This is a genomic window from Kitasatospora sp. NPDC001547 (assembly GCF_042894165.1).
Taxonomy (GTDB): Bacteria; Actinomycetota; Actinomycetes; order Streptomycetales; family Streptomycetaceae; genus Kitasatospora.
The window spans coordinates 57,245-106,008 of the sequence record NZ_JBIAVL010000023.1; the positions used below are offsets into that span (position 1 = coordinate 57,245).

The following is a 48,764-nucleotide window of genomic DNA, read 5'->3' on the forward strand; positions in this document are numbered from 1 at the left end:
AACCGGCGCTTCCTGATGCTCGCTTCCGAGCTGGGCCTGGCGCACCCGGTCGAACCGCACGCGAGCAGCGGCTTCTCCCAGGTGACCATGCTCAAGGAGACCCAGGAGCGGTACGCCGAGACCATCGAGCGCCTGGACCGTGCCCTCGGGGCGCACCAGGAGGCGGTGGCCGGCGACGGCGCGACGCGCGCCTTCCGCGGCCCGGCGGCCCGGCACGGCTCCTCCGGGGGCGGCGTGCGGGTCAAGGCGGTCTGCGGTTGCGGGCGCAACGTCCGGGTCGTCCCGTCGGTGCTCGCGCAGGCGTCCATCGTCTGCGGGGCGTGCCAGCAGCCGTTCAAGATCGCGTAGTCGGCGCCGACGTCCCGGCGGGCTGCTGTGCGGGCAGCCGTCCCGCCGGAATGAGCGGCACGGCGTCGCGGCTTGGGCCCTTGGGCTCTTGAACTCTCGAGCCTGGGAGCTCCTGGGCAGTGAAGAGTGAGTGGTACGGCAGGACAGCGGTGATGTCTTCGGGTTGGACCGGGAGCGGGGGCTCCCGGTCGAGCCCTGACCGGGCGCCCGGTCCCGCGTACAGGCGGTTCTCGCCGATGTGGCAGAATGGACAGCTGAGTACTCGGCAGCCGAGCAGGACCCCTCTCTCCTACGGCTGGCGTGTCCCTTGAACGGTCCGCCGCGCAACCCCACGCGATGGCGAGCCCGTTCACCCACGTCAACACCAGGAGAATCCACTCCCGTGGCAGTCAAGATCAAGCTGAAGCGTCTCGGCAAGATTCGCTCCCCGCACTACCGCATCGTCGTCGCCGACGCCCGCACCAAGCGTGACGGCCGCGCGATCGAGGAGATCGGCATCTACCAGCCGACCTACAACCCCTCGAAGATCGAGGTCGACAGCGACCGCGCCCAGTACTGGCTGTCCGTCGGCGCCCAGCCGACCGAGCCGGTTCTCGCCATCCTGAAGCTGACCGGCGACTGGCAGAAGTTCAAGGGTCTGCCGGCCCCGGCGCCGCTGAAGGTCGCCGAGCCGAAGGTCGAGGACTTCTCGCACCTGTTCGCGAAGGCCGTCGCCGGCTTCGAGGACGCCACCACCGGCGTCGCCATCACCCCGAAGGCCAAGAAGTCGGACAAGGCCGAGGCTGAGGCCGACGCCGCTGCCGAGGCCTGATCGTGATCGAGGACGCCCTCGACCACCTGGTGAAGGGCATCGTCGAGCACCCCGACGAGGTGCAGGTGCGCTCGCGCAACCTGCGTCGGGGTAACACCATCGAGGTGCGGGTGCACCCCGATGACCTCGGCAAGGTGATCGGCCGGGGCGGCCGTACGGCGCGCGCTCTGCGCACCGTGGTCGGCGCCCTCGGCGGTCGCAACGTCCGGGTCGACCTGGTCGACGTGGACAACATTCGCTGACGCTGCTGCTCGTTCAGCCGTCAGGGCTTGTGAGGCCGACCGGGACGCATGTCGTCCCGGTCGGCCTTTTCGCATTTCCGTTCGCATTTCCGTCGCACCATCGCTTCGCAGCCCGTCGCTTTTCGTTTCGGCTCAGGAACTCCAGGAGAACGATCACCGTGCAGCTCGTCGTCGGCAGGATCGGCCGTGCCCACGGCATCAGGGGGGACGTCAGTGTCGAGGTCCGCACCGACGAGCCGGAACTCCGGCTCGGCCCCGGTGCCGTCGTACTCACCGACCCCGCGTCCGTCGGACCGCTGACCGTCGAGTCCGGCCGGGTGCACAGCGGCCGGCTGCTGCTGCGCTTCGCCGGTGTCAAGGACCGCAACGCGGCCGAGGCCCTGCGCGGCACCCTGCTCATCTCCGAGGTCGACCCGGAGGAGAGCCCCGAGGACCCGGAGGAGTACTACGACCACCAGCTGATCGGCCTGGACGTGGTGCTGCTCGACGGCACCCCGGTCGGCGAGCTGACCGAGGTCGTCCACCTGCCGTACCAGGACCTGCTCACCGTCCGGAAGGCCGACGGGACGGAGGTGCTGGTGCCGTTCGTCACCCAGATCGTGCCGACCATCGACCTGGAGAACCAGCGCGCCGTGATCACCCCGCCGGCCGGGCTGATCGACCCGGAGCGGGCCGAGGTCGCGGGGAGCTCCTCGGCCGAGGGGGCCGAGGGCTCGGAGGACGCCGAGGGCTCGGAGGAGTCGAAGTGACCGTCGAGGAGAACGCCGGGGCGGGCGACGCGGCTGGTTCGAGCGGCGCGGCTGTTTCCGGCGGCGCGGCCGGTTCGGGCGGCGCGGTGTCCGGCGGCGCCGGTTCCGGCGGCGTGCAGAGCGGCATGCGGATCGACGTCGTCACGATCTTCCCCGAGTACCTGGAGCCGCTGGACGTCTCGTTGGTCGGCAAGGCCCGCGCCCGCGGCCAGCTGGACGTGCACATCCACGACCTGCGCGGGTGGACCCACGACGTGCACCGCACGGTCGACGACAGCCCGTACGGCGGCGGCCCCGGCATGGTGATGAAGCCCGAGCCGTGGGGCGAGGCGCTGGACGCGGTGGTCGCCGCCGGCCCCGAGGGGCAGGTGCCCACCCTGGTCGTGCCGACCCCGAGCGGGCGCCCGTTCACCCAGGAGCTCGCCCAGGAACTGGCCGGCCGCCCCTGGCTGGCCTTCACTCCCGCCCGGTACGAGGGCATCGACCGCCGGGTGATCGAGGAGGCGGCCACCCGGATGCCGGTGGTCGAGGCCTCGATCGGCGACTACGTGCTGGCCGGCGGCGAGGTCGCCGTGCTGGTGATGGTCGAGGCGATCGCCCGGCTGCTGCCCGGGGTGCTCGGCAACGCCGAGTCCCACCGCGACGACTCCTTCGCGCCGGGCGCGATGGCCGACCTTCTGGAGGGCCCGGTCTACACCAAGCCCGCCGAGTGGCGCGGCCGCACGGTGCCGGACGTGCTGCTCAGCGGCAACCACGGCAAGATCGCCCGCTGGCGCCGCGAGCAGGCCTTCGCCCGGACCCTGGCCAACCGGCCCGACCTGGTCGAGCGCTGGCAGTACGGCTCCTTCGACAAGAAGGAGCGCGAGGCGCTGAGCATCCTCGGCCTGGCCTGGGACGAGCGGCTCGGCCGATTTCGGTCCGTGGCCGGTGATGTGGAAGAATAGGCCGCTGTTGTCTGTCGCTGGTCCCCTTCCGTAGGGGGCACGTGGACCGGCGCCCCCGCCACGGGGGGATCGTCGTCAGCCGAAGCGGCCCGCAGCACATCCCATTGAGACGACTTTCCGTGGGCGGCCCGTGGCGCCCGCGATGGAGAGCAACATGAGCAACAAGCTCGCTGCTGTCGACGCGGCCTCGCTGCGTAGCGACATTCCGGCCTTCCGCGCCGGTGACACCCTGAAGGTTCACGTCCGGGTCATCGAGGGCAACCGCTCCCGTGTCCAGGTCTTCCAGGGCGTCGTCATCCGTCGCCACGGCGCCGGTATCGGTGAGACCTTCACCGTCCGCAAGGTCAGCTTCAACGTCGGCGTGGAGCGCACCTTCCCGGTGCACACCCCGGTCGTCGAGAAGATCGAGGTCGTGACCCGCGGTGCGGTTCGCCGCGCCAAGCTGTACTACCTGCGTGACCTCCGCGGCAAGGCCGCGAAGATCAAGGAGAAGCGCGACCGCTGATCCACCGGCCCCCGGCCTCGCCGGGGGATCGGAACGCTCGGAGGGGGCCGAACGGCCGCAAGGTAAGCTCACCCCCCGATGAGCACGCATGAACCACCCGCGGACCGCGACGGCAGTCCCGCACCCACCGGTGCGGACTCGCTGTCGCGGTCCGCGGTCGTTACCGGGGGCGATCCCGCGGCCGTCTCCGGTGCGACCGTCTCCGGTGGGGTCGTCTCCGGTGGGGCCGGCGGCGATGCGGCGGCGGACGGCGTCGAGCGCCCGGAGCGCGGCGACGGGCCCGAGCACGCCGAGGATCCGGAACAGACCGACGGCTCCGGCGAGGACGGCCCGGACCAGGACGAGGATCCGGGGCACTCGCGTTCGCGGGACCTGCTGCTGTTGGTCGGGATCTGCCTGACGGCCCTGCTGCTGGTGAACGCCTTCGTCGCGCGTCCGTTCGCGGTGCCCTCCGGGTCGATGGAGGAGACCCTGCGCCCGGGCGACCGGCTGGTCGCGAACCAGCTCGCCTACGCCTTCGGCGGCCACCCCCAGCGGGGCGACGTCGTGGTCTTCGACGGGACGGGCTCCTTCCTGCGCGAGTCGGCGAAGCCGTCGGGCTTCTGGGACGGCCTGCGCTCCTTCGCCCAGGACCTCGGCCTCGCGCCGGCCGGGGACACCGTCTACGTCAAGCGGGTGATCGGCGTCGGCGGGGACCGGGTGACCAGCACCGGCCCGGGTGCGCCGATCACCGTCAACGGCGTGCCGGTCGACGAGACCTCCTACCTGTCCCCGGGCGACGACCCGTCGCGCGTGGCGTTCGACGTCGTCGTGCCGGCCGGCGAGCTGTGGGTGATGGGTGACCACCGCAGCGCCTCCCGGGACTCCCGCGACCACCTCGGCGAGCCCGGTGGCGGCTTCGTGCCCGAGGAGAAGGTGATCGGGCGGGCGGACTGGGTGGTCTACCCGTTCTCGCGCTGGACCAGTCTGGAACGGCCCGCGGCCTTCGCCGTGATGGGGGGAACGGGCGGTCATGGGGAGCAGGGGTAAGGGACGGCTCGCCGACCGTCCCGCCGCGGAGCCGTCGGGTGCCGGCCGGCGGGCCGCCGGGGGACCGTCCGCGAGGGGAACGGGAGGGGGCGGCGCGGCAAGCAGTGGCCCGACCGGGGCCCGGCCGGCCCGTGGCCGGGCCGAGCGACGGCGCAGTGCCCGCAAGGCGGCCCGCCGGCGCAAGCGTTCGCTGGTGCGCGAGGTGCCGCTGATCGTCCTGGTGGCCCTGCTGGTGGCGCTGGTGTTGAAGACCTTCCTGGTCCAGGTGTTCGTGATCCCCTCGGGCTCGATGGAGCAGACCATCCTGATCGGGGACCGGGTGATGGTGGACAAGCTGACCCCCTGGTTCGGCAGTGAGCCGCAGCGCGGTGACATCGTGGTGTTCAAGGATCCGGGCGGCTGGCTGGAGCGCGACCACGAGCCGTCCGACGAGGGCCCGGTGCTGGGCGTGACCAAGCAGGTGCTGACCTTCGTCGGACTGCTGCCCTCCGACGACGAGCAGGACCTGATCAAGCGGGTGATCGGCGTCGGCGGGGACACCGTCGAGTGCTGCGACGCGCAGGGGCGCCTCAGCGTCAACGGCCGTCCGGTGGAGGAGCCCTACCTCGCGCCGGGCAACCCGCCGTCCCGGCAGACCTTCAAGGTGCTGGTGCCGCGGGGGCGGCTGTGGGTCATGGGCGACCACCGGGACGTCTCCGCCGACTCCCGTTTCCACATGGGCAATCCGGGACAGGGGACGATCCCGTTGGGCGACGTGGTCGGTCGCGCGTTCGTGATCGCCTGGCCGCTGGACCGCTTCCATCAACTCGATGCGCCGAGTTCACTCTCCTCTCTCTCACGGATGCCGCAGGCCGGTGGAACTGCCGCGGGATCGGTGGGCGTTGGGCCGGTTCCTGTGGAACCACCGCTCGTTATGGGGGTGTTGGGCATCCTTCCGCTCGTGGTTCGCCGGTCCGGGCGGCCTCCGGAGTGAGCCGCGCCGGCCGCCGACCGGACAGGCCTCGCGTGTGGGACCGCGAGCCGGATGCCTCGGAGTGATAGAGAAGTGCAGGTGCGGCCGGGAGTGCTCCCGGCCGTGGGCCGAGGCTGTGCTGGTGTCAGGGGAGTCCGCGGTGGGCAGCCCTGAGGCGTTCATGGTCGAGGTGAGCGTGGTGCCCGCTGTGCGGCACTCTGAGCGCGGGCGCGCGGGCGTCCGCACAGCAGGGAGGAGACGTTGTGGGGGATTTGGTGATCGGCGCCCGGTCAGGCGCCGGAGAGCCCGAGGGTCCGGGCCGTCGGGCGGACCGGTCCGCCGAGTCCGCGTCCTCCTCGGCCTCGGTCGAGGACGCGGCGGCGCAGACCGCCGACGGGCAGGGTGGCACCGGTTCGGAGGACCCCCCGGACTCCCCGCACCCGGGGGCCGAGCCCGCGGACGGGTCGGAGTCGGAGGCTCCGGCCAAGCCGCGCAAGCCGCGGTCGTTCTGGAAGGAACTGCCGATCCTGGTCGGCATCGCGCTGGTCCTCGCGCTGGTGATCAAGACCTTCTTCGTCCAGGCGTTCTCCATTCCGTCGGAGTCGATGCAGAACACGCTGCAGGTCGGCGATCGCGTCCTGGTGGACAAGCTGACCCCCTGGTTCGGGGCCGAACCCGAGCGTGGTGAGGTCGTGGTGTTCCACGACCCGGGCGGCTGGCTGAACGACGAGCCGACCCAGCAGAGCAGCAACTCCGTCCTGCGCGGCGTGCAGGACGTGCTCAGCTTCGTCGGCCTGATGCCCTCGGCCAACGAGAAGGACCTGATCAAGCGGGTCATCGCGGTCGGCGGGGACACCGTCGAGTGCGAGGGCGAGGGGCCGGTCAAGGTCAACGGCGTCGCGCTCGACGAGCCGTACGTCTACCAGGGCAACACCCCCTGCGGCGACCGTCCGTTCGGCCCGGTCAAGGTGCCCAAGGACCGGATCTGGGTGATGGGCGACCACCGCGCCAACTCGCTGGATTCCCGCTTCCACATGGACCAGCCGGGTGGCGGCACCGTCCCGGTGGACAACGTGATCGGGCGCGCCTTCGTGGTGGCCTGGCCGGTCGGCCACTGGTCGACGCTGCCGGTGCCGGACACCTTCGACCAGAAGGGCCTGGCGGCGGCCGCGCCGATGGCGCCCCCCGTGGCCGGTGCGGTGGGGGCCGTCGCCCTGCTCCCGCTGGTGCGTCGGGTGCGGGGTCGCGCGGAGCGCCGCAAGGAGTCCTGAGCTCCACCGGATCGTGTTCCACCGGGTTGCCCCCGGCTCTTGCGCGGGCCGTGGTACCGACGAGTAATCTGCTCGGACGTGCCACGGCCCGTCGGCTTCTCCGCCCGTGCCTCCGGCGTGCCAGTGGTGATCTCCGGTCGGCCAGAGGTGGACGGTTCTGATGAGCGGTGTCGTGGAGCAGACGGTCGACCACCCGAGCGCGCCCGCCCGTGCGGGCCGCCGGCCGGCCGCGGTGCTGCAGGGCGTCGCGCTGGCGCTCGGACTGGTGCTGATGATCGGCGGCTTCGCCCTGATCGCGATCGACTACCGGCCGTACAAGATCCCCACCGCCTCGATGCACCCGACGCTGCGCATCGGGGACACCGTGCTCGCCCGCAAGGTCGGCGGCGGCGACGTCGGGCGGGGCGACGTGGTGGTCTTCCGGGACCAGGCCTGGGGCAGCGAACTCATGGTCAAGCGGGTGGTCGCGGTCGGCGGGGACACCGTCGCCACCACCGGGGCCGAGCACCGGCTGACGGTCAACGGGCAGCCGGTGGAGGAGCCCTACCTCGCGACGCAGGGCCGCCAGGGCGATTCGTTCAGCGTGACGGTGCCGCAGGGCCGGCTGTTCCTGCTCGGTGACAACCGGGTGGGCTCGCTGGACTCCCGGACCCACCTGGAGGTCGACGGCGGGACCGTCCCGGCCGACGCCGTGGAGGCCAGGGTCGAAGCCACCGTGCTGCCCTTCGACCGGACGGGCCTGCTCGACCGGGTCACGGACTTCGACGGCTTCGCGGGCCCGAAGGCCTCGCAGCCGGGGCCGCTGGGGCCTTTCGCCTTCGCCTCCGTCGCGGGCGCGGCGCTGATCCTCGTGACCTCGGCGGTGGGAGGGGTGGCGGGCCTGGCCCGGCGGATCCGGAGGCGCAGCTCCTGAGCGGGACCGTCGCCCGGCCGGCCGCTCTGCCGAACATCGCCCCGGACGGCCGCGCCGGGTGGCAGGATCGGTAGCGCCACCGATGCGAACGGAAGGAGCGTGGAGCGCTGCCATGACAGCACGGCGTCGCAGGGCGGCGCGGATCCTGCTGCTGGACGGGCTGGACCGCATCCTCCTCTTCCAGGGGGCCGACCCGGTCACCCCGGAGGAGACGTGGTGGTTCACGCCCGGGGGCGGCTTGGAGTCGGGGGAGGACGTGCGCGCGGCCGCCGAGCGGGAGCTCGCCGAGGAGACCGGCCTCCGGGGTGTGGACCTGGGGCCCTTGGTGGCGTACGGCACGGTGTCGTTCTCCTTTCAGGGACAGCGTTACGAGCAGGAGCAGTGGTTCCACCTGGCCCGGACCACGGAGACGGGCCTGGACCACTCGGGCATGGGCGCGGACGAGCACGCCCAGCTGCTCGCGGCGCGCTGGTGGACGGTCGAGGAACTGAGGGGGACCGCGGAGACGGTCTATCCGGTCGGACTGGTGGACTTCCTGGAGCGGCTGCTGGCCGAGGGCCCGCCGGTGGATCCGGTACGGCTCTGACCGTGGGTGCGGTGGTCCACAATGGGTGGACGTGACAAATGAGGGGACGCCTGGATGAGTGCCGAAGATCTCGAGAAGTACGAGACCGAGATGGAGCTCAAGCTCTACCGGGAGTACCGGGACGTCGTCGGCCTGTTCAAGTACGTGATCGAGACCGAGCGACGGTTCTACCTCACCAACGACTACGAGCTGCAGGTGCACTCGGTCCAGGGCGAGGTGTTCTTCGAGGTGTCGATGGCGGATGCGTGGGTCTGGGACATGTACCGGCCGGCCCGGTTCGTCCGCAAGGTCCGGGTGCTGACCTTCAAGGACGTGAACATCGAGGAACTCGCGAAGAGCGATCTGGAGCTGCCCTCGGACGAGTCCGGCTTCGGGAGCTGACGTTGGACGACTCCGTCCCGCGTTGTCCAGCCGAATTTCGCGGGAACGGACCTCTTCACCCCTGCGGGTGACAAGAATTGTCGACAAGTTGGGGTTATCCACAGGGGACGGTAATTCCCGGGCCTCGTCGTGCGCATTGGTGCAGCCTCCTCCGCGGAGGTGGTCACCATGCAGCACACCGTCGTGCAGGACCAGGCCGTACCGGACCGGGCAGTACCGGACGCGGCCGCAGCCGGGAAGGCCCCGCGGGCGATCCCGGACCGCAGCACCAAGAACGGGCTCGGCCGCTACGGGGAACGGGTCGCCGCCCGCCGACTCGCGGAGGCCGGGCTCCGCATCCTGGACCGCAACTGGCGCTGCGTCGAGGGCGAGCTGGACATCGTCGCCCTCGACGGCGACACCGTGGCGGTCTGCGAGGTGAAGACCCGCTCCGAGCGGGGCTTCCAGCAGCCCACCGAGGCCATCGACCGGGCCAAGGCCGCCCGGCTGCAACGCCTGGCCGAGCGCTGGATGGCCGAGCGCTGGCCCGGTCACTTCGCCGAACTGGCCGGGCCCGGCTACGACCCGGGGCCCACTGATCCGCAATGGCCGCCCGCCCCACCGGGCGGGGTGCGGATCGACCTGGTCGCGGTGGTCAACCGGGCGCGGGGTGCGGCCCTGGTCGACCACCTGCGGGGGGTGGTCTGAGATGGCCTTCGCCCGCACCTGTTCCGTCGCGCTGGTCGGCGTCGACGGAGTGATCGTCGAGGTCCAGGCCGATCTGGAGCCCGGGGTGGCCGCGTTCACCCTGGTCGGCCTGCCCGACAAGGCGCTCACCGAAGCCCGCGACCGGGTCCGTGCCGCGGTGGTGAACAGCGGCGAGGCCTGGCCGCAGCGCAAGCTGACGGTCGGCCTCAGCCCCGCCTCGGTGCCCAAGAGCGGCAGCGGCTTCGACCTCGCGGTGGCCTGCGCCGTGCTGGCCGCCGCCGAACGGCTCGACCCCTCCGCCATCGCCGACCTGCTGGTCATCGGCGAGCTGGGGCTGGACGGCCGGGTGCGGCCGGTCAGAGGGGTGCTGCCGTCGGTGCTGGCCGCCGCCGACGCCGGTTACGAGCGGGTCGTGGTCGCCGAGCAGACCGCGCCCGAGGCCTCGCTCGTCCCCGGGGTGACGGTGATCGGCGTCCGCAGCCTGCGCCAGCTCGTCGCCATCCTGACCGGCACGACGGCACCGGAGGAGCCGCCCGACCCGATCGGCGGCCGGCCGGATCCGCTGATGGCCGGGCTGATGCTGCCCTGCGCGGGTGTGCGGGGCCTGCCCGACGACCGGACGGCCCGGCTCGACATGGCCGACGTGGCCGGCCAGTACGAGGCCCGGCGGGCCCTGGAGATCGCCGCCGCCGGAGGACACCACCTCTACCTGAAGGGCCCACCGGGCGCGGGCAAGACGATGCTGGCGGAGCGGTTGCCCGCGCTGCTCCCGCCGCTGACCCAGAAGGAGGCCCTGGAGGTCACCGCCGTCCACTCGGTGGCGGGGTTGCTCCCGGCCGGGCGCCCACTGATCGACACCGCTCCCTACTGCGCCCCGCACCACTCCACGACGATGCCGGCCATCGTCGGCGGCGGCAGCGGTCTGCCGAGACCGGGGGCGGTGTCGCTGGCCCACCGGGGCGTGCTCTTCCTGGACTTAATCAACCTGTAGTCCATGTGTATGGAATGTTCGTTTTCGATCGTTTCTAGCGGCATTTTGCTCGGCTAACCGCACACGATGCTGATGTACGGCACGTGAGCGAAGGGACCTCGGGTGCGGCAGGGACTGGTCATCGGGGACATCCGTGTACAGGAGGTGATCCGGGGTGATGGCCGGGTCGAGTACACCGTCCTGGAACCGGACGGAGCGATCCACAAGGTCCCGGACGCCTACCTCAGGTCACTGACCGCCGGTACCAGCCGGACGTACGCCTACCTGCTCGTCGATCACCTTCGGTGGCTGGTGATGGAGTGCCTCGACTTCCCGACCATCACGTTCGCTGACCTTGAGCGATACATGGGGGCGGTCGGGGCGGAGTATCCGGGCCCGTTCGGACAGCCCTGGCGCTCGGACAAGAAGCCGTACCGCCAGAGCACGCTGGAGGTCGCGGCCGCCTGCCTGAAGGGCTTCTACGTGCACCTGGCGAACCGGGGAGTGAACACGGAACTCGGTGAAGCCCTGGACCGGAATCGGCTTCCGACAACGGCCGATCGGCGAAGGGCCTTCCTTGGGCACACCTTGACGTCGATGCCCGCCAACCCGATCGCGCCGAACGGGAAGGTGCGCCGCCGCCATCCCAAGATGCTGCCGGAGGGCGCGAAGCAGAGCCTGCCCGGGACGCTCCGCTGGGCGCGCGACCGGATGATCGTCAGCTGGCTGGGTGACGGAGGCTTCCGCGTTGGCGAGCTCTGCGGGCTCCACCTGGTTGACCTGCACCTTCGCAAGAACGCGGACTGCGGTGAGTGCAGGGAACCCCACGTCCACATCTGCCATCGCGAGACGAACACGAACCGCAGCCGCGTCAAAGTCAAGGACGCCTGGGAGGTGAACAACGGCATCGTGCGCGGCGGAACCGTCCGCCGCGCCAGCCCCGGCATGATCCATACCCACTTCGACTACATGACCACCCAGTACCCGCGCCAGGCCCGCCACGGCATGCTGCTGGTCCAGCTCCAGGGCCCGAAGGCCGGCGACCCGCTGGCTACCGCGGCCGTCCGCAGCATGCTGAAGCACGCCGGTATCCGCCTGAAGTTCGACAAGGTCCTGCCGAAGGAGTTCAGGCACACCTTCACGTCCGAGGTGCTGGACGCGGCGAAGGGCAACGCGATGATCGCCAAGGAGGCCGGCGGCTGGAGGTCTGCGGCCATGGTCGACGAGGTCTACGGCCATGTCGATGTTCATGATCCGGTTTTCGCTGCCGCGCTGGAGAGGACGTGGGGTCTGTGACGAGCGCCCGGACGCGCCTGGCGAGCGAACACGACAAGCCGGCGGAACCGCGCCTGAAGCTGCTGAGCCACGACGTCCCCGCCCGTGAGTGGCGTGACCGGCTCGAACTGCTCGAAGCGCTGATCAGCGCACCGAACTTCGACCCTGCTCTGCGGGGCGACGTCCTGCGTCTGCCCCGCGACCATCCCCACCTCGGATGGGGATGCCAGGTCCCCCAGTGCGGGCGCACGAAGAACGAGAGCAGCCTCCTCTGCAACCGGCACTACGAGGAGTGGCGGCAGGCCAAGGCGGCCGGCATCAGCAAGCCGCAGTTCCTCCTGGAGGCGACCCCGGCGCCAGTCGCGGTCGGACAACAGCGGCAACGGTGCCTGATCTGCCCCGATCGCGGGACCATCAGGCAGGAGCCTCCCCTCTGCGGGTCGCACTACTCCAAATGGGTGGACGCCGACATGCCTCCACTGGAGGACTGGTGCATGACCCAGCGCCCCGGCGCCGGCTACGGCACCTGCAAGGTCGTGATCTGTGAGGAGCCGGCCGCGTCGCCTTTGGGCCTGTGCTACCGCCACTACGGCCGCTACATGGAGAGCAACCGGCCCGGCGGCGCCCGCCTCACCAGGAGCTGGGCAATTGACTACGCGCGCACTGGCCGACCGCCAGTCGTCTGCTTTGACGACGAGAGCCAGTTCCAGCGATGGTGCGAGAAGTCCAGGCCAGTCCTGGTCACCGGCTGCATCAGCCTGGAAGGACTGCCCAAACTCGCCGCCGCGGAACTGCAGTGGGGCCTGTTCGACCACTACCAGCAGGCTCAGCCCAGCCGCTGGACCATCGGCTCCATCCAGCGCACCGTCCGGGCCTGCATGAACCTCGGCATCAAGTCGTTCGCCGAGCGGGAGCACCCGAAGGTCGCCAGCCTGCCGTCGCACCAGAGGATGATCATCCGGGAGATCCGTGAGAGCCTGCGGAAGATCTACTTCACCCAGGACGACACGAAGGAAGTCGGCTTCATCGAGACAGTCCACTTCGGGCGCCAGTTTCAAGGCGCGTCCAGCTACATGGACCTCACGTCCATTCCGCAGCGGTGGCTCCGCGACTTGCTCTGGGAGTACATGGCAGCCCAGCTGAGATCCCAGAAATGCCCGCGGACCCGAGGCCCCTTCGACACCGCTCGCCGCTCGGTCATCCAGCTCGGCACCTTCCTCGCCGCCGAGGTCCCGCAAGCCGACTCGGGTCCGGAGGTCCTGACTGAGAAGCACACCGAGGCGTTTGTGGCGGACATGCGCCACCGCGAACGCGAAGGGCTCCCCTCGCTGGGGCTGTTCCAGTCCGCCACCGGCAAGGCGACGATCGTTACCAGCACCCAGCGGCGGATGACCTTCAACGGACTCCACAAGCTCCTCTACTGGGCCCTGGAAACCGGGCAATCGGAAGCGATCGGACTGCCCCGGATCTTCATCACCGCCATGCCCACCGGCGGAACGGATCCCAAGATCTCCCGAAACCCGTTCACCGACGACGTCGCCCGGGCCTTGGCCGACGAGGAGAACCTCCAGCAGTTCGCGTTCCGCTTCGACTCCCAGGACTTCGGCCTGCGCGACATCTGGGAGACCATCGTCTTCACCGGCCGGCGTTGCAGCGAGGTGGTCAAGCTCCGCCTGGACTGCATCGGGCGCTACGGCGGCCTCCCGCTCCTCTGGCACGACCAGACGAAGGTCAGGAACTACAACGACGCGATCCGGATCCCGGAATACCTCTTCGAGAAGCTGGAACAGCGCCAGACCAAGACGCTCCAGCGTTTCGAAGAACACCACGGGCGGATGCCGACCCGGGACGAGCGCACCAAGCTCGCCCTGTTTCCCTCGCCGGTGTGTAACGCGAATCGCCAGAAGTCACTGTCCTACGGACACTTCCAGATCAGCTTCTCCGGCTGGGTCGACACCCTCGACCTCGGCGCCGTCGTCGCCCACCAGGCCCGGCACACCATGGCCACCAAACTCCTTCGCCAGGGCGCCTCCCTCGCCCACATCCGTCGCTACCTCGGCCAGGTCTCCGACCGCATGGCAGAGCACTACGCGAAGGTCGCCAACTCCGACCTCGAAGACGTCCTGCAAGCGGTCTGGGTGGCCGGCCCCGGCTCATCCTCCCCAGGCGAACTGCTGACCGGTGACCAGCCCCTCACCCAGCACGAGGCCATGGCCCTGGCCCTGGACCTCAGCCGTCGCAGCACCCCCGCGGAAGGCGGACTCTGCACCTTCCAGCCGGTCGTCGACGGCGGTGCCTGCCCCTGGAACCTGGACTGCGAGAACTGCGACAAGTTCGTCCTGTCCGGAGCTGACCTCGTCTACTGGCGCCGCAAGCAGCAGCAGTGGCGCTCCATCGCCGAGCGCGCACCGGACGACACCACGGCGGACTACCTCCACAAGCTGTTCGAGCCGACCGCCCGCGCGATCGACGGCCTGGAACGGGCCCTTGCCGGCATGGGCCTGCTGGAGGAAGCCCTGACGCTGGACCTGCGACGCCCCCAGGACTACTTCCAACGGGTCTGGAGCACCGCCTTCCGCGCAGCCGACCTGGCCAGGCTCGCCGACGAACCCGAACCCGCCAACGAGCCAGAGATCTCCGGAGCGGCATGACCATGAGGCCCGACCAGACTGCCGCGGCGATCGCCGCGCGCCGCCGCACCACTGACCTCATGAACGTCCGGGTCCGGCAAGCGCTCACACAGATGCGCCGCGAACGCGCAAAGATCACCTACGCCGCTGTCGCACGACGCGCGGACGTGTCCCGCACGTTCCTCTACCAGAACGACGATGCCCGCAAGGCCGTCGAAGACGCTGGGGCAGAGGCCGCAGGCCAGTTCACCAAGGACGAGTCGGCCAAGGCCGCCCAGCTCGACGCCGCCTGGCGCGAGCGCGCGCTCAACGCGGAGGAACTCGTGAAGACCATGAGCGACGAGGTCCGCTCACAGCGTCGTCAGCTGGCGACCTTGCTCGGCCGCGTCCGCGACCTGGAAGGCCACCTTCCCGCCGATGCAGTCCAACGACTCGTCAGCGAGAACACCACGCTGAAGGTTCGGCTGCGGCAGCAGACGCAGGAGAACCGAACCCTTGAAGACCGGCTCACTGCGGCGCGAGAGAACAACCGCTTCCTCGACAAACGCATCGCCGACCTTGAGACCGCGCTGCTCGAAGCCAAATCGCCGACGGAGCTCAGCTGAAAGTCGGCAGCGATCGCCTCAGTCAGTGCCGTCGACTGCTCTCGACGGCGGTCGGGACGACCTTGCGCACGTGATCCGCGTCGAAGGCGCGCGGGGAGCTCTTGAACCCGGCCACCGCCACCACATCGGCGCGCGTCACCGTCGCCGCCCCCATGAGCTTCGGCTTCTTCGGCTTGACGCGCTCGGGTCGATACACCGAGGGGTCCGCCGCAATCTTCCGGGCCCTCCTGATCGCGGAAGCGCGGTTCTGCTGCCGCGTCTCCTTGCAGAGCAGGCGAACCAGATCCTCGCGCCTGACCACCTCGTCGAACGACAGCGAGCCCTGAGGACGGCCCGTTACCAACGACTCGTACTCCTCCAGAGCCGCCCGAATGCGTCGGACGGCAGCCCTGGCGGCCGCATACTCTCTGGGCTTCATCGACGCAGAGGCTACGCTCGCCCGGCCGCCCAGAACAGAGGAACCGACCCGGAACTTCGGTGACCTGATGGGCAACTCCGGCCCTTGGAACCCACCCACCCCACGTCGCGAACATGACCGTCACGCATTTCCGCACGTCAGATACGACGCTGACACTCGTCCGCGCGGAAAAGCGGACGAGGCGCCGGAGTTCCCGGTCCGGGTGCTCGACGCGCTGCGCCAGCCGCTGGAGTCGGGCGAGGTGGTGATCGCCCGCTCGGCCGGATCGCTCCGGCTCCCGGCCCGCTTCTTGCTCTGCCTGGCGGCCAACCCCTGCCCGTGCGGCCGGTACTCCCGGCGGGGCGAGGGCTGCGAGTGCACCCCGGCCATGGTCAGCCGCTACCAGGGGCGGCTGTCCGGGCCGCTGCTGGACCGGGTGGACCTCCAGGTCCAGGTGGCCCCGGTGACGAGGGTCGAGCTCATGGAGCGGGACACCACGGCGGAGACCACCGAGACCGTCGCGGCCCGGGTGCTGGCCGCGCGGGAGCGGGCGGCGGCCCGGCTGGCGAACACCCCGTGGCGGACCAACGCGGAGGTGCCGGGCCACGAGCTGCGCACCCGCTGGCAGCTCGCGGCCGGCGCGCTCAACGACGCCGCGCGGCAGCTGGAGCGGGGGCTGCTGACCGCCCGGGGCCTGGACCGGGTGCTCAGGGTCGCCTGGACGGTCGCCGACCTCGCCGGACGCGACCGGCCGGACCAGCGGGACGTCCGCACGGCCCTGGTCCTGCGCACCGGCGTGGAGCACGGGCTGCCGCTGACCGAGCGGGTCTTCGGCCGGCTCGGTGGAATCCCGGCGCAGCGCGGCAGCCCGGAGGACGGCCGGCCCGGGGAGCCCGAGGCGCCGGACACGAAGGCGCGGAACCAGGAGGGTGAGGCATGAACCAGTTGCTGAGGCAACCTCGGATCCCCACGGCGGCCGAGGCCGGGGGCGGAACCACCACCGACGCCGGGTCCGAGCCCGAGCGCCTCGCCCGGGTGCTGCTCGGCCGGATCAGCGAACCGGGGGACGCGGTGGTCGGCCGGTGGCTCGGCCAGCTCCCCGCCGTCGACGTGGTCAGGGCGATCCGGGACGGAACGGTGCCCGACCACCCCGGGCTGGACGCCACCCGGCTGGCCGGGTACCAGGCGCGGCTCCCCGGGCTGGACCCGCGGACGGACCTGAAACGGGTACGGGCCGTCGGTGGACGGTTCATCATTCCGGGGGACACGGAGTGGCCCAGTCAACTCGACGACCTGGGCGACGGACGTCCGATCGGGCTCTGGGTGACGGGCACCGGCTCGCTGCGGCTGCTCGCGCTCCGCTCGGTCGCGATGGTGGGCTCGCGCGCCTGCACGGCCTACGGTGCCCATGTCGCGGGGGAGCTGTCGGCCCAACTGGCGGAGCGCGGCTGGGTGGTGGTCTCGGGAGCCGCCTACGGGATCGACGCCGCCGCCCACCGCGGGGCGCTCGCGGTCGGTGGGACGACCGCCGCCGTGCTCGCCTGCGGCGTCGACGTGGCCTACCCCAAGGGCAACGCCGAACTGATCCGGCGGATCGGCGTCCAGGGCCTGCTGGTCAGCGAACTCCCGCCCGGGGAGCACCCGAACCGCTTCCGGTTCGTCCTGCGCAACCGGGTCATCGCGGCGCTCACCCGGGGAACGGTGGTGGTCGAGGCGGCGGTGCGCAGCGGCGCCCTGAGCACGGCCAGACGGGCGCGGGACCTCAACCGCCACACCATGGGCGTCGCGGGCCCGGTGACTTCGGAGCTCTCCGCCGGGGTGCACGCCCTGATCCGCAGCGGCGGTGCCACCCTGGTCACCGACGCGGCCGAGATCACCGAGCTGATCGGGGCGATCGGGGACGACCTGGCGCCGCAGCGCAGCGGCCCGGTGCTCCCGCGCGACCTGCTGGAGCCGGCCGTCGCCCGGGTGCTGGAGGCCGTACCGGCGACGGCGGAGGGAGCGCCGATCGAGCGGCTGGCCCGGCAGTCCGGTCTCCCGCCGGACGAAGTCCTGCAACGCCTCTACGAGTTGGGCTCGCTCGGCTACGTGGAGCGGCACGGCGCGCACTGGCGCGTGGTGCGGAGGAGGTGAGCACCGGAGCGGAGGCCACACGCCCGCACCCAGCGCGCCGGGGGGACGCACGTCGGAGCCACCCTGCTGACCTGCCGATCCGTGCTCCTGTTCGTCGCCTGGATCCGGTGTGCGAACGCCACCGGATCGGGGGACGACCGAGTGGCGGTAGCGCTTTGCAGTGAGTCGGTCACGCTACGCTCCACATGCCTTCCCTATCAGCACATGACTCGGCAGAACGGCGCAGACCAACGCATGCCCACACACATTCCCGGACACAGAGTGACCGGTGGTGCTCGGTCCTCGGGAGGGCCGCGGACCGACCGGCGTTCCGCGCCCGACTACCCGTCGAAGCCGGCGGGGGCGATGGGAGGCCTGTCGCGCCAGGGCGGCCGGCCGACGGTGGTGCCCCAGCCCGTGGATGCGGCCCGAGACGCCGAACCGGCCCAGGGCGTCGACGCGGCCGGTCCTGCGGGCGCGCCCGTCGGTACGCCCGCCGGCGCGCCCCCCGGCGCGGTCGTCGACGGCGCGCCCCGGCCATCCGGAAGCGCGCCGACCCCGGGCGCCACCTCCCCGGCCCTCACCTCGCCGGTGCCCGCCCCGTCGGTGCCCGCCCCGCCGCTGTCCGCGCCCCGCCGGGAGAGGGCGCCGGGCGGCGATCAGGGGCAGGAGGCCAGGGAGGCCGCGGCCCAGGGGCGCACCGCGCTCGAAGCACTCTGGCGCTCCTACAAGGAGACCGGGGACCAGCGGCTGCGCGAGCAGCTGATCCTGCACTACTCACCGCTCGTCAAGTACGTGGCGGGGCGGGTCGGGGTCGGCCTGCCCTCCAACGTCGAACAGGCGGACTTCGTCTCCTCCGGGGTCTTCGGGCTGATCGACGCGATCGAGAAGTTCGACATCGACCGCGCCATCAAGTTCGAGACGTACGCGATCAGCCGCATCCGCGGCGCGATCATCGACGAGCTGCGCGCCCTGGACTGGATCCCGCGCTCGGTGCGGCAGAAGGCGAAGGCGGTCGAGCGGACGTACGCGACACTGGAGGCCCGGCTGCGCCGGACGCCGCACGAGCCCGAGGTCGCGGCGGAGATGGGCATCGCGATCGAGGACCTGCACGCCATCTTCAGCCAGCTGTCGCTGGCCAACGTGGTGGCGCTGGACGAACTGCTCCACCCGGCGGGGGAGGGTGGCGACCGGCTGAGCCTGATGGACACCCTGGAGGACCACGGCGCGGACAACCCGGTCGAGGTGGCCGAGGACCGCGAGCTGCGCAGGCTGCTGGCCCAGGCGGTCAACACCCTCCCCGAGCGGGAGAAGACGGTGGTGACGCTCTACTACTACGAGGGCCTCACCCTCGCCGAGATCGGACAGGTGCTGGGGGTGACGGAGAGTCGGGTGAGTCAGATCCACACCAAGTCCGTCCTCCAACTGCGCGCCAAGCTGTCGGACATCCGATAGGGCGTCGCACCCCGGCCGTCGGCCGCCGGCTGTCCGAAGCCAGTGGTCGGAAGCCGGGCGTCGGCCGCCAGCTGCCCGAAGCCAGCAGCCCGAATCCCGCCATCGGAAGCCAGCAGCCCGAAGCCAGCCATCGGAAGCCGGCCGTCGGAAGCCGCCCGTCGGGTCCGTGCCTCCTTCGGATGCGCGGCGCCGTACCGGCCGGAGGTATGGCTCCGTACAGTGGGTGCGTGCCGAAGATCCGAGCGGCCACGGTGGCCGAGCATCGCCAGCTCCAGCGAGCAGCCCTCCTCGATGCTGCCCGCGTCCTGCTCACCGAGGGCGGCATGGAGGCCCTGACCTTCCCCGCGCTCGCGGCGCGCACCGGGCTGGCGCGTTCCTCGGTCTACGAGTACTTCCGCTCCCGCGCCGCCGTGGTCGAGGCGCTCTGCGAGGTGGACCTCCCGCTCTGGGCGGCCGAGATCGAGGCCGGCATGGAGAGCTGCGACACCGCCGTCGAACGGATCGAGGCCTACGTCCGGGGCCAGCTGGCGCTCGCCGCCCACCCCCGGCACCGCGCGGTGGTGGCCATCTCGGCGCTGGAGCTCGACGAGGCCGCGCGCGAGCGGATCAGGGCGGCGCACGGCAGGCTGGCCGGCCTGGTCGGCCGCACGCTGGAGGACCTCGGCCACCAGCAGCCCCGGCTCGCCGCGGCCCTGGTCCAGGGCGTCGTGGAGGCGGCGACCCGCAGGTCCGAGCAGGCCGCCGCCGGAGGCCGCACCGGCTGTGCGACCGAGAGCGCCGAGGAGATCGCCGACGCCGCCGTCGCGATGGTGCTGCACGGACTCGTCCGCGGCTGAGCCCGGCCCGGATCGCCATTCGCGGGCGTACGGCGGGGCGCCCTACCCGTCCCCGCCCGCCAGCGGCAGCAGTCGCGCCGTGCCCGCGCCGAAGAGGGCCAGCGGGTCCAGGTAGCGGCTTCCGCGCAGCAGCCCCCAGTGCAGGCAGTCGCGCCCCGCACAGTGCCGCCCGTCCGCGGCGAGCAGACCGACCGGCTGCCCGGCGCTCACCGGAGTGCCGACCGGGACGGTGCCGGTGACGGGCAGATAGGTGGTCCGCAGCGGGGGAGAGCCCGAGCCGGGGTGGGAGACGGTCACCACCGGCCGTCCCGCGACCAGCCCGGAGAAGGCGACCACTCCGGGAGCCGCCGCCCGGACCTCGCCCCCGGGGACGGCGGCGAGGTCCACGCCCCGGTGCCCGGCGGCCCAGACCTTCGCCGGTGGCTCGAACCGGCCCAGCAGCCCGCGGGGCCCGCCCACCGGCCAGGCCCGCGCGCCACCCCACCCGGCCCCGCGACCCGTGCCGGTGGCGCCGTCCACACCGCTACCGCCCGAGGCCCCGGAAACCCCGGGGACCCCCGAAGCCTCCGAAGTCACTGAGATCCCCGAGACGCCCGAGGCCATCGGGGCGCCCAAGGCCCCCGACAGCACGAGCGCCACCGCCACCACTACGGCCACCACCGACACCGACACCCCGCCGAACCCGCCGCGACCAGTCATGCCCGCAGGCTCGCCGCCCCGGCGCCCCCGCACCACCCACATCCGGATTCCTGTGGACAAACCACCCCCACTCCCGAGCGCCGTCCCTCGGACGGGTGTACGGGCGCCGCCATCCGGTGTACAAACGGCATACCTCCGGGGCCCCCGGGCAAGCGGCCGACCAGCCCGCGCCACCCTCCCGCGTCCGCCCACGCGTCCCCACGCCCACTCCCGGCTCCACCCCCGGCCCCACTCCCGCCGGCCCGCCGGAACCGGCCCGCCCCGGCCGTTGCCCGGGCTCCGCCCAGGTCCCCGGCGGGCCCCCGGCCACGCGTGGAGTCGCTCGCCCCTCGGCGCTTCCCGTACACTTCACACGCGACCCGGTCCGCCGGGTCGACTTCGCACGCCCCGCCACCGGCGGTCGGACGCGGTTCGTCCGCGGCCCCGCCAGGTGCGAGTGCCGCTCGGTCCGCCGAGCCCGACCGGCCCCCGGGCCGTGAGGGGAAAGCGGCTCGGCACGTTCGGGGCGTCAGGCGTGGCTGTCACCTGGCCGCCACGGACAAACCGAGCCTGACCCGGCTGTGGGCTACCGCTGCGACGCAGTGCCGCTGCCGGGCCGTAACACCAAGGAGCACGGCAATGGCCGTCGTCACGATGCGGGAGCTGCTGGAGAGCGGCGTCCACTTCGGTCACCAGACCCGCCGCTGGAACCCGAAGATGAAGCGCTTCATCATCACCGAGCGCAACGGCATCTACATCATCGACCTCCTGCAGTCGCTGAACTACATCGACCGCGCCTTCGAGTTCATCAAGGAGACCGTTGCCCACGGCGGCAGCGTCCTCTTCGTCGGCACGAAGAAGCAGGCTCAGGAGGCCATCGCCGAGCAGGCCACCCGCGTGGGCATGCCCTACGTGAACCAGCGCTGGCTCGGCGGCATGCTGACCAACTTCTCGACCGTCTACAAGCGCCTCCAGCGCCTGAAGGAGCTCGGCGAGCTGGACTTCTCGGACGTGGCCGGTTCCGGCCTGACCAAGAAGGAGCTCCTGGTCCTCCAGCGCGAGCACGACAAGCTGGAGAAGACCCTCGGCGGTATCCGCGACATGCAGCGCGTTCCCAGCGCCGTCTGGATCGTGGACACCAAGAAGGAGCACATCGCGGTCGGCGAGGCCCGGAAGCTCAACATCCCGGTCGTCGCCATCCTCGACACCAACTGTGACCCGGACGAGGTCGACTACAAGATCCCGGGCAACGACGACGCGATCCGCTCCGTCACCCTGCTGACCCGCGTGATCGCCGACGCCGTGGCCGAGGGCCTGAAGTCCCGCGCCGGTGTCGCCAAGGGCGACGCCAAGGCCGAGCCGGGTGCCGACCAGCCGCTGGCCGCCTGGGAGAAGGACCTCATCGAGGGCGAGAAGAAGGCCGAGGAGGCTCCCGCCGCCGCCGAGGCCCCCGCCGCCGCTGAGGCTCCCGCCGCCGAGGCCCCCGCCGCCGAGGCGCCGGCCGAGCAGGCCTGACGTACCCAGGGTGAGGGGCACCCGCCGGTACGAAACCGGCAGGTGCCCCTCTCTCCAGCGCCGGGACCGAACCACCGGTCCCGGCGCCACTCCACGCAGACACGCGAGACGCGAGAAGAGATTCACACCATGGCGAACTTCACCGCCGCGGACGTCAAGAAGCTCCGTGAGCTCACCGGCGCCGGCATGATGGACTGCAAGAAGGCCCTGGACGAGGCCGAGGGCAACGTCGAGAAGGCCGTCGAGCTCCTGCGCATCAAGGGCCAGAAGGGCGTTGCCAAGCGCGAGGGCCGTGACGCCTCCAACGGCGCCGTCGCCTCGCTGATCGCCGAGGACAAGAAGTCCGGCGTTCTGGTCGAGCTGAACTGCGAGACCGACTTCGTCGCCAAGGGTGACAACTTCGTCAAGGTCGCCGACGCGATCGCCGCCCACGTCGCCAAGACCGCCCCGGCCGACCTGGACGCCGCCCTGGCCTCCGAGATCGAGGCCGGCAAGACCGTCCAGCAGTTCGTGGACGAGGCCAACGCGACCCTGGGCGAGAAGATCGTCTTCCGTCGCTTCGCCCAGTTCGACGGTGACGGCTTCGTCGCGGTCTACCTGCACAAGACCAGCCCCGACCTGCCGCCGGCCGTCGGCGTCCTGGTCGAGCTGGACAAGGAGAACGCCGAGGTCGCGAAGGACGTCGCGCAGCACATCGCCGCCTTCGCGCCGAAGTACCTGTCCCGCGAGGAGATCCCGGCCGAGGAGCTCGAGAACGAGCGCCGCGTCGCCGAGGCCACCGCCCGCGAGGAGGGCAAGCCGGAGGCCGCCCTGCCGAAGATCGTCGAGGGTCGCGTCACCGGCTTCGTGAAGGAGAACTCCGTCCTGGAGCAGGCCTTCGCGAAGGACAACAAGAAGACCGTCGCCAAGGTCCTCGAGGAGAACGGCGTCGCCCTCAAGCGCTTCGCCCGCTTCCGCGTCGGCGCCTGAGCCACGTTCCACCTGGTCCCCGGCCCCTCTACGCTGGGAACCGCCCCCGCCCGCTGACCCGGGCGGGAGGAACGCCGAACGGGCTCACCCCGCGCCCACCGTCAACGGGCGGGCTCGCGTCGGCACCATGAACGACGAGGAGGCCATTGCCGTGCAGGACACCGAACCGGTTCCCGCGGCAGTGGCCTCCTCTCGTGTACACGCAGGCGGGGCATCCGCACACCCGCGCCTGTGACCAGTAGGTGCAAAAAGGAGAAGTCCATGCAGGAGACGCAGGAGACCGCGCAGGACCCCAGGGCCGGCTCGCGCCGCCGGGTGCTGCTCAAGCTGTCCGGTGAAGCCTTCGCCGGTGGCGGCGGGCTCGGCGTCGACCCGGACGTCGTGCACGCGATCGCCCGGGAGATCGCCACGGTCGTCCGCGCCGGTACCGAGGTCGCGGTGGTCATCGGCGGCGGCAACTTCTTCCGGGGCGCCGAGCTCCAGGTCCGCGGCATGGACCGCGCCCGTTCCGACTACATGGGCATGCTCGGCACCGTCATGAACTGCCTGGCGCTCCAGGACTTCCTGGTCAAGGAGGGCATCGAGACCCGGGTCCAGACCGCCATCACCATGGGCCAGGTCGCCGAGCCGTACCTGCCGCTGCGCGCCGTCCGGCACCTGGAGAAGGGCCGCGTGGTGATCTTCGGCGCCGGTATGGGCATGCCGTACTTCTCCACCGACACCACGGCCGTCCAGCGCGCCCTGGAGATCCACGCGGACGTCCTGCTGATGGGCAAGAACGGCGTGGACGGCGTCTACGACTCCGACCCGCGGACCAACCCGGACGCGGTCAAGTTCGACGCGCTGGAGTACTCCGAGGTCATCGCGCGCGACCTCAAGGTGGCCGACCTCACCGCGATCACGCTGTGCAAGGACAACAACCTTCCGATGCTGGTCTTCGAACTGCTGGCGGAGGGCAATATCGCGCGCGCGGTGAAGAGTGAGAAGATCGGCACACTCATCAGCCAGGATTCTGTCCGGGCCTGAGCAGTAACCAGCCGTACGGAACGGGGCGGGCGCCGCGACCGGCGACCGCCCGACACCGGTCGGAACGACAGCAGATGAACCGGACAGGGAGACCACAGTGATCGAAGAGACCCTCCTCGAGGCCGAGGAGAAGATGGAGAAGGCCGTCCTCCACGCCAAGGACGACTTCGCGGCCATCCGCACCGGCCGCGCGCACCCGGCGATGTTCGCCAAGATCGTCGCCGAGTACTACGGCGCCAAGACCCCGATCAACCAGCTGGCCTCGTTCTCGGTGCCGGAGCCGCGGATGGCGGTCGTCTCGCCGTTCGACAAGACCGCGCTGAAGGCCATCGAGCAGGCGATCCGCGACTCCGACCTGGGCGTCAACCCGTCCAACGACGGCTCGATCATCCGCGTGGTGCTGCCCGAGCTCACCGAGGAGCGCCGCCGGGAGTTCATCAAGGTCGCCCGCACCAAGGGCGAGGACGCCAAGGTCTCGATCCGTTCGGTGCGCCGCAAGGCCAAGGACGCCATCGACAAGCTGGTGAAGGACGGCGAGGTCGGCGAGGACGACGGCCGCCGTTCCGAGAAGGAGCTCGACGACACCACGGCCAAGTACGTGGCCCAGATCGACGAGCTGCTGAAGCACAAGGAAGCCGAGCTGCTCGAGGTCTGATGAACGACGCCCCTGACGCCCCCGGCTACTGGGGCCCGTCCGACCAGCAGTTCCAGCCCCACCCTCCGGCGCCGCAGCCGCAGGCCGCCCGTGCCCGGGCCCACCCGGCGCCGGGGTACGGTCCGCAGGCGGCGCCGGCCCAGGGACACCCCGGCCACCCGGGCGGCCACGCCGTGCCCCCGGGCGTGCCGGGTGCCGCCCAGGGGGTGCCGGGCCACCGTTCGGGTCAGTCGCAGCAGCCTCCGGTGTACTGGGGCGGCGACGCGGAGGAGACTCAGGTCATGCCTCCCGTACCGGCCGAGCCCGGCCCGCCGCCCGGCATGCCCGACCCCGGTCGCCCGGTCGGCCACGGCCGACCCGCGGCCCACGGCCGGCCCTCGGCCGAGGACCGGTCCGCGGCTCACGGGCGGCCCGCCACCGGTGGACCGTCCGAGCTCGCCGAGGGGCAGGCCGGGGCGTCCGGCCGGCTGAGCGGCCCGCTGTTCCGGGACGAGCGGCCCGAGCCGGCGCCGCCGGGTGTGACGGAGACGGTCGTGCTGCGCGCGATATCCGACGACGCCACCCCTGCCCCCGGTCACGGCACCCCGCCGCACCCGGGGGCACCGGTGCGTCCCGCGCCGCCGGCGAACCACCTGGCGGCCGGGCAGCCCCAGTTCTCGCCGTCGTCCCATCCAGGGCAGGAGACACCCGTGGCCGCCCAGCCCGCCCCGCAGCCGCAGCCGCGCAAGCAGCGCGGTGGCCGTAACCTCCAGGCCGCCATAGGCGTGGGCGTCGGTCTCGGCGCGGTGATCGTCGCCTCGCTGTTCGTGGTGAAGGCGCTGTTCCTGGTCGTCGTGATGGCCGCGGTCGCGGTCGGCGTCTGGGAGCTGACCAGCCGGCTCTCCGAGCGCAAGCAGATCAAGGCGCCGCTGGTGCCGCTGGTCGTGGGCGGCCTCGCGATGGTCGCCACCGGCTACTGGGCCGGCGTCCAGTGGGCCGCCGCCTCGCTCGCGCTGACCGGGCTGGCGGTGATGGTCTGGCGGATGGCCGAGCCGCCGGAGGACTACCTGCGGGACATAACGGCGGGTGTCTTCACGGCGTTCTACGTGCCGTTCCTGGCGACCTTCGTGGCGATGATGCTGGCGGCCGACGACGGCCCCCAGCGGATCGTGCTCTTCCTGATCGTGACGATCTGCAGCGACACCGGCGCCTACGCGGTGGGCTACAAGTTCGGGAAGACCAAGCTGGCCCCGACGATCAGCCCCGGCAAGACCCGCGAGGGCCTGGCCGGCGGCATCGCCCTGTCGATGCTCGCGGGCGCGCTGCTGATGCAGCTGATCATCGACGACGGCAGCTGGTGGCAGGGCCTGATCCTGGGCGGCTGCGCGGCGGTCACCGCGACCCTGGGCGACCTGGGCGAGTCGATGATCAAGCGCGACCTCGGGATCAAGGACATGGGCACGCTGCTGCCCGGCCACGGCGGCATCATGGACCGGCTGGACTCGCTGCTGCCGACCGCCCCGGTGGTCTGGCTGCTGCTGGCCGCCTTCGTGGGCAGCTGACCCGCGCGGACGGGAGACGTACGTACCCGGGAGGGCCCCGGACGCCTGGCGTCCGGGGCCCTCGCGCGTCTGCGACACTTGAGGAACCATGCCTAAGCCCGGAGAACTCACGTTTGTCGCGCCGCGCGGCGCCAAGCCCCCGCGACACCTCGCCGACCTCAGCCCCGCCGAGCGCAAGGAGGCCGTCGCCGAGCTGGGCGAGCAGCCGTTCCGCGCCAAGCAGCTCTCCAACCACTACTTCGGCCGGATGTCGAACGACCCGGCGAGCTGGACGGACATCCCCGCCGCCAGCCGGGAGAAGCTCACCGAGAGCCTGCTGCCCGAGCTGATGTCGGTGGTCCGGCACGTCTCCTGCGACGACGACGCCACCCGCAAGACGCTCTGGAAGCTCTTCGACGGCACGCTCGTGGAGTCCGTGCTGATGCGCTACCCGGACCGGGTCACCATGTGCATCAGCTCGCAGGCCGGCTGCGGCATGAACTGCCCGTTCTGCGCCACCGGCCAGGCCGGGCTGACCCGCAACCTGTCCACCGCCGAGATCGTCGAGCAGATCGCCGCCGGGATGCGCTCGCTCAAGGCGGGGGAGTTCGGCGCGCGGGCCCCCCAGGACGGGAGCGGCCCGGGCGGCGAGGCGCGGCTGTCCAACGTGGTCTTCATGGGCATGGGCGAGCCGCTGGCCAACTACAACCGGGTGCTGGCCGCGATCCGCCGGCTGACCGACCCGGCGCCCGACGGCTTCGGCCTGTCCCAGCGCGGCATCACGGTCTCCACCGTCGGCCTCGTCCCGGCGATGAACCGGTTCGCGGACGAGGGCCTCAGCTGCCGTCTGGCGCTGTCGCTGCACGCCCCGGACGACGAGCTGCGCGACGAGCTGGTGCCGGTGAACACCCGGTGGAAGGTCGCCGAGGTGCTGGACGCCGCCTGGAACTACGCCGAGAAGTCCGGCCGCCGGGTCTCCATCGAGTACGCGCTGATCAAGGACATCAACGACCAGGCCTGGCGGGCCGACCTGCTCGGCCGGCTGATCAAGAACCATCGGGTGCACGTCAACCTGATCCCGTTGAACCCGACGCCCGGTTCCAAGTGGACGGCCTCCCGGCCCGAGGACGAGCGCGAGTTCGTCCGCCGCCTCCAGTCGCACGGCGTGCCGACGACCGTCCGCGACACCCGCGGCCAGGAGATCGACGGCGCCTGCGGCCAGCTCGCCGCGGCGGGCTGAGGCCCACCGGGGGAGTTCGCTACCGGAGTCCGGCGGCCGCCAGCGCGGCGGTCGCCCCGCCGGTCAGCAGCAGCGTGCTGCCCACCGCGAGGGTGCGCAGCGCGACCGCGCCGAACAGCAGCCGGGGCGAGGTGCCGAGGCGCAGCAGCGCGTCGGTGACCTCCCGGCGGTCGGTGCGGACCTCGGCGAGCCGGGTGACCACCGCGGCGGCCGCGCAGCCGAGCACCAGGCAGGCCTCGACGGCGGGCAGCGCGTCGGCGCTGTCCGGCGTGCCGATCCAGTAGCGGATGGTGGTGAGCACCAGCGCGACGGCGAGGGTGAGCACGGCCAGCGGCGCGCCGAGCCGGCGGGCCTGGGCGGTGAGCCCGCGCCCGGCCAGCAGCCGCAGCGGGGTGGGCCGCCCGAGGGCGAGCAGCCGTCCGGCCCAGGCCAGCAGCGGCCCGGTGAGCAGGGCGAGGCCGAGCGCGCTGGCGGCCCAGCCGCCGAGGGCGGCGGTGCTGGTGGAGCCGAGCCCGGCGGGCAGGTGGATCGGGCGGCCGTCGACCGCGGCGCCGGGCCGCAGGGCGATGAGTTCGAGCGCGGCGCCGATCACGCCCAGCCCGACCCCCAGGGCGATCCGCCAGACCCCGAAGCCGGTCGGGGCCTGGGTGCGGCCGCCGGGCAGGGCGTCGATGACGGGCACCGCGCAGGCGGCGGCGGTGCCGGCGGTGAGCGGCACCAGGGCGAGCAGGGCGACCGGGGCGGCGGCCGGCAGCGGCGCGCCCATGCCGAGGTCGGGGGCGAGCGAGGGCCCGGCGACGTTGTTGCGCAGGACCAGGAAGGCCAGCAGGGCGAGCACGCTGCCGAGGGTGCAGGCGAGCGCGACCTCGCCCGCGATCAGCGTCCTGATCCGGCGGGAGCCGGCCCCGGCGGCGGTGAGCCCGGCGATCCGCTCGGGCCGCCGGGCGGGCACCGCGCGGGCGGCGACGGCCGCGAACCAGGCGACGGCGGCGAGCGGGGGCAGGCACCAGAGCAGCCGGACCAGCGGGTCGGCGCCGCCGGCCGGGTCGCTCATCGCCCGGCCGAGGGAGCGCAGCAGGAAGGCGGCGACCACGGTGGCGGCCAGCGCGGTGAGCAGCCAGCGGCCGAGGTCGGGCACCCGGTAGCCCCGGGCCAGACGGAGATAGAACACGTCGACTCTTTCAGCGGCTCGGCGTCGTCGCGGGCCCGGCGTCGTCAGCGGCGGGTGGCCGTGACGGCGGGCGCTGCGACGGCCCCGGGGGCGGCGGTGCCGCGGGGGACGGGGGCGACGGGGGCGGTCAGCCGTCCGTCGACGAGGGCGACGGTGCGGTCCGCGAACCGGACGAGCTCGGGGTCGTGGGTGGCCAGGACGAGGGTGAGCTGGTGCGACCGGGCCGCGCTGGTCAGTATCCGCATGACCTGGTCGGCGGCCTCGCGGTGCAGCGGGGCGGTGGGGTCGTCGGCGAAGACGACGGGAGGCAGCGGGGCCAGCGCGCGGGCGACGGCGACCCGCTGGCGGCGGCTCTGGACCAGCCGCTCGGGGCGCAGGCGGGCGCAGTCGCCGACGTCGAGGCGCTCCAGCCACTCGTCGGCGGCGGTGTAGGCGGCCTTGTGGCCGGCCCCGGCGAGCAGCAGCGGCAGGGCGACGTTCTCCCGGGCGGTCAGTTCGGGCACCAGGTGCGGCTCGGAGCCGACGAAGCCGAAGCGGTCGCGGCGCAGCCGTTCGCGGCCGGCCCGGGAGAGGGTGTGCACGGGGGCGCTGTTGAACCAGACCTCGCCCTCGTCGACCGGGAGCTGCGCGGAGAGGCAGCCGAGCAGGGTGCTCTTGCCGGAGCCGCGTGGGCCGGTGACGGCGAGCACCTCGCCCTCGCGGACGCCGATCGAGATGCCGCGCAGGGCGGGGGTGCCGTCGTGGGACTTGACGATCCCTCGGGCCCACAGCACGTCGTTGTCAGGCGGTGCCGCTGACATGAGGATCCATCCTGGGTGGCCGCAGGGATATGACAGTCGTCAGATTAGAACGACGGGGGCCGGTCGCGGTGGCGGCGCACTGGTCCATCACGGGCATATCACCCGCATTCAGGCATGTTTGGTCGTACGACTGTGATGTTGCGGGGCGGGGTGCGGCGGTCCGGGGACGCCGAAGGGCGGCCCCGCGGGGAGCGGGGCCGCCCTTCGGCGGAGGGTGGGGAAGAAGGCTCAGGGGATCAGATCTTCGCCCACGCGTCGGTGAGGCTGGTCCGCAGGATCTGCTCGATCTCGTCGAAGGTCGACTGGTCGGAGATCAGCGGCGGGGCCAGCTGGACGACCGGGTCGCCACGGTCGTCGGCGCGGCAGTACAGGCCGTTGTCGAAGAGCGCCTTCGACAGGAAGCCGTAGAGCACGCGCTCCACCTCGTCGTCGTTGAACGACTCCTTGGTGACCTTGTCCTTCACGAGCTCGATGCCGTAGAAGTACCCGTTGCCGCGGACGTCGCCGACGATCGGCAGGTCGCGCAGCTTGTTCAGGGTGCCCAGGAAGGCGGCCTCGTTGTCGAGGACGTGCTGGTTCAGCCCCTCGCGCTCGAAGATGTCGAGGTTGGCCAGCGCCACCGCGGAGGAGACCGGGTGGCCGCCGAAGGTGTAGCCGTGCAGGAAGGTGTTGTCACCCTTGTAGAACGGCTCGGCGAGGCGGTCCGAGATGATCGTGGCGCCGATCGGGGAGTAGCCCGAGGTCATGCCCTTGGCGCAGGTGATCATGTCGGGCTGGTAGCCGAACTTGTCGGCGCCGAACATGGTGCCGAGGCGGCCGAAGGCGCAGATGACCTCGTCCGAGACCAGCAGCACGTCGTGGCGGTCGCAGATCTCGCGCAGGCGCTGGAAGTACCCGGGCGGCGGCGGGAAGCAGCCGCCGGCGTTCTGCACCGGCTCGACGAAGACGGCGGCGACGGTCTCGGCGCCCTCGTTGAGGATGGCCACCTCGATCTCGTCGGCGCACCAGCGGCCGTAGGCCTCGGGGTCGACCGTGCCGTCCGGGCCCTCCAGGAAGGCGGGGGCGCGGTAGATGTTGGTGTTCGGGGCCTTGTGGGTGCCCGGCACCAGCGGCTCGAACGGGGCCTTCAGGCCCGGCAGGCCGGTGATGGACAGCGCGCCCTGCGGGGTGCCGTGGTAGGCGACGGCGCGCGAGATGACCTTGTACTTGGTCGGCTTGCCGGTCAGCTTGAAGTACTGCTTGGCGAGCTTCCAGGCGGTCTCGACGGCCTCGCCGCCGCCGGTGGAGAAGAAGACCTTGTTCAGGTCGCCCGGGGCGTAGTGGGCCAGGCGCTCGGCCAGCTCGACGGCCTTCGGGTGGGCGTAGCTCCACACCGGGAAGAAGGCGAGCTCCTTGGCCTGCTTGGCGGCGGCCTCGGCGAGCTCCTCGCGGCCGTGACCGGCCTGCACGACGAACAGGCCGGCCAGGCCGTCGAGGTACTTGCGGCCCTTGTCGTCCCAGACGTAGGTGCCCTCGCCCCTGACGATGGTCGGCACGGGGGAGTTCTCGTACGACGACATGCGGGTGAAGTGCATCCACAGGTGGTCGTAGGCGGTCTTGGAAAGGTCCTTCTGCGCCGGGTCGGCTGTCATCGGGTGCCCCAGGTGTAGGTCTGTTTCCGGAGCTTCAGGTAAACGAAGCTCTCGGTGCTCCGCACGCCGGGAAGGGCGCGGATGCGCTTGTTGATCAGTTCGAGCAGGTGCTCGTCGTCCTCGCAGACCAGTTCGGCCAGGAGGTCGAACGAGCCTGCGGTGCAGACCACGTAGTCGACCTCGTCGAGGGCGGCCAACGCGTCGGCGACGGGCTCGATGTCACCCTCGACCCGGATGCCGACCATCGCCTGGCGGGTGAAGCCGACGGTGAGCGGGTCCGTGACGGCGACGATCTGCATCACGCCCTGGTCGAGCAGCTTCTGGACGCGCTGCCGGACGGCCGCCTCGGACAGGCCGACGGCCTTGCCGATGGCGGCGTACGGGCGGCGCCCGTCCTCCTGGAGTTGCTCGATGATCGCCTTGGAGGCGGCGTCGAGGGGAACGCTGGCGTTCCGGTCGCGGTTGGCCACGCGGCCACTGTGCCTGATCGTTCCCGTGTTCGCAAGCGTGGAAACTGCTGATTTCGTCGTGATCTTGGAAAACGCATGCGGATTTCATTGCTCAACGACACTCGGCCTGTCGATACCGGCAGTCGTGCGGCTACCCTGGCACCGTGCGCGCGCGTCCCCCCGGGGGCGGCGCACGTACCGCCACCAGTGGACCGCGCCCCTCCGGGTGTGGCCACTCGGGACCCTTCGTACGCCGGATCCGCCGACGTACCATGGCGCCGGAATCTGCAACGCCGCAGGCCCAGACCGAGGAGAGATCCGTGAGCGACCTTCGCACGCTGCGCAACTACGTCAACGGTGAGTTCGTCGACGCGGCCGACGGCCGCACGCTCGACATCGTGGACCCGACCACCGGCGAGGTGTACGCGACGTCGCCGCTGTCCGGTGCCGCGGACGTGGACGCCGCCATGGCCTCCGCCGCGGCCGCGTTCCCGATCTGGCGCGACGCCACCCCGAGCACCCGGCAGAAGCTGCTGCTCAAGATCGCCGACGCGGTCGAGGCCCGGGCCGACGAGATCGTCGACACCGAGGTCCGCAACACCGGCAAGCCCCGCGCGCTGACCCTCTCCGAGGAGATCGGTCCGATGGTGGACCAGATCCGGTTCTTCGCCGGTGCCGCCCGCCTGCTGGAGGGCAAGGCCGCCGGTGAGTACATGGACGGGATGACCTCGATCATCCGCCGCGAGCCGGTCGGCGTCTGTGCCCAGGTCGCGCCGTGGAACTACCCGATGATGATGGCGGTGTGGAAGTTCGCCCCGGCCATCGCCGCGGGCAACACCGTGGTGCTGAAGCCGTCCGACACCACCCCGGCCTCCACCGTGCTGCTGGCCGAGATCATCGGCGGCGTGCTCAAGGAGCTGGACCTGCCGGCCGGCGTCTTCAACGTCATCTGCGGCGACCGCGAGACCGGCAGGCTGATGGTCGAGCACCGGACCCCGGCGATGGCCTCCATCACCGGTTCCGTGCGCGCCGGCATCTCGGTCGCCGAGTCCGCCTCCAAGGACGTCAAGCGCGTCCACCTGGAGCTGGGCGGCAAGGCCCCGGTCGTGGTCTTCGAGGACGCCGACATCGCCGAGGCCGTCGAGGGCATCTCGATGGCGGGCTACTTCAACGCCGGCCAGGACTGCACCGCCGCCACCCGCGTGCTGGTGCACGAGTCGATCCACGACGCCTTCGTCGAGGCGCTGGCCAAGGCCGCGGCCGAGACCAAGACCGGCGGCGTGGACGACGAGGACGTGCTGTACGGCCCGCTGAACAACGCCAACCAGCTGAAGCAGGTCTCCGGCTTCATCGAGCGGCTGCCCGCCCACGCCAAGGTCGAGGCCGGTGGCCACCGGGTCGGCGACAAGGGCTACTTCTACGCCCCGACCGTCGTCTCCGGCCTGAACCAGGACGACGAGATCATCCAGAACGAGGTCTTCGGCCCGGTCATCACCGTGCAGAAGTTCACCGACGAGGACCAGGCCGTCGAGTACGCCAACGGCGTCGAGTACGCGCTGGCCTCCTCGGTGTGGACCAAGGACCACGCCCGCGCCATGCGGATGTCGCGCCGCCTGGACTTCGGCTGCGTCTGGATCAACACCCACATCCCGCTGGTCGCCGAGATGCCGCACGGCGGCTTCAAGAAGTCGGGCTACGGCAAGGACCTGTCGTCGTACGGCTTCGAGGACTACACCCGCGTGAAGCACGTCATGACCGCGATCTGAGCGGGTCGTGACCATCGGCGCCGTATGACCGCGATCTGAGCGGGTAGTGACCATCGGCGCCGTATGACCGCGATCTGATCATCCAGCCGATCACCACGGGCCCGGGTCCTCTCGACCCGGGCCCGTGGGTCTTTGCACCCTGTCGGCGGTCGGCGCGACCGGCTGACACGATGGAACTGCCCTTCCGGGACCGGCGGCCCTAGCCTTACCGGCATGAGCATCCCCACCGCTGACTCAGCCGCCGGCCAGGCCGTCAAGGCCGCCGACCGCGCGCACGTCTTCCACTCGTGGTCCGCCCAGGCGCTGATCGACCCCCTCGCGGTGGCCGGCGCCGAGGGCTCGTACTTCTGGGACTACGAGGGCAACCGCTTCCTCGACTTCTCCTCGCAGCTGGTCAACACCAACATCGGCCACCAGCACCCGAAGGTGGTCGCCGCGATCCAGGAGCAGGCGGCGAAGCTCTGCACCATCGCCCCCGGCTTCGCGGTCGAGTCGCGCAGCGAGGCCGCCCGGCTGATCGCCGAGCGCACCCCCGGGGACCTCGACAAGATCTTCTTCACCAACGGCGGCGCCGAGGCCAACGAGAACGCCATCCGGCTGGCCCGGCTGCACACCGGCCGGCAGAAGGTCCTCTCCACCTACCGCTCGTACCACGGCGCCACCGCCAACGCGATCGCCCTCACCGGCGACCCGCGGCGCTGGCCCAACGAGAGCGGCGTCTCCGGCGTGGTGCACTTCTGGGGCCCGTACCCGTACCGCTCCAACTTCCACGCCGAGAACGAGGCGCAGGAGTGCGAGCGCGCGCTGGAGCACCTGGAGCAGGTGATCGCGTTCGAGGGGCCGGGCACCGTCGCGGCGGTCATCCTGGAGACGGTGGTCGGCACCGCGGGCATCCTGGTCCCGCCGGCCGGCTACCTGGCCGGGGTGCGGGAGATCTGCGACCACTACGGGATCGTGTTCATCCTGGATGAGGTGATGGCCGGCTTCGGCCGCACCGGCGAGTGGTTCGCCGCCGACCACTGGGGCGTCACCCCGGACCTGCTCACCTTCGCCAAGGGCGTCAACTCGGGCTACGTGCCCCTGGGCGGCGTGGCGATCAGTGCCGAGATCGCGGCCACCTTCGCCGAGCGCGCCTTCCCCGGCGGGCTCACCTACTCAGGCCACCCGCTGGCCTGCGCCTCCGCGGTGGCGACCATCAACACAATGGCGGAGGAGGGCATCGTCGAGAACGCCCGGCACATCGGCGAGACCGTGCTCGGCCCCGGCCTGCGCGAGCTGGCCGAGCGGCACCCGTCGATCGGCGAGGTCCGCGGCCTCGGCGTCTTCTGGGCGCTCGACCTGGTGCGCGACCGGGAGACCCGCGAGCCGCTGGTGCCGTACAACGCGGCCGGCGCCGACAACGCACCGATGGCCGAGCTGGCCGCCGCCTGCAAGCAGCGCGGCCTCTGGCCGTTCGTCAACATGAACCGCTTCCACGTCGTCCCGCCGTGCACCGTCACCGAGGAGGAGGCCAAGACCGGCCTCGCGGTGCTGGACGAGGTCCTGTCGCTCACCGACGCGCACACCGTCTGACGTACCTACCAGGACGGCCCCGGACACCCGCGTGTGCCCGGGGCCGTGCCACGCTCCGGAAGGCCCGCCATGCCCAGCCGAACCACCCCGACCCGCCGCCCCGCCGACTCCCCCGCGCTGCGCCGACGCTCCCTGCTCGGCGGGGCCGCGCTGCTCGGCGCCGGCACGCTGACCGGCTGCGGCATCCCGTCCGCGTACGTGGCCGAGGACCGCCGCTCGGCACCGGACCGCTCGGAGAGCGACAAGCGGCTCGTCTTCTCCAACTGGACGCAGTACATCGACACCGACGACGAGGGCGGCCGCCCGACCCTGGACGCCTTCAGTGAGCGGACCGGGATCGAGGTCGCCTACACCGAGGACATCAACGACAACGACGAGTTCTTCGGCAAGATCAGCCCGGTGCTCACCCAGGGCGCCGCCCCCGGCCGGGACCTGATGGTGGTCAGCGACTGGATGGCCGGGCGGTACGTCTCGCTGGGCTGGGTGCAGGCCATGGACCGGGACAACCTGCCCAACGTCACGGCCAACCTGGACCCGCAGCTCGCCGACCCGGCCTTCGACCCCGGGCGCAGGCGCAGCGTGCCGTGGCAGTCCGGGATCACCGGCATCGCCTACAACCGCAAGGCGCTCGGCCGGGAGATCAGGTCCACCGCCGACCTGTGGGCGCCCGACCTCAAGGGCCGGGTCACCCTGTTCGCCGGGCTGGACGAGGCGCTCGGGCTGCTGATGCTCTCCCAGGGCGCGGACATCGCGAAGTTCGGCGACGACGACGCGCACCGGGCGATGGACCTGGTGCAGAAGTGGGTCGACAGCGGCCACGTCCGGCGCTTCACCGGCAACGACTACACCAGCGACCTCGCCTCCGGGGCGGCGCTCGCCTGCCAGGCCTACTCCGGCGACGCCGTCCAGCTCACCGCCGAGAACCCCGACATCGAGTTCGTGGTGCCGGAGGAGGGCGGCGAGCTGTGGGCGGAGAGCCTGATGATCCCCAACCGGGCCGCCCACAAGCGCAACGCCGAGCTGCTGGTCGACCACTACTACCAGCCCGAGGTGGCCGCCGAACTCGCCGCGTTCGTCCAGTACATCTGCCCGGTGCCGGCCGCCCGCGAGGTGCTGGCGGCCAGCGGCGACAAGGAGAAGGCCGAACTCGCCGAGAACCCGCTGGTCTTCCCGACCGAGGAGATGCGCGCCCGGCTGCACACCATGCGCGACGTCACCTCGGCCGAGCGGCCCGAGCTGCACAAGGTCTGGGGCCGCATCACCGGGGTGTGAGCACGGGGGCGTCGAGGAGCGCCGGGGCGGGACGGACGGCGCTCAGCGCCGGACGGCGTCCAGGGCGAGCAGCGCCACGTGCAGGGAGAGGCAGGACTCCACCTGGTCGAGGTCGACGCCGAGGATCCGTTCGACCTTGTGCAGCCGGTCGTAGAAGGACGGACGGGACAGGTGCGCGGCGTCCGCCGCGGCCGACTTGTTCCGGCCCTGCTCCAGGTAGATCCGCAGCATCTGCACCAACTGGCCGTTGTGCTCGGCGTCGTGGGCCAGCAGCGGGCCCAACTCCCGTTCCACGTACGTCTGCAGCCGGGCGTCGTCGCGCAGCAGGTGGAGCAGGCCGCGCAGCCGGACGTCCGGCAGGCGGTAGTAGGAGGAGCTGCGTCCGCCGGGCGCGTCGTGCAGGGCGGCGTCGGCGACCTGGGTGGCCTCCAGCAGGGTGCGCCGGGCGTCGCGCACCGAGCCGACCGAGGAGCCGACCGCGACCACCGGGCCCGCCGGGTCGCCGCCCTCCCGCCCGGGCTCGGCCGACATCCGGCGCAGCGCGGCCGAGAGGGCGTCCAGCGCGGCGTGCTCGTCCTGCTGGGTGCCGAGCGCGATCAGCAGGCCGACGGCCTCGTCGTCCAGCGCCCCGACCAGGGCGGACAGCCGGCAGGCCCGGACGGCTCCGGCGGCCAGCTCGGTGAAGTCGCGCAGCCGGGCCTGGGCCTCCAGCGCGGCCGGGATCGGTCCGCGCCGCTGCCGCAGCACCACGCCGACCAGTCGGCGGCCCTCCAGCGGAACGCCCAGGGCCTGGGCGCGCAGCGCGGCCTCGGAGACGGTCAGCGCGTGGGTGAGGATGCCGGACAGCAGGGTGCGGTGGGTCTGCCGCTCCAGGCTCTCCCGGTCGCGCACCACCAGCCGGTTGAGCGCCAGCGCGGAGGCGCCGCGTTCCAGCAGCATGGCGTGCGGGTGCGCCTCGCCCTCGGGCAGCGGGCCGGGCTCCTGCACCAGCACCAGACGGCCCCAGTCCTGGCCGCGGGCGCCGACGGTGGTGACCAGCCAGCCGCTGCGCGGGTCGTGGCCGGTGCGCCCGGCCGGGCGCACCCCGCGCGAGCGGCGCTCCCAGTCCTCCAGCACCTCGGCCTCCGGGCGTCCGGCGGTGTCGTGGGCGAGCACCTGGTGGGCCAGGTTCTCCAGGACGACCGGGGCGCCGGCCATCCGGGCCACCTGGCGGATCACCTCGGGCGGCTCCGCGCCCTCCACCACCAGCTCGTTGAAGACCTGGTGGACCGACTCGGAGACCCGCAGCTGCTCCAGCTGGGCGTTGACCACGAGCGCGTGCACGGCCTCGGTGACGGCGACGAAGCGCAGCTCGCGGCGGAGCGTGATCACGGGCAGCCCGCGCTGCTCGGCGGCGTGGACCAGGGCGCGGGGGAGCGAGTCGAAGTAGCGCCGCCCGAACTCGACGACCAGGCCGGCCACCCCGACCTCGTCCAGCTCCCGCACGTAGCGGGCCAGGGCCTCGCGGTCCTCCGGCAGCGCGATCCCGGTGGTCAGCACCAGCTCGCCGCCGCGGAGCATCCCGGCGACGTCGGGCAGCTCGCTGACGTGGACCCAGCGGACCGGCCGCTCCAGGTGGTCGGCGCCGGCCACCACCTGGGGCAGGCCGCGGCGCATCACGTCCAGGTCGAGGACTCGGGCGACGGTGGGGAGCATCGCGGGCCTCCGGAGCCGTGGGGACCGGAGCGGGGGCTCCGGGGTGGTCAGAGTGTCAGGTAAATCATCCATCGGCCGAACGACCTGTCGCCCTGCCCGCACCCTTGCACCCTGTAAGGCCCTTCGTGCCGAGACTGCCGAAGTGACCCTTGTCACCCCCGCCCCGCAGCGGGCAAGGTCAGCGGGACCGCAGACCCCCAACCGCGGACGCGTGACCCCGCAGCGGTCGAACCACGGCACTTGGAGGAACCAGATGGACCTGACCGACTTCGGCCCGGGCGCGCAGTACATCGCGGGCCGGCAGACCAGGGGGAGCGGTGAACCCTTCCAGGTCGTCAACCCCGCCGACGGCAGCGTGGTCGAGCAGGTCGCGCTGGCCACCACCGGGGACGTGGACACCGCCGTCGCCGCCGCCAGGGCCGCCCTGCCCGGCTGGTCCTCGGCCACCCCCGGCGCGCGCTCCGAGGCGCTCACCCGGCTAGCCGCCGTCCTGGCCGGCGCGGCCGGGGACCTGGCCCGGGTGGAGACGGCGCAGACCGGCAAGCCGGTCAAGCTCGCCACCGAGTTCGACGTGCCCGGCACCGTCGACAACGCCGCGTTCTTCGCCGGCGCCGCCCGCAACCTGGAGGGCAAGGCGGCCGGCGAGTACTCCGGCGACCACACCTCGTACGTGCGGCGCGAGGCGGTCGGCGTGGTCGGCTCGATCTCGCCGTGGAACTACCCGCTGCAGATGGCCGCCTGGAAGATCCTCCCGGCGATCGCCGCGGGCAACACCATCGTGCTCAAGCCGGCCGAGCTGACCCCGCTGACCTCGCTGATGTTCGCCCGCGCCTGCACCGCCGCGGGCATCCCGGACGGCGTGGTCAACGTGGTCACCGGCGCCGGACGCACCGCCGGCGAGCACCTGGTCGGGCACCCGGACGTCGCGATGGTCTCCTTCACCGGCTCCACCGGCGTCGGCAGGAGGGTCGCCGAGATCGCCACCGCGGGCGTCAAGCGCACCCACCTGGAGCTCGGCGGCAAGGCCCCGTTCGTGGTCTTCGACGACGCCGACCTGGACGCCGCCGTGCAGGGCGCGGTCGCGGCGTCGCTGATCAACGGCGGCCAGGACTGCACCGCCGCCACCCGCGCCTACGTCCAGCGCCCGCTGTACGACGCCTTCGTGGCCGCAGTGGCCGAGCTGTACGCGGCGATCCGGATCGGCGACCCGCTGAACCCGCGCACCGACCTCGGACCGCTGGTCTCCCACGCCCACCGGGACCGGGTGGCCGGCTTCGTGGAGCGCGCCCGCTCGTACGCCACCGTGGTCACCGGCGGCCGGGCCCCGGAGAAGGGCCACGACGGCACCGACCTCACCCGCGGCGCGTACTACCGGCCCACCCTGATCACCGGCGCGGCCCAGGACAGCGAGGTCGTGCAGGGCGAGATCTTCGGCCCGGTGCTGGTCGTGCTGCCGTTCGACGGCGACGACGAGGGCCTGCGGCTGGCCAACGACACCCCGTACGGCCTGGCCGCCTCCGCCTGGACCGCCAACGTGCACCGCTCGCTGCGCGCCACCCGGGAGATCGCGGCCGGCTGCGTCTGGGTCAACGACCACATCCCGATCATCAGCGAGATGCCGCACGGCGGCTACAAGGCGTCCGGCTACGGCAAGGACATGTCCCAGTACTCGCTGGACGAGTACACCCAGGTGAAGCACGTCATGTTCGACACCACCGCGGTGGCCCGCAAGGACTGGCACCGCACCGTCTTCGGAGACAGATAACCCCCAGGCCCCAGCGGGTGCCCCCACACCCCATCTCCCCCCAGGAGGCCCGTTCCATGGCGTTCAACGAGCTCACCGACGGTCTGCCCGAACCGGTCCGAAGGGCCTGGGAACGCAGCCTGACCAGCGGCCGGGCCGCGCTCGGCCGCCGCACCCTGCTGCGCGCCGCCGCGCTGACCGCCGGAGCGGGCACCCTGGCCGCCTGCGGCATCCCGGCGGCCCCCCGGGCGACCGGGGACTCGACCGCGAACGCCGCCAAGGACCTCTCGGAGACGCAGAAGGAGGTCGACTTCTCCAACTGGCCGCTGTACGTGGACACGGACGAGAAGGACAAGGAGCGGCACGGCACGCTGGACGCCTTCACCGAGGCCACCGGCATCAAGGTCAGGTACACCGAGGACGTCAACGACAACGTCGAGTTCTTCGGCAAGGTCAAGCCGCAGCTCGCCGCCGGCCAGGACACCGGCCGCGACCTGATGGTGCTCACCGACTGGATGGCCGCCCGGCTGATCCGGCTCGGCTGGGCGCAGAAGCTCAACCCGGCGAACGTCACCACCGCGATCACCAACATCGAGGCCCGCTTCCGCGCCCCCGACTGGGACCCGGGGCGGCTGTACTCCTACCCGTGGGCCGGCATCCAGACCGTCGTCGCGTACAACCGGAAGGCGACCAGGGGGAAGGAGGTCACCAGCGTCTCCCAGCTGCTGGACGACCCCGACCTCAAGGGCCGGGTCACCTTCCTCTCCGAGATGCGCGACAGCATCGGGATGGTCCTGCTGGACCAGGGCAAGGACACCGTGAGGTTCACCGCCGACGACTACGACGGCGCGGTCGCCCGGCTGCAGAAGGCCGTCGACAACAAGCAGATCCGCCGCTTCACCGGCAACGACTACGGCCAGGAGCTCTCCGCCGGGGACATCGCGGCCTGCATCGCCTGGGGCGGCGACCTGATCCAACTGCGGGCCGACAACCCGGACATCGAGTTCGTCATCCCGGAGAAGGGCTACATCGCCTCGACCGACAACATGCTGGTCCCGGCCAAGGCGCAGCACAAGGCGAACGCGGAGAAGCTGATCGACTTCTACTATCAGCCGAAGATCGCGGCGCAGCTGGTCGCGGGCATCGGCTTCGTCTCCGCCGTCACCGGGATGAAGGACGAGCTCGCCGGCATCGCCCCGGACACCGCGGCCAACCCGCTGGTCGTACCCACCCCCGAGATGGCGGTCAGGGCGCACGTGTTCCGCACGCTCTCCGAGAGCGAGGAGAGCGACTTCGAGCAGAAGTTCTCCAAGCTCATCGGCGCCTGACCCCACTCCCGGCAGAGAGACCCAGGAAGACACCACCCCATGACAGACCAGCAGCGCGACGCGGCCGTCGGCGGCGACGTCCGGCTCACCGGCATCGGCAAGACCTACGGCTCCTTCACCGCCGTCCACCCGCTCGACCTGACCGTCCCGCAGGGCTCGTTCTTCGCCCTGCTCGGCGCCTCCGGCTGCGGCAAGACCACCACCCTGCGCATGATCGCCGGCCTGGAGGAGCCCACCACCGGCACCGTCCTGATCGGCGGCCAGGACGTCACCGCCCTGCCCCCGTACAAGCGGCCGGTGAACACCGTCTTCCAGAGCTACGCGCTCTTCCCGCACCTGGACATCTTCGAGAACGTCGCCTTCGGCCTGCGCCGGCGCGGCCGGAAGGACGTCAGGAAGCAGGTCGAGGAGATGCTGGAGCTGGTCGAACTCGGCCCGTACGCCCGGCGCAAGCCGCACCAGCTCTCCGGCGGCCAGCAGCAGCGCGTCGCGGTCGCCCGCGCGCTGATCAACCACCCGCAGGTGCTGCTCCTGGACGAGCCGCTCGGCGCGCTCGACCTCAAGCTCCGCCGCCAGATGCAGCTGGAGCTGAAGCGGATCCAGACCGAGGTCGGCATCACCTTCGTGCACGTCACCCACGACCAGGAGGAGGCCATGACCATGGCCGACACCATCGCGGTGATGAACGGCGGCCGGGTCGAGCAACTGGGCGCCCCCGCCGAGCTGTACGAGAACCCCGCCACCACCTTCGTGGCCAACTTCCTCGGCCAGTCCAACCTGCTGCCCGCCGAGGTCACCGGCACCGAGGGCGGCGACCTGCTGCTCAGCGCGGCCGGCGCCCGCCTCGCGGTGCCGAAGGCGCGCTGCGCCACCGACGCCACGCGCGTCCACCTGGGCGTGCGCCCGGAGAAGATCACCATCACCCACGCCTCCGAGCAGGTCGCCGACGGCCGCAACCGACTGGTCGGCACGGTGCTCGACTCCAGCTTCATCGGCGTCTCCACCCAGTACGTGGTGCGCACCGACGGCGGCCAGGAGGTCACCGTCTTCGAGCAGAACATGGAGCGCGACGCCCGGATCGTCCCCGGCGCCGCCGTCCAGCTGCACTGGAACCCGGCGCACTCCTTCGCCCTGGACGCCGCCCAGGCGATCGACGCGGGCACCGCGGAGGAGGCCGCATGACCGCCACCACCCCGGCCGCGCCGCCGCAAGTCGTCCCGCTGGAACCGGCGGAGCGCAGACCGAGGCGCAGGCTCACCCCGTACTGGCTGCTGCTGCCCGGCCTCGCCTGGCTGGTCGTCTTCTTCGCCGTCCCGATGGTCTACCAGGCGTCGACCTCGCTGCAGACCGGCTCGCTCGAAGAGGGCTTCAAGGTCACCTGGCACGTCTCGACCTACTGGGACGCCCTGGTCGAGTACCGGTGGCACTTCCTGCGCTCGTTCTCCTACGCGGCCGTCGCCACCGTGCTCTGCCTGGCCGTCGGCTACCCGCTCGCGTACACGATCGCCTTCAAGGCGAGCAAGCGCTGGCGCAACGTCATCCTGATCCTGGTCATCGCGCCGTTCTTCACCAGCTTCCTGATCCGCACGCTGGCCTGGAAGACCATCCTGTCCGACGGCGGCCCGGTGGTCGGCGCGCTGAACGCGCTGCACGTCCTGGACGTCACCAACCTGCTCGGCCTCACCGACGGCGACCGGGTGCTGGCCACGCCGCTCGCGGTGGTCTGCGGCCTGACCTACAACTTCCTGCCGTTCATGATCCTGCCGCTCTACACCTCGCTGGAGCGGATCGACCCGCGCCTGCACGAGGCGGCCGGCGACCTCTACGCCCGGCCGTTCACCACCTTCCGCAAGGTGACCTTCCCGATCTCGCTGCCGGGCGTGGTCGCGGGCACCCTGCTGACCTTCATCCCGGCCTCCGGCGACTACATCAACGCCCAGCTGCTGGGCTCGCCGAGCGAGCAGATGGTCGGCAACGGCATCCAGAAGCAGTTCCTGAACGTGCTCGACTACCCCACGGCGGCCGCGCTGAGCTTCATCCTGATGGCCCTGATCCTGGGCATGGTGACGGTCTACATGCGCAAGGCCGGGACGGAGGATCTGGTCTGATGTCCCGTATGTCCAAGTGGATCCGCGCCCACCTGGTGGTGCTGGCCGGCCTGCTGGCCCTCGCCTACCTGGTGCTGCCCAACCTGGTCGTGCTCGCCTTCTCGTTCAACAAGCCGGTGGGCAAGTTCAACTACGAGTGGAACGAGTTCTCCACCGACGCCTGGACCGACCCCTGCGGCGTGGCCGACATGTGCGGGTCGCTCTCGCTCAGCCTGCAAATCGCGGTGCTCGCCACCGTCGGCGCCACCGTGCTCGGCACCATGGTCGCCTTCGCGCTGGCCCGCTACCGCTTCCGCGGCCGCTCGGCCACCACCGCGATGATCTTCCTGCCGATGGCCATGCCCGAGGTGGTCATGGCGGCCTCGCTCGGGACGCTCTTCCTCAACATGCGCATCCCGTTCGGCTTCACCACCATCCTCATCGCGCACATCATGTTCTGCCTCAGCTTCGTGGTGACGGCGGTCAAGGCGCGCGTGATGAGCATGGACCCGAGGCTCGAACAGGCCGCCCAGGACCTCTACGCGACCCCCACCCAGACCTTCCTGAGGGTCACCCTGCCGCTGGCGGCGCCCGGCATCGCGGCGGGCGCGCTGCTCAGCTTCGCGCTCTCCTTCGACGACTTCATCATCACCCAGTTCAACTCGGGGCCGACCACGGTCACCTTCCCGATGTTCGTCTGGGGCGCCTCGCAGCGCGGCATCCCGGTGCAGGTGAACGTCATCGGCACCGCGATGTTCCTGGCCGCCGTCGCGCTGACCGTCGTCGGCCAGTGGCTGGGCAACCGCCGGAAGGCCACCGCCTGACATACGGTCGGCAGTAGTCGACACGGCTGACAACGGCCGACAGCGGAATGGCAGCGGTGGCACGTAAGAACGTCATCTATTCGTAGAAAGTGGCTGATAATGCATGGACTCCGCCCGCGCGCTCAGTGACGCCAGGCCCACCCCCTTCTGGCTTGAGGACCCCGGCCGGCCGGCGGCGCTGCCCGCCCTGGTCGGCGACACCACCTGCGACCTGCTGGTCGTCGGCGGCGGCTACTCCGGTCTGTGGACCGCCCTCATCGCCAAGGAGCGCGACCCCTCGCTGGACGTCGTGCTGGTCGAGGGCAACGAGGTCGGGTGGGCCGCGTCCGGGCGCAACGGCGGATTCTGCGCGGCCAGCCTCACCCACGGCTTCGGCAACGGCCTGGACCGCTGGCCGTCCGAACTCGCCCAGCTGGAACGCCTCGGTGCCGCCAACCTCGACGGCATCGAGGCCACCCTGAAGCGCTACGGCATCGACGCCGAGTGGGAGCGCACCGGCGAGATCGACGTCGCCACCCAGCCCCACCAGGTCGAGGAGCTCCACGAGATCGCCGAGGCGGTCGCCCGGTACGGCTTCGACATCACCGTCCTGGACGCCGACCAGCTGCGCGCCGAGGTGAACTCGCCGACCTTCCTCGGCGGCCTCTGGGACAAGGAGGGCGTGGCGATGGTCCACCCCGCCAAGCTCGCCTGGGGCCTCAAGGACGCCTGCCTGGGCCAGGGCGTGCGGATCTTCGAGCACACCCGGGCCACCGACCTGCGGGAGCACGGCAGCGGCATGGCCGTCCGCACCCCGTACGGCCGGGTCCTCGCCCGCAAGGTCGCGCTCGGCACCAACGTGTTCCCGTCGCTGCTCAAGCGGGTCCGCCCGTACATCGTCCCGGTGTACGACTACGCGCTGATGACCGAGCCGCTCGACGCCGAGCAGCTCGCCTCGATCGGCTGGCGCGGGCGGCAGGGCCTCGGCGACAGCGCCAACAAGTTCCACTACTTCCGGCTCTCCGCCGACAACCGGATCCTCTGGGGCGGCTACGACGCGGTCTACCACTTCGGCGGCCACGTCCGGCACGAGTACGACCAGCGGCCGGAGACCTTCCGCACCCTGGCCAACCACTTCTTCCGCTGCTTCCCGCAGCTGGAGGGCCTGCGCTTCACCAACGCCTGGGGCGGGGCCATCGACACCTGCAGCCGGTTCTCGGCGTTCTTCGACACCGGCTACCGGGGCAAGGTCGCGTACGCCGTCGGGTACACCGGGCTCGGTGTCGGCGCGACCCGCTTCGGCGCCGAGGTGATGCTCGACCTCCTCGCCGGCGAGCGCACCGAGCGCACCTCGCTGGACATGGTGCGCAGCAAGCCGCTGCCGTTCCCGCCCGAGCCGGTCCGCTGGGCCGGGATCGAGCTCACCACCCGGTCGCTGGAGCGGGCGGACCGCACCGGCGGCCACCGCAACCTCTGGCTGCGCACCCTCGACCGGCTGGGGCTGGGCTTCGACAGCTGAAGCGCGAATCCCCGGTCGGGTGCTCCTAGTCGTGTAATCGGGACCCGTCGTCCGCCTCTCCTTGGTGACGGCGGGTCTCGCACCTCCCGCCGTCTCCGAACAGTACGAACGGCGAGAAGCGGGGACACGACATGGAGACCACCGGACTGCACTGGCTCGCCCAGGTGGCACCGGACCCGGAAGCCCTCCGGGAGCAGTGGGAGCGCACCGGGCTGGGCCTGGTGCTGCTGCCGGCCGGCCGGCGCTGGGACGTCCTCTCCGTCCCCGGACGGCTCGGGCGCCCGGCGCTGGAGATCATGGAACCGTGCACCAGCGGCCCGGTCCTCACCGACGCCGCGGGTGAGCACGTCGGCTTCCTGGTGCCCGTCGGCACCGCCGCCCGCTGGATCGGCACCGGCGTGCGCGCTGCGGGGGAGGGCACCTGGATCGTCGTCCCGCACCCCGAGCGGACCAGCCGGGGCGTGCGCTGGCTGGTCCCGCCGGACGGCTCCGGGCGGCTCAACGACCCGGTGCTGCTGGAGCTCGTCCTGCACGAGGCGGCGGCGAGGCTCGGCGGCTGGTGAGCCCCGCGGTGTCCGGTGCCCGGGGCCCGGTGGTGCCGGGGCGCGGAGCGGGCGGGCGCGGCAGACTGGAGGCGTGACCACCGTCCCGCACGCCGTCGACGCGTCCCTCCGCCCGGGCCCCGCCCAGCTGCGCCTGGCCGCGTCGGCCGTACCCGTATGCGACCGGTACGGCCTCGCGCTGGCCGGTGGGCACGCGCTGCGCGCCCACGGCGTCGCGGCCTGTCCGCAGGACGGGCTGACCCTGGTGACCGGCGGGGCCGACCTGCCGGAGGTGGCCGCCGCCCTGGGCGAGGCGTACCGGGCGGCGGGCGGCGGGGTCGCCGAGCGGCCGGGGACACCGCGGCTGGAGCAGCTCGCCGTCCGGCTGGCGCTGGGCGGGCGGTCGCACACGGTGGAGCTGCGCAAGGAGCCGCTGGGCCACCGCCCGGTCCGGCTGGACCTCGGTGCGCCCGGACCGGACGAGCCGCCGGTGATGCTGCCCGTGGTCGCCCTGGAGGACGCGGCCGCGCTGACCACCGCGCTGCTGGTGGACCGGGGCATGCCGCGCGACCTGATCGACGTGCACGCCCTCACCCGCTGTTACCGAGAAGGTGAACTGCTCGCGCTGGCAGGGGAGTTGGACCCGGACTTCCAGCCGGCGGCGCTGGCCGACCGGCTGGAGACGCTCGCCGAGGCGGCGGACGGCCGGTTCCGCGCCCGGGGTGTCCCCGCCGACGGGGTGGACGAGCGGAAGCGCTGGGCGCTGGCCTGGGCGCAGGACCTGCGGCTGGACCTGCTGGAGACCCAGGAGGCGGCGGACGGGCTGCACGACCCGTACCTGGAGGAGCCGGAGGACGGGGACTCCTGACCCCGGCCGGGCGGAGGCCCCCGTTCGTCCGACCGAGTGACCGGACGACCTGTAAGGCTGAATCCATGATCCCCGTCAGCCTGTTCGTTGAGCCGGGCCGAAGCGGCCACCAGACTGGGAGACGAGCGCGGTAGCCCCGTGATTCCCGTCGACCGGCCCACCGCGGGCGGCGCCAGACCGGACCGGTGGCAGGACGCCGCCCGGGACTTCGGAGGCAGACGGACCTTGAGCAAGCACATCATTCACTGGATCGGCGGCAAGCCGGTCGCCACCGCCGGTGCGGCCCCCCGTCGTGGCGAGATCTTCGACCCGGCCACCGGCCAGGTCTCCGGTCAGGTCGACTTCGCCGGGATCGCCGAGGTCGACCAGGCGGTGGCCGCCGCCGCCTCGGCCTTCACCGAGTGGCGCACCGCCTCGATCGCCAAGCGGACGACGGTGCTCTTCGCCTTCCGCGAGTTGCTGAACGCCCGCCGCGACGAGCTGGCCTCGATCATCGTGGCGGAGCACGGCAAGGTGCACTCCGACGCGCTGGGCGAGATCGCCCGCGGCCTGGAGGTCGTGGAGTACGCCTGCGGCATCCCGCAGCTGATCAAGGGCGGTTTCACCGAGCAGGCCTCGACCGGCGTCGACGTCTACTCGATCCGCCAGCCGCTCGGCCCGGTCGCGATCATCTCGCCGTTCAACTTCCCGGCGATGGTGCCGATGTGGTTCTTCCCGATCGCCATCGCCGCCGGCAACACCGTCGTGGTGAAGCCCTCGGAGAAGGACCCGTCCGCCGCCAACTTCCTCGCCGAGCTGTGGAAGGAGGCCGGTCTGCCGGACGGCGTCTTCAACGTCGTGCACGGCGACAAGGTGGCCGTCGACCGCCTGCTGGAGCACCCGGACGTCAAGTCCGTCAGCTTCGTCGGCTCCACCCCGATCGCCCGCTACGTCTACGAGACCGGCACCCGCTACGGCAAGCGCGTGCAGGCCCTGGGCGGCGCCAAGAACCACATGCTGGTCCTGCCCGACGCCGACCTCGACCTCGCGGCCGACGCCGCCGTCAACGCCGGCTTCGGCGCGGCCGGCGAGCGCTGCATGGCGGTGTCCGTGCTGGTCGCGGTCGACCCGATCGGTGACGAGCTGGTCGAGAAGATCAAGCAGCGGATCGCCACCCTGAAGGTCGGTCCGGGCTGCAACGGCGACTCCGAGATGGGCCCGCTGGTCACCGGCCAGCACCGGGACAAGGTCACCTCCTACGTGGAGTCCGGCGTCGCCGACGGCGCCGAGCTGGCCGTGGACGGCCGCAAGCACCCGGTCACCGCCGAGGACCGGAACGGCTCCCCGACGGCCGACGGCTTCTGGCTCGGCCCCACGCTGTTCGACCACGTGAAGCCCGGCATGTCCGTCTACAACGACGAGATCTTCGGCCCGGTCCTCTCGGTCGTGCGCGTCGACTCGTACGAGGAGGGCGTGGCGCTGATCAACGCCAACCCGTACGGCAACGGCACCGCGCTCTTCACCAACGACGGCGGCGCGGCCCGGCGCTTCCAGTTCGAGGTGGAGGTCGGCATGGTCGGCATCAACGTGCCGATCCCGGTCCCAGTGGCCTACTACTCCTTCGGCGGCTGGAAGGCCTCGCTGTTCGGCGACGCCCACGCGTACGGCCAGGACGGCGTGCAGTTCTTCACCCGGGGCAAGGCCGTCACCCAGCGCTGGCTGGACCCGTCGCACGGCGGCATCAACCTGGGCTTCCCCACCAACAGCTGAGCCGCACGGCTCCACCGGCCGGACCCCTCTCCCCGGGGTCCGGCCGGCCGTCTTTGCACGACGTTTGCATCCGCTCGCAGAAGCGCGTACAGTTCTTCGAGCTGCCCGGCAGGGAGCACCGGACACGCGTCTGCGCGGACGGTCCCGGGGCAGCCAATCCTCCGAAACACCACTTCTCGGTTCGTGCCGGTCGTTTCGCTTTTCCGCGCGACGGCCCGGTGCTAATTCGGCGTGCTCGTTTAATTGGGTTGCGGCTGGATTCGCTTTTCGGAGCGGGGATCGGCTAGAGTTTGAAACGTCGGACGGGGCGTCAAACCCCGGAAGACACCGGCGAGTTGGATGGACGAAGCCCCGGAAACGGAGCGATAAACATCTGATAAGCTGGAAACACGAAAGAACGAAGCCCGGAGGGCCTGCTGGAAGGCGGCTCGAAGGAAGCGTCCGTTCCTTGAGAACTCAACAGCGTG

Annotated in this window: 43 protein-coding genes and 3 pseudogenes (1 of these 46 cut by a window edge); 39 read left to right on the forward strand and 7 right to left on the reverse strand. The window is 71.7% G+C overall.

The features are described 5' to 3' along the window. The 17 genes and pseudogenes from ACFY0X_RS30475 to ACFY0X_RS30555 form a co-directional block, all read left to right on the forward strand. A protein-coding gene (locus tag ACFY0X_RS30475) for a hypothetical protein (RefSeq protein WP_049650398.1) crosses the window boundary here: on the forward strand, positions 1-348 show its 3' portion. It extends 231 nt beyond the left edge of the window; the window shows 348 of its 579 coding nt (coding positions 232-579); the start codon falls outside the window, past its left edge; its stop codon occupies positions 346-348. Positions 349-730: 382 nt separating this feature from the next. Beyond that, a complete protein-coding gene (rpsP, locus tag ACFY0X_RS30480) occupies positions 731-1,159 on the forward strand; it encodes a 30S ribosomal protein S16 (RefSeq protein ID WP_045700219.1) in 429 nt (142 codons plus the stop codon). 2 nt (positions 1,160-1,161) lie between these two features. After that, positions 1,162-1,401: an RNA-binding protein gene (locus tag ACFY0X_RS30485; protein ID WP_030056773.1), complete on the forward strand. Its 240-nt coding sequence runs from the start codon at positions 1,162-1,164 to the stop codon at positions 1,399-1,401. A 158-nt stretch (positions 1,402-1,559) separates the two neighbouring features. After that, positions 1,560-2,150, forward strand: a complete 591-nt coding sequence (gene rimM, locus ACFY0X_RS30490) for a ribosome maturation factor RimM (RefSeq protein WP_387759372.1) — start codon at positions 1,560-1,562, stop codon at positions 2,148-2,150. A gap of 125 nt (positions 2,151-2,275) precedes the next feature. Continuing rightward, positions 2,276-3,094 carry a tRNA (guanosine(37)-N1)-methyltransferase TrmD gene (trmD, locus tag ACFY0X_RS30495; protein WP_387759434.1) on the forward strand — a complete coding sequence of 273 codons (819 nt, stop codon included), beginning with the start codon at positions 2,276-2,278 and terminating at the stop codon, positions 3,092-3,094. A gap of 154 nt (positions 3,095-3,248) precedes the next feature. After that, positions 3,249-3,599, forward strand: a complete 351-nt coding sequence (rplS, locus tag ACFY0X_RS30500) for a 50S ribosomal protein L19 (protein WP_030306736.1) — start codon at positions 3,249-3,251, stop codon at positions 3,597-3,599. Between the two features lie 78 nt (positions 3,600-3,677). Continuing rightward, positions 3,678-4,628, forward strand: a complete 951-nt coding sequence (lepB, locus tag ACFY0X_RS30505) for a signal peptidase I (RefSeq protein WP_387759374.1) — start codon at positions 3,678-3,680, stop codon at positions 4,626-4,628. Positions 4,629-4,821: 193 nt separating this feature from the next. Next, on the forward strand, positions 4,822-5,601 hold the full coding sequence (gene lepB, locus ACFY0X_RS30510; RefSeq protein ID WP_387759375.1) for a signal peptidase I: 780 nt from the start codon (positions 4,822-4,824) through the stop codon (positions 5,599-5,601). A gap of 242 nt (positions 5,602-5,843) precedes the next feature. After that, positions 5,844-6,851 (forward strand): signal peptidase I, encoded by a 1,008-nt coding sequence (gene lepB / locus ACFY0X_RS30515; protein ID WP_387759377.1) that lies wholly within the window; start codon positions 5,844-5,846, stop codon positions 6,849-6,851. 160 nt (positions 6,852-7,011) lie between these two features. Further along, positions 7,012-7,764 (forward strand): signal peptidase I, encoded by a 753-nt coding sequence (gene lepB, locus ACFY0X_RS30520; RefSeq protein ID WP_387759378.1) that lies wholly within the window; start codon positions 7,012-7,014, stop codon positions 7,762-7,764. Between the two features lie 112 nt (positions 7,765-7,876). Then, positions 7,877-8,350 carry an NUDIX hydrolase gene (locus ACFY0X_RS30525; protein ID WP_387759380.1) on the forward strand — a complete coding sequence of 158 codons (474 nt, stop codon included), beginning with the start codon at positions 7,877-7,879 and terminating at the stop codon, positions 8,348-8,350. Between the two features lie 54 nt (positions 8,351-8,404). Beyond that, positions 8,405-8,731, forward strand: a complete 327-nt coding sequence (locus tag ACFY0X_RS30530; protein WP_188301739.1) for a DUF2469 domain-containing protein — start codon at positions 8,405-8,407, stop codon at positions 8,729-8,731. 168 nt (positions 8,732-8,899) lie between these two features. Next, positions 8,900-9,418 (forward strand): YraN family protein, encoded by a 519-nt coding sequence (locus ACFY0X_RS30535; protein ID WP_387759381.1) that lies wholly within the window; start codon positions 8,900-8,902, stop codon positions 9,416-9,418. Position 9,419: 1 nt separating this feature from the next. Next, positions 9,420-10,394, forward strand: a pseudogene (locus tag ACFY0X_RS30540) (YifB family Mg chelatase-like AAA ATPase); the annotation flags it as partial. A 117-nt stretch (positions 10,395-10,511) separates the two neighbouring features. Beyond that, complete coding sequence (locus ACFY0X_RS30545) at positions 10,512-11,684, forward strand: tyrosine-type recombinase/integrase (RefSeq protein WP_387759383.1); 1,173 nt, start codon at positions 10,512-10,514, stop codon at positions 11,682-11,684. Beyond that, positions 11,681-14,314: a tyrosine-type recombinase/integrase gene (locus ACFY0X_RS30550; protein WP_387759385.1), complete on the forward strand. Its 2,634-nt coding sequence runs from the start codon at positions 11,681-11,683 to the stop codon at positions 14,312-14,314. Before ACFY0X_RS30545 ends, ACFY0X_RS30550 begins: the two co-directional genes overlap by 4 nt. Positions 14,315-14,316: 2 nt before the next feature. After that, entirely contained in the window at positions 14,317-14,898 is a 582-nt protein-coding gene (locus tag ACFY0X_RS30555) for a DUF6262 family protein (RefSeq protein ID WP_387759387.1), read from the forward strand. A 22-nt stretch (positions 14,899-14,920) separates the two neighbouring features. Here ACFY0X_RS30555 and ACFY0X_RS30560 read toward each other — a convergent pair whose 3' ends face one another. Continuing rightward, positions 14,921-15,316 (reverse strand): hypothetical protein, encoded by a 396-nt coding sequence (locus ACFY0X_RS30560; protein WP_387759389.1) that lies wholly within the window; start codon positions 15,314-15,316, stop codon positions 14,921-14,923. A 175-nt stretch (positions 15,317-15,491) separates the two neighbouring features. On the opposite strand from ACFY0X_RS30560, the pseudogene ACFY0X_RS30565 reads away from it, so the two are divergent. From ACFY0X_RS30565 to ACFY0X_RS30580, 4 genes and pseudogenes are all read left to right on the forward strand, one after another. After that, positions 15,492-16,112, forward strand: a pseudogene (locus ACFY0X_RS30565) (ATP-binding protein); the annotation flags it as partial. Positions 16,113-16,231: 119 nt separating this feature from the next. Continuing rightward, positions 16,232-17,428 (forward strand): DNA-processing protein DprA, encoded by a 1,197-nt coding sequence (dprA, locus tag ACFY0X_RS30570; RefSeq protein WP_387759391.1) that lies wholly within the window; start codon positions 16,232-16,234, stop codon positions 17,426-17,428. Between the two features lie 684 nt (positions 17,429-18,112). Next, positions 18,113-18,862 (forward strand): annotated as a pseudogene (whiG, locus tag ACFY0X_RS30575) (RNA polymerase sigma factor WhiG); the annotation flags it as partial. A 251-nt stretch (positions 18,863-19,113) separates the two neighbouring features. Further along, a complete protein-coding gene (locus tag ACFY0X_RS30580; protein ID WP_387759436.1) occupies positions 19,114-19,698 on the forward strand; it encodes a TetR/AcrR family transcriptional regulator in 585 nt (194 codons plus the stop codon). Positions 19,699-19,740: 42 nt separating this feature from the next. Here the strand turns inward: ACFY0X_RS30580 and ACFY0X_RS30585 are convergent, their stop codons facing one another. Continuing rightward, positions 19,741-20,157 (reverse strand): peptidoglycan DD-metalloendopeptidase family protein, encoded by a 417-nt coding sequence (locus tag ACFY0X_RS30585; RefSeq protein ID WP_387759392.1) that lies wholly within the window; start codon positions 20,155-20,157, stop codon positions 19,741-19,743. A gap of 858 nt (positions 20,158-21,015) precedes the next feature. On the opposite strand from ACFY0X_RS30585, the gene rpsB reads away from it, so the two are divergent. From rpsB to rlmN, 6 genes are all read left to right on the forward strand, one after another. Next, complete coding sequence (rpsB, locus tag ACFY0X_RS30590; RefSeq protein ID WP_387759394.1) at positions 21,016-21,891, forward strand: 30S ribosomal protein S2; 876 nt, start codon at positions 21,016-21,018, stop codon at positions 21,889-21,891. A 129-nt stretch (positions 21,892-22,020) separates the two neighbouring features. Further along, a complete protein-coding gene (gene tsf, locus ACFY0X_RS30595) occupies positions 22,021-22,860 on the forward strand; it encodes a translation elongation factor Ts (RefSeq protein ID WP_387759396.1) in 840 nt (279 codons plus the stop codon). A gap of 261 nt (positions 22,861-23,121) precedes the next feature. After that, the gene (gene pyrH, locus ACFY0X_RS30600; RefSeq protein WP_380654412.1) at positions 23,122-23,886 is read left to right on the forward strand and encodes a UMP kinase; all 765 of its coding nucleotides are present in this window, start codon (positions 23,122-23,124) and stop codon (positions 23,884-23,886) included. Positions 23,887-23,983: 97 nt separating this feature from the next. Next, on the forward strand, positions 23,984-24,541 hold the full coding sequence (frr, locus tag ACFY0X_RS30605; protein ID WP_387759399.1) for a ribosome recycling factor: 558 nt from the start codon (positions 23,984-23,986) through the stop codon (positions 24,539-24,541). A gap of 281 nt (positions 24,542-24,822) precedes the next feature. Next, positions 24,823-26,082, forward strand: coding sequence for a phosphatidate cytidylyltransferase (locus ACFY0X_RS30610; protein WP_387759437.1), 1,260 nt, complete (start codon positions 24,823-24,825; stop codon positions 26,080-26,082). Between the two features lie 88 nt (positions 26,083-26,170). Further along, positions 26,171-27,301, forward strand: coding sequence for a 23S rRNA (adenine(2503)-C(2))-methyltransferase RlmN (rlmN, locus tag ACFY0X_RS30615; protein ID WP_387759401.1), 1,131 nt, complete (start codon positions 26,171-26,173; stop codon positions 27,299-27,301). A gap of 19 nt (positions 27,302-27,320) precedes the next feature. Here the strand turns inward: rlmN and ACFY0X_RS30620 are convergent, their stop codons facing one another. The 4 genes from ACFY0X_RS30620 to ACFY0X_RS30635 all read right to left on the reverse strand — a co-directional run bounded on the left by ACFY0X_RS30620 (position 27,321) and on the right by ACFY0X_RS30635 (position 31,373). Next, a complete protein-coding gene (locus ACFY0X_RS30620) occupies positions 27,321-28,472 on the reverse strand; it encodes a hypothetical protein (protein WP_387759403.1) in 1,152 nt (383 codons plus the stop codon). Between the two features lie 44 nt (positions 28,473-28,516). Further along, positions 28,517-29,272 (reverse strand): ABC transporter ATP-binding protein, encoded by a 756-nt coding sequence (locus tag ACFY0X_RS30625; RefSeq protein WP_387759405.1) that lies wholly within the window; start codon positions 29,270-29,272, stop codon positions 28,517-28,519. A 236-nt stretch (positions 29,273-29,508) separates the two neighbouring features. Continuing rightward, on the reverse strand, positions 29,509-30,903 hold the full coding sequence (locus tag ACFY0X_RS30630; RefSeq protein WP_387759407.1) for an aspartate aminotransferase family protein: 1,395 nt from the start codon (positions 30,901-30,903) through the stop codon (positions 29,509-29,511). Next, positions 30,900-31,373, reverse strand: a complete 474-nt coding sequence (locus ACFY0X_RS30635; RefSeq protein WP_030243538.1) for an Lrp/AsnC family transcriptional regulator — start codon at positions 31,371-31,373, stop codon at positions 30,900-30,902. Before ACFY0X_RS30635 ends, ACFY0X_RS30630 begins: the two co-directional genes overlap by 4 nt. A 251-nt stretch (positions 31,374-31,624) precedes the next feature. On the opposite strand from ACFY0X_RS30635, the gene ACFY0X_RS30640 reads away from it, so the two are divergent. From ACFY0X_RS30640 to ACFY0X_RS30650, 3 genes are all read left to right on the forward strand, one after another. After that, a complete protein-coding gene (locus ACFY0X_RS30640; RefSeq protein WP_387759409.1) occupies positions 31,625-33,118 on the forward strand; it encodes a gamma-aminobutyraldehyde dehydrogenase in 1,494 nt (497 codons plus the stop codon). 213 nt (positions 33,119-33,331) lie between these two features. After that, positions 33,332-34,690, forward strand: a complete 1,359-nt coding sequence (locus tag ACFY0X_RS30645) for an aspartate aminotransferase family protein (RefSeq protein WP_387759410.1) — start codon at positions 33,332-33,334, stop codon at positions 34,688-34,690. Positions 34,691-34,759: 69 nt separating this feature from the next. Beyond that, positions 34,760-35,962, forward strand: coding sequence for a spermidine/putrescine ABC transporter substrate-binding protein (locus ACFY0X_RS30650; protein WP_387759412.1), 1,203 nt, complete (start codon positions 34,760-34,762; stop codon positions 35,960-35,962). A 42-nt stretch (positions 35,963-36,004) separates the two neighbouring features. On the opposite strand, the gene ACFY0X_RS30655 is transcribed toward ACFY0X_RS30650, so the two are convergent. Next, entirely contained in the window at positions 36,005-37,657 is a 1,653-nt protein-coding gene (locus ACFY0X_RS30655; protein ID WP_387759413.1) for a PucR family transcriptional regulator, read from the reverse strand. A 253-nt stretch (positions 37,658-37,910) separates the two neighbouring features. On the opposite strand from ACFY0X_RS30655, the gene ACFY0X_RS30660 reads away from it, so the two are divergent. The 9 genes from ACFY0X_RS30660 (at position 37,911) to ACFY0X_RS30700 (ending at position 48,297) form a co-directional block, all read left to right on the forward strand. Continuing rightward, on the forward strand, positions 37,911-39,422 hold the full coding sequence (locus ACFY0X_RS30660; protein ID WP_387759414.1) for a gamma-aminobutyraldehyde dehydrogenase: 1,512 nt from the start codon (positions 37,911-37,913) through the stop codon (positions 39,420-39,422). Positions 39,423-39,478: 56 nt separating this feature from the next. After that, on the forward strand, positions 39,479-40,729 hold the full coding sequence (locus ACFY0X_RS30665) for a spermidine/putrescine ABC transporter substrate-binding protein (protein WP_387759415.1): 1,251 nt from the start codon (positions 39,479-39,481) through the stop codon (positions 40,727-40,729). Positions 40,730-40,768: 39 nt separating this feature from the next. After that, positions 40,769-41,911, forward strand: coding sequence for an ABC transporter ATP-binding protein (locus ACFY0X_RS30670; protein ID WP_387759417.1), 1,143 nt, complete (start codon positions 40,769-40,771; stop codon positions 41,909-41,911). Further along, entirely contained in the window at positions 41,908-42,837 is a 930-nt protein-coding gene (locus ACFY0X_RS30675) for an ABC transporter permease (protein WP_387759419.1), read from the forward strand. Before ACFY0X_RS30670 ends, ACFY0X_RS30675 begins: the two co-directional genes overlap by 4 nt. After that, the gene (locus tag ACFY0X_RS30680; RefSeq protein ID WP_387759421.1) at positions 42,837-43,640 is read left to right on the forward strand and encodes an ABC transporter permease; all 804 of its coding nucleotides are present in this window, start codon (positions 42,837-42,839) and stop codon (positions 43,638-43,640) included. Before ACFY0X_RS30675 ends, ACFY0X_RS30680 begins: the two co-directional genes overlap by 1 nt. Positions 43,641-43,743: 103 nt before the next feature. Further along, complete coding sequence (locus ACFY0X_RS30685) at positions 43,744-45,138, forward strand: NAD(P)/FAD-dependent oxidoreductase (protein ID WP_387759424.1); 1,395 nt, start codon at positions 43,744-43,746, stop codon at positions 45,136-45,138. 131 nt (positions 45,139-45,269) lie between these two features. After that, a complete protein-coding gene (locus ACFY0X_RS30690) occupies positions 45,270-45,701 on the forward strand; it encodes a hypothetical protein (protein WP_387759425.1) in 432 nt (143 codons plus the stop codon). 73 nt (positions 45,702-45,774) lie between these two features. Then, complete coding sequence (locus ACFY0X_RS30695) at positions 45,775-46,548, forward strand: nucleotidyl transferase AbiEii/AbiGii toxin family protein (RefSeq protein WP_387759427.1); 774 nt, start codon at positions 45,775-45,777, stop codon at positions 46,546-46,548. 225 nt (positions 46,549-46,773) lie between these two features. Then, positions 46,774-48,297, forward strand: a complete 1,524-nt coding sequence (locus ACFY0X_RS30700) for a CoA-acylating methylmalonate-semialdehyde dehydrogenase (protein WP_387759428.1) — start codon at positions 46,774-46,776, stop codon at positions 48,295-48,297. Positions 48,298-48,764: the final 467 nt, after the last annotated feature.

What these genes read in the sequence shown, in the direction of transcription:
- trmD (WP_387759434.1), top strand. Translation starts at nt 2,276, where the DNA reads ATGCGGATCGACGTCGTCACGATCTTCCCCGAGTACCTGGAGCCGCTG.
- rplS (WP_030306736.1), top strand. Translation starts at nt 3,249, where the DNA reads ATGAGCAACAAGCTCGCTGCTGTCGACGCGGCCTCGCTGCGTAGCGAC.
- lepB (WP_387759374.1), top strand. Translation starts at nt 3,678, where the DNA reads ATGAGCACGCATGAACCACCCGCGGACCGCGACGGCAGTCCCGCACCC.
- lepB (WP_387759378.1), top strand. Translation starts at nt 7,012, where the DNA reads ATGAGCGGTGTCGTGGAGCAGACGGTCGACCACCCGAGCGCGCCCGCC.
- ACFY0X_RS30525 (WP_387759380.1), top strand. Translation starts at nt 7,877, where the DNA reads ATGACAGCACGGCGTCGCAGGGCGGCGCGGATCCTGCTGCTGGACGGG.
- ACFY0X_RS30530 (WP_188301739.1), top strand. Translation starts at nt 8,405, where the DNA reads ATGAGTGCCGAAGATCTCGAGAAGTACGAGACCGAGATGGAGCTCAAG.
- ACFY0X_RS30535 (WP_387759381.1), top strand. Translation starts at nt 8,900, where the DNA reads ATGCAGCACACCGTCGTGCAGGACCAGGCCGTACCGGACCGGGCAGTA.
- ACFY0X_RS30555 (WP_387759387.1), top strand. Translation starts at nt 14,317, where the DNA reads ATGAGGCCCGACCAGACTGCCGCGGCGATCGCCGCGCGCCGCCGCACC.
- ACFY0X_RS30560 (WP_387759389.1), bottom strand. Translation starts at nt 15,316, where the DNA reads ATGAAGCCCAGAGAGTATGCGGCCGCCAGGGCTGCCGTCCGACGCATT.
- dprA (WP_387759391.1), top strand. Translation starts at nt 16,232, where the DNA reads ATGAACCAGTTGCTGAGGCAACCTCGGATCCCCACGGCGGCCGAGGCC.
- rpsB (WP_387759394.1), top strand. Translation starts at nt 21,016, where the DNA reads ATGGCCGTCGTCACGATGCGGGAGCTGCTGGAGAGCGGCGTCCACTTC.
- tsf (WP_387759396.1), top strand. Translation starts at nt 22,021, where the DNA reads ATGGCGAACTTCACCGCCGCGGACGTCAAGAAGCTCCGTGAGCTCACC.
- pyrH (WP_380654412.1), top strand. Translation starts at nt 23,122, where the DNA reads ATGCAGGAGACGCAGGAGACCGCGCAGGACCCCAGGGCCGGCTCGCGC.
- ACFY0X_RS30610 (WP_387759437.1), top strand. Translation starts at nt 24,823, where the DNA reads ATGCCTCCCGTACCGGCCGAGCCCGGCCCGCCGCCCGGCATGCCCGAC.
- rlmN (WP_387759401.1), top strand. Translation starts at nt 26,171, where the DNA reads ATGCCTAAGCCCGGAGAACTCACGTTTGTCGCGCCGCGCGGCGCCAAG.
- ACFY0X_RS30625 (WP_387759405.1), bottom strand. Translation starts at nt 29,272, where the DNA reads ATGTCAGCGGCACCGCCTGACAACGACGTGCTGTGGGCCCGAGGGATC.
- ACFY0X_RS30630 (WP_387759407.1), bottom strand. Translation starts at nt 30,903, where the DNA reads ATGACAGCCGACCCGGCGCAGAAGGACCTTTCCAAGACCGCCTACGAC.
- ACFY0X_RS30640 (WP_387759409.1), top strand. Translation starts at nt 31,625, where the DNA reads ATGGCGCCGGAATCTGCAACGCCGCAGGCCCAGACCGAGGAGAGATCC.
- ACFY0X_RS30645 (WP_387759410.1), top strand. Translation starts at nt 33,332, where the DNA reads ATGAGCATCCCCACCGCTGACTCAGCCGCCGGCCAGGCCGTCAAGGCC.
- ACFY0X_RS30650 (WP_387759412.1), top strand. Translation starts at nt 34,760, where the DNA reads ATGCCCAGCCGAACCACCCCGACCCGCCGCCCCGCCGACTCCCCCGCG.
- ACFY0X_RS30655 (WP_387759413.1), bottom strand. Translation starts at nt 37,657, where the DNA reads ATGCTCCCCACCGTCGCCCGAGTCCTCGACCTGGACGTGATGCGCCGC.
- ACFY0X_RS30660 (WP_387759414.1), top strand. Translation starts at nt 37,911, where the DNA reads ATGGACCTGACCGACTTCGGCCCGGGCGCGCAGTACATCGCGGGCCGG.
- ACFY0X_RS30665 (WP_387759415.1), top strand. Translation starts at nt 39,479, where the DNA reads ATGGCGTTCAACGAGCTCACCGACGGTCTGCCCGAACCGGTCCGAAGG.
- ACFY0X_RS30670 (WP_387759417.1), top strand. Translation starts at nt 40,769, where the DNA reads ATGACAGACCAGCAGCGCGACGCGGCCGTCGGCGGCGACGTCCGGCTC.
- ACFY0X_RS30675 (WP_387759419.1), top strand. Translation starts at nt 41,908, where the DNA reads ATGACCGCCACCACCCCGGCCGCGCCGCCGCAAGTCGTCCCGCTGGAA.
- ACFY0X_RS30680 (WP_387759421.1), top strand. Translation starts at nt 42,837, where the DNA reads ATGTCCCGTATGTCCAAGTGGATCCGCGCCCACCTGGTGGTGCTGGCC.
- ACFY0X_RS30685 (WP_387759424.1), top strand. Translation starts at nt 43,744, where the DNA reads ATGGACTCCGCCCGCGCGCTCAGTGACGCCAGGCCCACCCCCTTCTGG.
- ACFY0X_RS30690 (WP_387759425.1), top strand. Translation starts at nt 45,270, where the DNA reads ATGGAGACCACCGGACTGCACTGGCTCGCCCAGGTGGCACCGGACCCG.